Raw genomic sequence first — 57,671 nt, forward strand, 5'->3', positions numbered from 1 at the left:
CAATACCAGGAATTTTTTCAACTTGAGCTGTCTCTTTAGTTTCTTCTGTCTTACAGCTTACAAGCGTAAGAGCACAAGTAGCCACGATTGCAGCCGATTTATAGAGTTTCATAGAGTAACGTTATTAGGTTATTTTGAATAGGACGAAATTAAATTTTAAATGTTACATAAACAATCAAAAAAGCCCTCTGAGAAGAGGGCTTTTGTAATTATTTTAAAATTAATTTTTGAGTAATTTGTTGTTTGTCAGTGTTTAGTTTAATGAGATATAAACCTGATGCAAAAGTGCTCATGTCAAGTGGGTAATTACTTGATCCCTGAGGCATATTAAACTTTTTAACAACAGACTTCCCCAATATATCAAACACCTCTATAGATAATGATTCTTGCGCAGGCCACTGTATATTAAATATAGCGGTAGATGGATTTGGGTAGATACTTAGTCCTTCTAGTACGGTATCGTCAATAGAAAGCTGTTCAGCCCCAATTCGTAAGTCATCTATTACAACACCTTCTCTAATTTCTGCTTGGTCAGAATGAAATACAAACCTAAAAATCATACTAGTTTCTGATGCAAATGCACTAAGATCGTAGCTATAATCATTAAATAATGCGCTAGTTCCTGTCCATTGTGCTCCAGGGCAATTAAAACAGTTAGTGTCTGGAAGGGTATCACTATTATACCAGTTAGGATCATTTGCTGTACCTAGAATGTTCCAAGAAGATCCGTCATCAAGAGTATATTCTACATACATAATATCCCAATCTAATTCTAATTCGAAAGCCATTTTGAAAGATAGTTCTGGTATTTCTAAGGATGAAATGTCATAACATTTAGTAGTAAGATACTCTTTAATGTTATTTCCATGGTCACCACTTAGATTAGTAGCATAAACATTCTGACCTGATGCAGCTTGATTTAATAAAGTTCCACTAGGAATTCCTCTCTGCCATGTTTGTCCAGAAGTGTCGCAATTCGCATTTGCATTGTCCGTAAGAACAAGTAAATCGCTCGCTGATGTTTCAAAATCATTTACTACATAGATTTCACCTACTTCATTTATAGCTATAGAAGTTCTTTTCTCATTGTTACCATCCACTTGATCACCATCAATACTTATTTGAGCAATAAGTTCATAGGTTCCAACAGGCAGACCTAATATAGGAAGCTCTAGAGTAACTTCTTCTTGAGAATCTAGATTACCTGTCCATTGCATTGTGTTTTGAATGCCACCAGCCTCGTAGTTAATAGTCGCTTCAGTTATAGGAGAAGTACCGTTATTTCTAAATGTAATGTCAGTAGGATTTTCTCCGCATGATATGACTTGATTATTTAGAGGAGATAAAAATGTAACAGACACGTCAGATGTTAAAGCTTGTGTTTCAATATCTGTTTGCCAAATGCCACGTCCGTATGTTCCTGCGGTAAGCACACCATTAAACTCATTTACATCTAAGTCACGTACTGCTGTATTAGGTAACCCATTATCAAATCTAACCCAATCAGTAGTAGTATCATCATACTTCCAAACGCCAAGCGCAGTTCCTAAAAACAATGGATTTTCAGAGTGATTACTTTGATGTTTAATAACTAATTTAGGTACTTCTGGTAGTGAACCAGTAATATCATTTACCGTGATTTCATCATCTGTTAGTGTTCCTTCGTATACTTTACCCGCCGTTCCTCCGGTAACAATATAAAGTATGTTACTATCACCATGTTTTACTTCTAATGAAGAAATAAAGTCTGGAAATGCTCTTAATATTGTAAAATTGACACCACTATTTAAACTCCTATATAAGGTGCCATTAATGGCAACATACATAATCGAAGCATCATTAGGATCAGTTTGCAGTAGGTCAATTTCTGTATTAAATGTACTTGAACGTTGAACCCAAGTATTAGAGCAAAAATCTAGTTCATATACACTTCTATAACCTGCATATAAACGTTTGTCTTTAGCAAAAGCAAGAGGTGTTATCCAATTTCCGTCCTCTGGAGACGTAAATGAGCCAGAAAGTGAAGCACCTCCATCATTTGAGAAGAAAGGTCCGCCACCGGACTGTATGAACCCATATACTTTCGATGGATCATTTGGATCATAAACATTCTCCATTCCATCCGCTCCGTAATAGTTTTGCCACATACCATTTTTGCGAGCATAACCACCATTATCTTGAAGCCCCCCAGAGATAATAGAAGCATCTTCTGGTGCTACATCAATTCTATAAAACTGGCCAATAGCTAGACCATCTGTATGACTAGTAAAGTTTACTCCTCCATCATCAGAACTATAAAATCCTCCATCACTTCCGCAATAAAGAGTTCCATTGACAAACCTTAAATTGTGTATATCTGCGTGTGTATATGAAGGTGAATTAGGATCATTCCAATTATTTAATTTTGTAAAGCTTGCTCCACTATTTGTAGATTTCCAAACATTGAGTATACCTGTATAAATCTCATTTTCATCAGTATCTGATACCGCAAAAGCAAAGTCAAACCAAGCCTGAGTACTTTCAAAAATATCTTGTCCTCCCGTAAAAGTTTGAGTAAAAGAATCTCCGCTATCTGATGACTTGAAGATGGTTCCAGAACCAAACGAATTATCTGATCTAAAAACGTACAAAACATCTGGATTTGCTGGAGTTACGTCAATTACTAATCTAGCTGCTCCAATAATAGTACCTGTTGAAATACTCGTCCAATTATCTCCTCCATCAATTGTTCTATAAACTCTAGATGCATCTGCTGCATACAGTACATCCGAACTTCCAGGTTTTACCTTTAAATCATCAAACTCACCGCCGATTACATTATCCCAGTTTGCACCACTATCTACTGTTTTGAAAATACCAGTACTTGTAGCAACCCATAATGTTTTACTATCTGCAGGATCTAAGTATATTTCATTCATAGTCGTTGGACTATTGCTCTCATTAAGACCCGTAGTGCTCCATGTAGCTCCGCCATCTGTAGATTTCATAACACCTATACTTGTTGAGTCTCCGGCATCATCATCACCAGTGGCGATATATATGATATTAGTATCGGTAGGATCGATAGCAATACCAGAAACCCCTATTTGAGGAAGTTGATCTGTAAGTGGGGTCCAAGAGTCTCCAGCATCTGTAGATTTCCAAATTCCTCCTGCAGGTGTTCCTACGAAGAGTGTATTTGGATTTGTAGGATCTACTGCAAATGCATTAACACGTCCCTGACCAGCAGACCAAGAGCCAGTATTAGTGTGTGTAAGTGGACCTATGTTTCTCCAGTCGCTGTCATCTGCTTGCGTAGACCTTGATTGACTATTAATTTCTTGCCAAACATCCCAAAGTTGCTTTTGTGACATGACAGTGCCATCTTCATTCAGGTAATTTGCATACAGAGATTCCCATCTTTTAAAAGGCTTATAACCGCTTCCTTTGACTGTTTCATCTTTTCCTTCCCAGTAGGCATCAAAGGAGTCAACAATTTCTTGAAAAGTAGGTTCTGTGCTTCGATTAGAATCATTAAACGGCGCCATCCATGGTGCAGTCGATCCTATTTGAGCATTGGTCATAAATGTGACCAAACATAGTGTAAAGAGTAGTAGTTTTTTCATAGTTTATTTTATTAAGCATCAAATATAATACGCATAGTCATTTTTGCATAATTATATCGATGTAAAATACTTAAAAAGCTATGGAAAACACAACAAACAGGCTCTTAGGGTGAGATTTTAACAATGAACGACAGGGTTCAGCTTAATTTTTATCGAGCTTGTTTCTTATGTACCCAGTATCCCATTCCTTTTTAAGAGTAGTGAGTGCTGAGACATTTTCATTAGGTACAGCGATAGAAAGGACATAGTGTTGTACTTTCCATTGCTCATCTATTTTCTTCATAATTCCAGATCCTCTGCATACACCCATTTGTGTACTAAGGTGTTCATCAAACCAAGCGATGGTATCATCACTAGTAGATAAATATACATTACGCTCAATAGCTGTAAAGCTCCATGCTTTGCCTTTGTCAAAATAAGGTTTTGAGAATGATTTAAATTCTTCTAGCTGCCAGTTTTCTGTTGCATCTGTACCTATAAATACAGCATCGCTGGTCATTAGCCCAAAATACGCCTCAAAATCAGCATCTGCAGCTGCTTTGTGCCAAGAGTTAAGAGAGACTTCTATATCCTTTTTTATAATAGATGTGTCTTGACCGTATGCGGTACTAATAGTTAGCGCAAAGAATACAAATAAGATTTTCATGTTAGTTAGGTGTTTGCTCGTCTGCCTTTTCGCCAGCAGCCTGTTCATTTTCTTGTTTTATCTCCTCTAGCAAGTCTTTAAAGCTAGTATCAAAAAGTTCGTTGAGTTGCAAATTTAGATTTTGGTAGGCATTATATAGTTCGCCAATTTTTTTAGAAATATCCTCTGCTACTGGAGTGTTGAGTTGGGCGCTGTTTTGGAGCACTTTTGCCTTAGTTTCTATAGCAACTAGACGCGCATTTACTGCTTTAGTCTGTACTGCCTCTGGTGTAACTGGGGCTAGATCTTCTTCTGCTTGCTCTAAATTAATATACAAGGCATCTACATCTATTATTTTGAGGCGCAATTCACCTAGAGTGTTAGATGGTAAGCTATCAACAGCGGCAGAAAGATCCTTGTAAAATGACCAGTTTTTGACTCCTTCTCGTGCTTGTGGTGTGAGACGTATGGCGGCTTTAAGATTTTTAGGGGTGGGAAGCTGTACGGTGTCATTGCCCACTAATATTACGTTCTCTTTTGGTTTTGGAGAAGCTTCTTTTTGGCTACAAGAAGTGGTGATAATAAATGAAAGAATAATTAAAAAAGGAAGTAACTGTTTCATAAAATCTTATACTGAGCGCTTAACAAAAGTAGGTTAATTGGGTATATACGCGCAATATTTATGATTAAGTTTGCATACGCTTTCGCGAAAGCGTACTACTAAAAACACACAATATGAAATCTAGAATACTCATCATAGGAGCTTGCGGTCAGATAGGAACGGAGCTTACCATCGCTTTACGTAACAGATTTGGTGCAGATAAGGTTGTAGCCAGTGACATCCGTGAAGGAAATGAAGAGCTGATGAGTGAGGGGCACTTTGAGCTTCTGGATGCAACAGACTTTGCTGCGGTAGAAGATGTAATTTTTAGATATAAAATTGATACAGTGTACTTAATGGCGGCTATGTTATCTGCAATTGCAGAGCGTTTTCCTGCCAAAGCTTGGCATCTTAATATGACGACGCTGTTTCATATTTTAAACTTAGCAAAAGATAAGAAGGTTAAAAAGGTATTTTGGCCATCTAGTATTGCTGTTTTTGGAGAAACTACTCCTTCAGAAAATACACCACAACTTACGGTTATGGAACCATCAACTGTGTATGGAATTTCAAAACAAACTGGGGAACGCTGGTGTGAGTATTATCATAAGAAATATGGTGTAGATGTAAGAAGCATACGCTACCCAGGGCTTATAAGTTATACAACAGAACCTGGTGGAGGAACTACAGATTATGCAGTAGATATATACCACAGAGCACTTAAACATGGTAACTACCGTTGTTTTTTGCAGGAGGGAACAGTATTACCTATGATGTATATGGAGGATGCAATTAGAGCAACTATAAATATCATGGACGCCCCTAAGAAGGATGTAAAAATACGCTCGTCATATAACCTTGCAGGAGTAAGCTTTGCGCCAGAAGATGTAGTTCAAAGTATTCAAAAGGTAATTCCAGAGTTTGAGATCGAATATGAACCAGATTTTAGACAAGCCATAGCAGATTCTTGGCCTGGTTCTATAGATGACAGTGAAGCTCGTAAAGACTGGGGATGGGAACATAAATTTGACCTTGATGCCATTACTAAGATTATGCTTGATAATCTTAAATTACAATATAGCTAAGCTCATATTTTGAAAAAACAGCACCTTCCTACAAAAGTATGTCCCGTTTGTGAAAGACCCTTTGCATGGCGAAAGAAATGGGAGAAAAACTGGGATGAAGTAATTTATTGCAGTGAGCGATGTAGAAGAAATAAAAACCAATGAACAAGGAGTTACTACTTACCGAACTTACATTTAAGGCAACGAGAAGTAGCGGCCCTGGAGGACAGCATGCAAATAAAACAAGTTCAAGAGTAGAGTTATCTTGGGCTATGTATGAATCTGCTGCAATAACAGAGGTAGAGCTTGAGTTACTCAAAGAAAAACTTAGTCATAGGCTTACAAAAGAAGGGGTGTTGCTGCTCGCTTCTCAAACCTCACGTAGTCAGCACAAAAACAAAGAGGATGTGATAAAACGCCTGTTTGCACTGCTAGAGGTAGCTGTACAAAGACCTAAAATTAGAATAAAAAAACGTCCATCTAAGATGGCAAAACTTAAACGCCTTAATGCTAAAAAGGTACAATCTGAAAAGAAAGTAAACAGACGCAAACCGTCGTATTAATTGACATTCGGTTTACTATAGAAGAATATAGAGTAATGAAAAAAGCCATCAAGAGTTACAACTCGTGATGGCTTTTTTTAATTTACATGTGGTGTGATTTACTCCACAATAAACTTTCCTTTCATTAATCCAGAGTGTCCAGGGAAACTACAGATAAAGTCATAAGTTCCAGCTGCTGGAGCAGTAAATGTTACTGAGGTAGTCTGGCCACCACCTATCATTTTTGTGTGTGCTATAATCTGGTCTTCATTTGCAATCCAGTCTTTTGCCTCGCCAGCGGTAGCTGCTGCTGCCGAAAATTCTGGTATAGACGTACCTTGCTTAAGCAATACAAAGTTATGTCCCATAACCTTAATCCCTATTTTTCCAGTATGACGGAAGGTAAGAGTTACCTCTTGTCCAGCTTTTGCCTTAAGCTCGCTCTTGTCATATTTCATGAGGTCATTACCTGCAAGTGCTAGATTTACAGTGTTCTCATCTGCTTTTGTAGCAGCTTTTTTTGATCCTATTTTTACAGTCTCTTTAGTTTCTTTTTTCTCTCCTTCTCCACAACTTACCATTATAGTAGCTAGTGCAATCACTGCTAGAAATCCTTTAATTCTCATAATTTATAGTTTTGTTTATTAATATAAAGATAACTAACGCATACTTTTTACTCCATATTTTTTTGAAAAAACTCTAGAGTACGCAGTTCATTATAGTAAAATTCTCCTTTCATATAGAATCCTACATGACCTCCATGGTCTGGCATTTCTAAGTGTATAATATTAGAGTTTTTTGCCTGTGCTATAGGATAGCAATCACCGTGAAGAAAGCTATCATTCTTTGCATTGAGAATAAGGGTGGGTACAGTAATCTTATCAAGGTAGTCAAAGCTGCTTGCTCTGGCATAATAATCAAGTGCATCCTCAAAGCCATGTGCGGGTGCGGTATACAGATCGTCAAAGCGTTTTAAACTATTGATTTTTTTATAGTCTTCCTTATTCATTTTATCAGGAAACTGCTGCATTTTCTTGCGATACTTTGCTTTAAGATGCACTAAAAATGAGGTTCGATATACGATGTTTTCTCCCTTAATAAGTTGTTCAAGAGAGGCTTTAAGATCTGCAGGAACACCTATGCAGGCAGCACAAGTCACTTGTGAGGGTATGTGATCTTGCTCTCCTAGATACTTGAGCACTGCATTGCCACCTAGACTTACTCCATATAGATTAATATGGCTGTATGCTCTAGTAACGAGTGTGTTTACTACAAATCTAATATCGCCGGTATCGCCGCTATGATATGATCTATACAGTCTATTCTGGCTACCGCTGCATCCTCTAAAGTTTATAGCAGCCACATCATAACCATTATTGCTTAACAGCTTTGCGGTGCCTAGTATGTAAGGTCGCTGTGCGTCTCCTTCAAGTCCATGTAGTAATACTGCAACTTTTTTAATGTTACCTTCTTGTGGTGTCGCGGCGAGTGTCCAGTCTATATCTATATAATCTCCATCTGGAAGCTCTATGCGCTCACGAGTTTGCGTGATCCCCTTCACACGTCTAATCTTTGCAGAATAAATGGTCGAAAAATGTGGATCTTTAAAAAGTCCGCTTGCGCGAAAACGTGAGGGTACAATGGGCATTATGTAAGGTGGTGTACTATTAGTAAAAAACTATTAAGAGATTATAAAAATAGGTAGAATTAAGCTTTCGCGAAAGCGTAATAATCAAACCTATAGAAAGTAGTTTTATTTAATGTTTTCTTTTATGAAACAAACATTCCAATTATATTTATCATGATTATAACCTCATAAAATGCCTAGAACCGAAGATTTTGATAGAGAAATTGTACTAGCAAAAGCAAGAGATTTGTTTTGGCAAAAAGGATATAACGGTACGAGCATGAGGAATCTTGTAGAAGTTACGGGACTTAATAGGTCTAGTATTTACAACTCGTTTGGCAATAAAAAAGCCATTTATAAAACCTTACTGATACAGTACCAAGAAGAAAATGAAAAGATATATACAAATGCTTTAGTACGAGCATCTAATCCGCTAGAGGGAATTCGTTTTGTATTTGAAAATTTTATAGAGGAGATTGTAAAAGATAGCCAAGGAAGAGGTTGCTTTAGTATAAACTGTAAAGTGGAGCTTAGTAGGGAGGACGAGTCAATAAGAGATTATCTCGAGAAGATGCAAGAGCACAGAATAGAGTTTTTTAAGGGCTTAGTGCAAGAAGGGCAAGATGCACACCTTATAAATACAAAGCAGTCTGCATCACAGTATGCTTATTTTCTATTCTGCACTTTTCAAGGAATGCGTACTACAGGGATGTTTCTGAGAAATCGCGATATTTTACAGCAAATCGTACACAACGCGCTTGGGGTATTACGTCGGGATTCTTAACCTATTCTTAAGTCTATAAAAGATTTTGAAATTGTAATTTTACAAACTAAGTAGCACTAACCATAGCGCATAAGCGCATTAAATAATTATAATATGTACACGAAGGAATTTGATATACGATGGAGTGATATAGATGCAAATCGTCATCTAGCAAACTCTGCCTATGTAAATTTTATGTCTCATACTCGTATGGGCTTTATGATTGAGAACGGACTAAGCCAGCGAGAAATGGTAACTCATAATATAGGACCAGTAATTTTTCATGAACAGTTGTTCTTCTTCAAAGAAGCTTTTCAAGGTAAACCTATTACCGTAACGTTTGAACTAGGTGGAGCTAGTGAAGATGGTATGTTCTTTAAGTTTGTACACAATTTTTACGATTACAAGGGAAGAAACCTGGCTCGCGGAAGCATGATGGGAGCTTGGATTGATCTTACTACTCGTAAAACTATCGGACTACCAGAAGCATTAACACCTATGCTCGAGAATGCACCAAAAACACCAGATTTTAAAATTCTTACTAAGGAAGACATGCGCTCACACGGGCAAATGCCTATAGATAAGTAATAGCAAGCATTAATAAGGAAATCCTGGGTATATAATGTACAAACGCATTATAAACCCGGGATTTTTTATTTATTGTCCAGGCATATCATAGAAAAACTGCTCCTGTACAATCTTTCCGTCTTTTACTTGATATACGGCAAGCTCAGATGTTTGTGAACGCTGCTGGCTAGGTTTATGTGTAGTGTCCATATCAAAACGCACAGAAAACCAATTATCTGCCACTGTAGGCTCGCTGGCCTTACTGCTATGTACTTCAAAAGTATTTTCCCACCATTCTCCTTTCTTTGCAACTTCTTGCATTCCTTCTGCACGCGCATTTTCTGCCCAAGCGGGTTCCAAGCTTACAATATTAGGGCTGTATAATTCTTTATAGCAACGCTCATAATTACCTTCATTACACCAGCTCACTAAATTATTTGCAATTTCATTAGTCTTCATAAGTCTTTGATTTTAAGTTGTTCGCAATAAATGTAGTGAAGTTTTTTTAGAAATATATTTGCTAATTATGTGAATGTTAAAAAAAGTGTTAAAAATTTTAACACTTTTTTACTATATTTAGCAATATCTAGTTTACAAAAATATTGATGTGAGAGGAGTTTACTGAGATTTTGACGAAGATCAAATGAATAGCAGCTTACTTAAATTTTTCAATATTAGTGTAGATTGATAACCATAATTTAATGAAGATATAATAGTATCTACGCTAAGTAGATGCTATTGAATTTAAATTTTAAGTGGGTTGTGTTGTTTATATTCCGTCATTTTAATCTGGCGTATAAATGGTTTAAAAAACATATTTGCCACAGTACGACGGTGTTTTATATAACATCTTAAGTGTTCTGGCGTTGCTCCTAGAGTACTTTTAATTTCAGATGCAGTTCTGCCTAAGTTAATGTCTTTCACCCCTAGTAAAAGACCTAATCGAATATAATCGTTTAACATTCTTGGGTAGATGGCATCTGTTTTATTTACAGTATAATCAAGCCCAACATAATGAGCGCTGAGCTGTTCGTCATGTAAAAAAGCGGTTGAGAATCCTACTATTTCCCCTTTCTTACTGTAGGTGCTAATGATTACATTTTCGGGAAACCGCTCTTTAAGTAATGCGTAGGTTTCAATGTCAATAAAAGCAGTGTTAAACAAGGCTTTCTCTGCAACATCTAGATATAAGGATTTAAGTTTTTCTTTATATGTTCTTATTTCGTTCGCTGTAAGTGAATTTTGTATAAGAGCGTTACTAGACGAGTCTGCCTTATTAACTTTTATACGGTATTTTGATTTTAAAGAGCTTTTGTAATCCTCAAAATCTTTCCAAGCAACATTTACGTGCATATTAGGTTCGACGGCAAATGATTGAAAGTGCTGTTTTTCTACTACACTGGCAGCGGTGTCTTGTGTGGCATTAAAGTCTTTCAAAAAGCAAACACTTGATTTAGTGGTTTTTTGTAGTGTTTTAAGCTTTCGCGAAAGCATATCATAAATACGTCTTCTATCTATTCCTTGTTTAACCCATATCCCATACTCCCCGCTTAAAAATACATTCCCACAAACTAGAATGTGCGTTTTTTTATTGCTTAGGTAGCATTGTACAGATTTGGCTAGTTTTTGATAATAGGGAAGGTTACTTGATGCGCTCTCAAGAGAAACTCGCACACGCTGGAGAATAGCGATAGCGATAGGTTTCTCTCTACTCATGAAAACTAAATACCGATAATCTATCGTGTTATTTGCCTCTTCAAAAGAAGCCAAAAATAGTTTTGAAAAGTAAAAGGTTTGATCACAACCTAATTCTCTGAAGGTGGTGTCAGGGATGTCGTTTATAGTAAAAAACTCTTGAGTGGTTATTTTAGGCAATTGCTTTTTTTCGTTTAGTACTTAAATATACACCTAAGAAAATAAGTGCAGCAGCAATAATTCTAATAGTAGTAAGCGTATCTGCACCTAAGATAATCGCTACAATGGTTGCGATAAGAGGTTGCAGGTATATAAATGCGCCTATAGTTGATGGTTTAAGCTGCTTTAAAGCAAATACATTAAAGAGATATGTAAGATAGGTCGTACCTACTACCACAAAAGCCATGACTCCTATGACATTAGGAGGTAATGTACTCCAGGATACCTCAAGAAATTGAGGAAGCCCGATAGGTGCGTTTGTAAATACCGCAATAAGGAAAAACCATTTCATTAAGGTAATTGACGAGTACTTTGCAGTGAGTGGTTTTACAAGAATTAAATAGACAGAGTATGCGGTAGCATTAATCATAAAGAGCATGTTACCTAGCGTAATGTTAGGGGCATTTTCTTGTGTTTTGGCGCCAAAGAGGATCAAAACCAATGCGCCCACTAGACCTATAGCAATACCAGAACCTTTAAGCCAAGTGATCTTTTCCTTTAAAAATATAGCAGAAAGCACAAGCAATATGACGGGAGATAATGTGATCACCACACTGCTATTTATGGGAGTAGATAGTTGTAGCCCTTTAAAAAACATGAGCATATTTATGGTCATCCCAAAGAGTGCGCAAAGTAGCATACGCCACCAGTCTTTACGTTCTATCTTTTCTGAAGGAAAAAACAAACTTGTAATCCAGAATAGAACCGCTGCTCCTAGTACCCTAAGCATAATAAATCCATACGCTTCGATGTAGGTGGGCATCAAATCCTTAGCAAGGGTGTGATTTATACCGTAAATAAAACTAGCGCCAAAGGCTGCAAGAAAGGCGAGATGACGCTTACTCATATTTAACTATTTTGCAAATGCTTCAACGGCAGCAGCAACTACTTTCTTACTGTTTCCCACAAAGATTTTATCTTCTACAATCATTACAGGTCGTTTTAAGAAAGTGTAATGCTCTAGAATAAGATTTTTATAGTCATCTTCAGATAGTGTCTGTTCATTAAGACCGCGTTTACGATATAATTGTGCTCGCTTGCTAAAAAGAGCTTCATAAGACCCTTCCATTTCTTTCATCTCTTCTACTTGAGATAACGTCATAGGCTCAGATTTAATGTCTTGCATAATGACATCATCACTAGGGTTAATTTCAGAAATGATGCGCTGGCAAGTATTACAAGTAGAGAGGTGGTAGATTTTCTTCAAAATAAGGTGGTGTATTTCAATTACAGTATAAAAATACCGCCTATCTCTACCAAAATGAATTATTTTTAAGGAAAATTAAACCCAATGGAATATACCTTTGATATTTGCCTAAAAAACCGCCATCTTCTAGAGCGTTTTATTAAGAGTCACACACTTGAAGAGCTTAATAAAATACCTGATGGTTTCAACAATAATATTATCTGGAATATAGGTCATAGCATTGCTACACAACAACTTCTTACTTACGGACTTTCTGGTCTCACGCCACCTGTATCTATGGAGTTTATTAATAGTTATAAGAAGGGTACAAAGCCAGAAAAAGATGTAACTCAAGAGGAGCTAAGCCTTATAAACGAGATGCTTTTTGATACTCTTAAGACACTTCAAAAAGATTATGAGGCGGGTATTTTTAAAGATTTTAAAGAATATACGCTTTCTACTTCGGGAGGAACATTGTCAAAAGTAGAGCATGGACTTGATTTTAATAACTTTCATGAAGGATTACACCTAGGTTGTATTATCCAACTATCAAAACTCATTAAAGGTTAAGGTAATCTTGAGAAAGCTCCCATGGGATTGTTATTTGCTTGTCTTCCATATTAAATGAGGACACACCCATATCATTATAAATAAGAACAATACCTTCTTCGGTAAACCCTACTTCTTTTAGGTAGCTATCGGGAAGGTTTGATGGTGTAACGTCAAATGTTTCTTGCGGATATTCTTTTTCAAATTGCGCTTTCGCGAAAGCGTAAAAATCATCATCGAGCAAATCGTCATCTCTATATTCCTTACCAGTTTGTGGATTGATATTGAGATACATTTCGTTATCAAAACCACTCGCACCGCCCATAAATTGATATGAATAGAATACTATTGATAGTAAGTTGTTAGAACCAAATGATATCGCAGAATCTATAGTGATTTCATGAGCGTCCGAAAGTTCTGTGGTTTCTGGATATGATATTTGTGAGTTATTAATATAGAGTTCAATGGCGTCATTAATAGAGCTAGGTAAACTTTCTGTCTCGTTATAAAGTGTATTTATAGTAGAAGTCTGAACCCAGTTATTAACCGTGACAGCAGCTTCTTCCGGTGTTTCCATATGCAGAACAGATAACATAATCTCTGGACAAGGCTGGCTATTGCAAATAGTAAAGTCTTTTGTAGAATAATTATCTGTGCTAGATGTATAGGTGATTGTCTTTTCGCAGCTTATAAAAAGAATAATTACAAGTATGGAAGGAAGCAGTTTTTTCATAAGATAAAGGTAGTTGATATGCTCTCAAAATAAAAGCAACATATACTAGGAGATCACTCCTTCTTATAATCATTATGGCTTGTCATCAGTTATTGTATTTTTATAATTCTTATGATGTAAGGAGAAAGAGCTTTTTTACTAAAAAACACTACAATGAAATTTAATACTAAGACAATACATGGTAAACAGCATCCAGATAAGGCTTATGGGTCTGTTATGCCTCCTATATATCAAACTTCTACTTATGCACAATCTACGCCTGGCGGTCATAAGGGATATGAGTATAGTCGCTCTGCAAACCCAACGCGTCACGCACTTGAGCAGTCGCTTGCGAGTATAGAAAATGGAGACTACGGAATCGCTTTTGCATCTGGGCTAGCCGCAATTGATGCAATTATGAAATTGCTCAAGCCAGGTGATGAGGTGGTCTCAACGAGTGACCTTTATGGTGGTACGTATCGGCTTTTTACTAAGATATTTGAAGGTTTTGGCATAAAGTTCCACTTTGTTGGAATGCAAGATGTAAAGAATATAGAGACATATATAAATGAAAACACAAAGCTCATTTGGGTAGAGACGCCTACAAATCCGATGATGAGTATTATTGATATTGAGGCAGTTTCATTAATATCAAAAAAGCACAAGGTGCTGTTTGCGGTAGATAATACATTTGCAACACCTTATTTGCAATTACCACTAGACTTAGGTGCCGATATTGTGATGCATAGTGCCACAAAGTATTTGGGAGGTCATAGCGATCTAGTTATGGGTGCTCTTATTGTAAAAGATAAGGAACTGGCAGATAGATTATACTTTATACAAAACGCAAGTGGGGCCATAAGTGGACCTCAAGATAGCTTCTTGGCATTGCGTGGTATAAAAACCTTACATGTGCGTATGCAACGGCACTGCGAGAATGGCAAGGCTGTTGCTCACTATCTTAAGTCTCATCCTATGGTTGACAAGGTATACTGGCCTGGCTTTGAAGATCATCCTAATCATCTCATTGCTAAAAGACAGATGAAGGACTACGGAGCTATGATTTCATTTACTACTAAGCAAGATTCTCTTGCTGGTGCTGTAAGCTTTGTAGAGAAACTACAAATTTTCACGCTTGCCGAAAGCCTAGGAGGTGTCGAGTCGCTTGCAGGTCATCCAGCATCAATGACTCATGGCTCTATCCCTAAAGAAGAACGAGAAAAACTCGGAATCAAAGATTCCTTAGTGAGGCTAAGCGTAGGTATTGAAGATGAAGAAGATCTCATAGCAGATCTTAAACAGGCACTAGAAAACTAACCCTGTAAAACAGAAAAGCGACTTTGATACTATCAAAGTCGCTTTTCTGTTTATTCTTTATAATAAGTTAATCTAGGTAATAGATGTATCCTACATTGACCCAGAAAATCCAGTCATTTACTTTATTGTCAGGTCTTGGGTCAGGGTTAAGTCCATCTACCCAGTTAGAAAAGTAGTAGTGCCATCTCAAATCTAAATTAAGATCACTTAGTACGCTTAGTTTATATCGTGTCCCTATACTTCCTGCGATTGCCCAGGTTGTTCCAGGTTGTGTGTCAACTCCTGTCCCAAACTCTCCATCACCTACATTAAAGCCTTCAATTATGGCAGGTCCCGTGTCAAAAGGATCCTGAGTGTAGGGGTTGAGCACTTGTCCAAAAATATTCCCATCTGCTCTCAAATCAGTAGTTGCACTAGGATTATAAGAAACAAAGTGAGCGCCAAGACTGACATATGGAGCAAATTTAAAAGCTCCTGCTGCAAAATCTCTTATGCTAAGTGGGTAATATTCTAAATGAGAACCTATTTCTAGAACGCTTGCTTTCCCTTTGTGATTACGTAGTCTTAAACCACCAAAATCATTGTCGTCTGTTTCTGGACCAAAATTATTAAGGTTTGTAAAATGATAATCTATCTCATTACGAACTTTAAAGTGATCATTAAAATACGTGTATCGGGAATAGCAATTACAATCTGCTTGATATGAGAAGTTTAGGTAATGAACAAGACCTACTCCAAATCCTGTATTGCCTATATTTGTTTCTTGATTACCACGCTCACCATAGTCTGCTTGGAATGCAACTGGACCCGCAATAACGCCAAGTTCGTGCGAAAATCCAAATTGAGCATTTAAGCTCTGATGCGCCATCATAAAAGATAGCAATGCCAACAGTAGGTACTTGGCTTTCATAAGTAGGTAATTTGAGTGAGACAAATATATGAAATAATGTCAAACACCGAAATTTCCAAGTATATTCCCCATTTCTTGTAAGTTTAATCTTACTTGTTGATTTGTTCATTGTGATATTCTAAAAAAAATGCGCATAAAATCAAGGATACCGTATATTTGTAACCAGTAAAAATTGATTTGTAAAATACATTCTCACAATAGATTAAACTTATGTCAGACAGCATTAAAAAATTTGTCGATTATGTTGCTAAGAGCAACCCAAACGAGCCAGAATTTATGCAGGCCGTTCACGAGGTAGCAGAAACTGTAATACCTTTTATAGAAGAAAATCCTAAATATCAAGGGAAGAAACTTCTTGAGCGTATGGTAGAACCAGAGCGTACGATTATGTTTCGTGTGCCGTGGACAGATGATTCTGGAGAGATACAGGTTAATAGAGGATACCGTGTAGAGTTTAACAGCGCTATTGGTCCTTATAAAGGGGGTCTTCGTTTCCACCCATCTGTAAATCTTAGTATTCTTAAGTTTTTAGGTTTTGAGCAAGTTTTCAAAAACAGCCTTACTACATTACCTATGGGTGGTGGTAAAGGTGGATCTGATTTTGATCCAAAAGGAAAATCTGATGCAGAAGTAATGCGTTTTTGCCAAAGCTTTATGAGCGAGCTTTCTCGTCACATAGGTCCTAATACAGATGTCCCTGCGGGAGACATTGGAGTAGGAGGCCGTGAGATAGGATATATGTTTGGACAGTACAAGAAACTTCGTAATGAATTTACGGGAGTTCTTACTGGAAAAGGATTATCATACGGTGGTTCATTAATGAGACCAGAAGCAACAGGATACGGAGACGTATATTTTGCACAAAGTATGCTTAAAACTAAAGGAGAAACTTTTGAAGGTAAAACAGTTGCAGTTTCTGGATCAGGAAATGTTGCTCAATATGCTACAGAAAAAGTAACTCAATTAGGTGGTAAAGTAATCACTATGTCAGACTCTGGAGGATATATCGTAGATAACGATGGTATTGATGCAGAGAAGCTAGCATTTATAATGGAGCTTAAAAATGTAAAACGTGGCCGCATAAGCGAGTACACAGAAAAGTATACTTCTGCAGAGTACCATGAAGGTAAGAGACCTTGGGGAACAAAAGTAGATGTGGCTTTACCTTGTGCAACTCAAAATGAGCTTGACGGTGATGAAGCAAAAACTTTAGTAGATAACGGATGTATCTGTGTTGCTGAAGGAGCAAACATGCCTTGTACGCCAGAAGCAATTGAAGTATTCCACAAAGCAAAAATCTTGTTTTCACCTGGAAAAGCTTCAAACGCTGGAGGAGTTGCTACTTCTGGACTTGAAATGTCACAAAACAGTTTACGTTACAACTGGACAGCAGAAGAAGTAGATGAGAAGCTACACAACATTATGCTTGATATACATGAAGCATGTGTAACTTATGGTAAAGATGAAGATGGTTACGTAGATTACGTAAAAGGAGCAAACGTTGCAGGTTTTGTAAAAATCGCAGATGCAATGCTAGCACAAGGAGTAGTATAATAACTGCTTTATATAGTTTTTAAAAAGGGTGGCTTAGGCTACCCTTTTTTTGTGTTAAGCTTTCGCGAAAGCGTACCTCTACATAAAATCGTACTAATATATGTAAATGCCTCATTTCGATTCATAGTGCAATAATTGTACATTTGATCGTTTTAAATAAATAAGATTTTCTTGCTGTGAACATACGTCTTCTTCTTATTGTATTCTTGGTTTCATCTATTGCGGTGGCACAAGATTTTTCTGAAGATTGGACAGCACATTTTTCTTATAACCAAACCGTTGGTATCACCTCTGGTAATGATAAGGTGTATGTAGCATCTGAGAATGCTGTTTTTATTTATAATACACTAGACGGCACTACCACAAACCGAACTACGGTAAATGGTCTTTCTGGTAATTTAATCTCTTCTATATATTATAGTGAGAGTTTTGACACGCTCTTCGTGGGTTATGAAAATGGAGTGATAGATGTAATTGTAGGTAATACTTCTGATGTACTTACGGTTGTAGATATTTTCAATAAACCAGCCATTCCGCCAGACCGCAAGCGTATCAATCACTTTGAAGAATACAACGGGTTTGTCTATATAGCTACAGGTTTTGGGGTATCACTTTATGATGTAGAGAGACTTGAGTTTGATGACTCCTATTTTATTGGTAATAATGGAGGGCTTTTAGATATAGGTAGTACTGCTGTACAAGAACCATATATTTATGCCGCAACCCTAGATGGCGGATTGCGTAGGGCACTAGTAGCAAACGACAACCTTATAGACTTTAATAACTGGGAGACAACTCGAAATGGCGCTTTTGAGAAGATTATAGAATTTGATAATAACCTTTACTTACAAGAGGATAATGGTCTTCTATTCTCATCTAACGGATTAGATTTTTCTGTTTTTCAAAATTTTCCAACTTCCATTATAGATGTGCGATCTAGCGCAGAGAATATTATAGTCACACTCAACTCTAGTGTGTTTTTGTATGATGTAAATGGTACCCAAGTTCAAAATTATGGGGCTATAGAAGATTTCAACCCTAAATATGCCACTGCACTTGTAGAAGATAGTGCTGTGTATATAGGTACTCTAGGGTCTGGTGTGGCTCTCTTTGATATCACAACTTCGGGAGACATAACCCGTTTATTACCTAATGGACCGTTAGAAAATGCACATTTTGACGTAGCAGCAAGCGCAGGTTCTGTGTGGTCTGTTTTTGGTGATTATACTGTTTCATACAATCCATTTCCACTTAAAAGACAAGGAATAAGTCGTTATACTGAAGCAGATGGGTGGAGTTTTATTCCGCAGGAAGATTTCTTTGGGGCGAGCAACTTTGTGCACATTGCCATTAATGATCAAGATCCATCCCGATTATATGCTAGCTCTTTTAATGGAGGACTTGTGGAAATTATAGATGAAACTCCAAGTATTCTCTATGATGAAAATAATAGTCCGCTTTTACCAGTGGCTACCACGACAAATGATGTAAGAGTAAATGGAGGAGCATTTGATAAAGAAGGTAATTTCTGGGTGACTAATGCGCGTTCTGTACTAGGCTTACAACGGGTTTCTCCTAGCGGACAGTTTACTCCATTTAATACAGAAGAGATTCTTGCTGGTGAAGATGCAAACCTAGATGCTGTTGCTATTACCCCAGATGGTAATATTTTTGTGGGGACAGACAGAAGAGGTGTTATTGCTTTTAATCCAGGTACAAATACGTTTGCTCGTCTAGCAGGCGAAGATGGTGCTGGAAACTTACCTATAGATGATATACGATCACTAACCGTAGATAGAAACGGAGCGTTGTGGGTAGGCACAAGATTAGGTTTGCGAGTGCTATTTGGTCCTTCACAATTATTTGAAAATCCTCAGGTAAGTGCAAACGCTATCATAATATTACAAGATGGCATTGCTCAAGAGCTACTTAATGATCAGGTAGTGACAGACATTATCGTAGATGGCGCAAATAATAAGTGGCTTGCCACTGCAGATTCAGGAGTGTTTTATGTGAGTCCTAATGGTCAAGAAACGATTTTTCATTTTACTACAGATAATTCACCACTGCCATCAAACACGGTACAATCTGTAGCAATTGATCCAGAAACTGGTAGTGTGTACTTTGGTACTATAAGAGGAATGGTAGCTTTTGATGGCTCTTCCACCGCACCAGCCGAAGATCTTGAAGAAGTGCTTGTGTACCCAAACCCCGTAAGGCCTGGATTTAACGGTAATGTGCGTATAGAAGGGCTTACTGCAAATACTAATGTAAAGATTACAGATTTAGTGGGTAATCTAGTCTATGAAGAAAATACCACGGGAGGAAGTATTGAGTGGGATACTACTGCTTTTGGGCGACATAAAGTTGCCTCTGGAGTCTACCTCATTATTATTACGGGACCTCCAGAAGAGTTGCAAGAAACTACTATTGAGAAAGTCATGATCATTAGATAATGCTAGTAAAAACAGAAGCCATCGTATTTTCTGCTCTCAAATATGGAGAGGCAGATCTCATTGTAAAAGCATTTACAAAAAGTAGCGGACTCAAATCTTACCTTATTAGAGGAGTTTTAAAATCAAAGAAGGGTAAGCTTAGAGTTGCCATGTTCCAACCGCTCACGCATTTAGAGATTGAAGCAAATCATAAGGATAAGGGAACTTTAGAAAGTATACGCGAGGCAAAAGTGGTCACGCATTACGCGAGTTTACATACGGAAGTGGCAAAAAGTGCCATTGTTTTTTTTATTGCAGATGTACTTAGATCTTCTGTGCAAGAGGAAGAAGAAAACGTTCCTCTCTTTGATTTTATAGTGAACGCTAGCTTATGGCTAGATTTAAATAATACGATTGCAAATTTTCATTTATTATTTCTTTTGAAGCTAAGCAGCTATTTAGGTTTTTATCCTGATGACTCAGAGGTTCAGCATGAGTACTTTAACTTGATGGACGGAATGTTTGAAAATGTAGGAGCAAGTATTTACTGTCGTTCAGGGCAGGATATCGAGTTGTTAAAGTTATTCTTGGGCACAAATTTTGATGCACTAGTTTCTATCAAACTAAACCAAAAACAGCGCACCTCTTTTCTCAACATGCTATTACAGTATTATGAGTTACATTTACACGGTTTTAAAAAACCTAGATCACTAGCGGTGCTCAACTCAATTTTCAGCTAAAATGCGCATACTTTTTACCCTACTCTTATTAGTAGCTGTCTCTGTACAAGCCCAAAAAATCACTGTGCTTGATGTAGATACGCGTGAGCCTATAATAGGAGTTGCTATTTTTAATAAAGATAAAAGTAAAAGTGCCCTCACAGATTTTGATGGGCGAGCAGATGTGACCGCTTTCGCGAAAGCGGAAACCCTTTATTTTCAAGAAGTCGCACATAAAGACGCGCAATACAGCAAAGCTCAGATCATAGCACTTTCTAACAGAATCTTCTTGAAGCAGAAGGATAATCAGCTTACAGAAATTGTGCTCTCTGCAAGCAAATTTGCACAAAGCCGAAAGAATGTTCCTCAAAAAATAGTAGGGATCTCCTCTGAAGATATACAGCGCGCAAACCCACAAACAGCAGCAGATTTGCTACAAGCAAGTGGCTCTGTATTTGTTCAAAAAAGTCAGCAGGGAGGAGGTAGTCCTTTAATAAGAGGATTCTCTACAAATAGGTTACTCATCACGTTAGATGGCGTTCGTTTTAATACCGCAATCTTTAGAGGTGGAAACGTACAGAATGTAATCTCAATAGATCCATTTACTATAGACCGCACAGAGGTGCTACTAGGCCCAGGATCTGTGATTTACGGTAGTGATGCCGTGGGAGGAGTAATGAACTTTTATACAAAACAACCCAAGCTTTCATTTACAGAAAATCACTTAGTTACTGGTACTGCTGTCGCACGTGTAAACACTGCAAATAATGAAAGAACAGGACATTTTGATATCAATATAGGGAAGCGCAACTGGTCTTTTCTTACTAGTGCAAGCTACTCAGATTATGATGACCAGCGTCAAGGGAAGCATGGCCCAGATGATTACTTACGTACTGATTTTGTAAAAATTATAGATGGTGTAGATACTGCAGTGGTTAATGATGATCCTTTAATACAAGAAGGCTCAGCTTTTAACTCATTAAACTTGATGCAAAAAGTGCGTTTTAGGCCTAACGATACTTGGGATTTTAACCTAGGTCTTATTTATGCCACTACATCAGATTATGATCGTTATGATAGATTAACGAGAAAAAGAGATGGAGAGTTTAGGGCGGCAGAGTGGTTTTATGGTCCGCAACAATGGTTTATGACCAACCTCCAGATTGATAAAGAAGGATATGGTAGTTTTTACAATCGCGCAAGAGCAACCATTACGTACCAGAACTCTAAGGAAAGTAGAAATGATCGCGATTTTGGCGGAACAGATTTTTTTGAAACAGATGAGAATGTAGATGCTTTTTCTGTAGGCTTAGATTTTACAAAAAACCTGAAGTCAAAGCGTAATAAAGTCTTTTATGGACTAGAGTATGTACATAATAAAGTAGGGTCTAATGGTCAAGTAACAGATATCACTACGGGAACTATCAGTAATCAAGCTTCTCGTTATCCAGATGGATCTACATGGCAGTCTCTAGCAGCTTATGGAAGCATACAATTAGAACTTACAGAGAAGACGCGCCTGCAATCTGGATTGCGATATAATCACATACTACTTGCAGCCGATTTTTCTGATAATAATGAGTTTTTTGCACTGCCTTTTGATAAAGCAGATTTAAGTACTGGAAATCTTACAGGAAGCATAGGTATCACTCATGAAATTTCTAAGGCAGTAAGCCTCAAAGCAAATCTAGGAACAGCTTTTAGAGCACCTAACATTGATGATGTGGGTAAGATTTTTGATAGCGAGCCAGGATCTGTGGTAGTACCTAATCCTAATCTTAAATCTGAGTATGCTTACAATGGCGAACTAGGATTTAACTTCAATTTTTCTAACGCACTAAGGCTGGATGTAAATGGTTATTACACCTTGCTGGAGAATGCGTTAGTACGTCGTGATTTTGATCTTGATGGAGTAACAGAGATATCTTATCAAGGAGAGTTAAGTAACGTGCAAGCAATACAGAATGCCTCTAAGGCTGAGGTTTATGGTATAGAAATAGGTGCAGATGCAAAGCTTTCAAAAACCTTAAAGCTTACAGGGCAGTTTAATTATACGAGTGGTGTAGAACAAGATGAAGATGGTAGTTACATTCCGTTTAGGCACGTGGCGCCGCTTTTTGGTAATAACCATTTAATATGGACTAGTAATAAATGGACGCTAGATGCTTCGGTGGCTTATAGTGGCTCTTTTGATTTTGATGAGCTTGCCCCTAGTCAGCAAAGTAATGATCATTTATATGCTCTTGATAGTGATGGAAACCCTTACTCGCCTAGCTGGTATGAACTTAGTTTAGGTAGCCGTTATGTGCTTTCAGATAGTTGGTCTTTTACAGCAAATCTTGATAATATCACAGACCAGCGATACCGTACATATTCATCTGGAATAGCTGCTGCGGGAAGAAATCTAATACTGGCGGCGACTTATAATTTTTAAAGTTACGCTTTCGCGAAAGCGTACCAAACAACAATAATTCAACGAGCTTACTACTTGCTTTTTCCTCCTACTATAATTACAATCTCACCTTTAGGAGGTTTGTTTGTATAATGGGCAAGTACTTCTGTAGCAGTCCCGCGCACGGTTTCCTCATGTAATTTTGTAATCTCTCGAGAGACAGAAACCGGACGGTCTGCACCAAAATACTCTATAAAGTGTCCTAGTGTTTTTATGAGCTTATGAGGTGATTCATAAATAATCATCGTGCGCGTTTCTTCTTGAAGTGCTAGAAAGCGAGTTTGGCGTCCTTTCTTTACAGGAAGAAATCCTTCAAAAATAAATTTATCATTGGGGAAGCCGCTATTTACAAGTGCAGGTACAAATGCTGTTGCACCTGGTAAGCAGTCTACTTCTATACCTGCCTCTACACAAGCTCTAGTGAGTAAAAATCCAGGGTCTGAGATGGCGGGAGTTCCTGCGTCACTTATACATGCAATTACCTCACCTGCTTGAATACGCTTTACAATGGTATCCACTGTCTGGTGTTCATTGTGCATGTGGTGACTCATCATTTGCGTGCCTATTTCGTAATACTTAAGTAGCTTACCACTCGTGCGAGTGTCTTCGGCTAGAATAAGATCTGCTTCCTTAAGTATGCGAATAGCACGGAAGGTCATATCTTCAAGATTACCAATAGGTGTAGGGACTAAGTAGAGTTTTGACATGCCGCAAAGTTAGTGATTAATGATAGTTTGCAGTTGTAAAACTAGCGATACATAGGTCTCACCTCTTTCCCAAAAAAGTAAGAAGCAAGAAGTAATACTAATGCAACGAGCGTCAAAGTGATATCATGATCTGCCTTGTAGTGTGCGGCAGCTGCGAGTACTACGTCAAAAAATATTCCAGCATAAGCCCACTCCGTAAGCCATGGAATCCCTCTCCATAATAACATAAGGATTGCACATATTTTTAATACGGCTAGCGGTATCACAACATATGTAGGATGATTTAGAGCCTTAAAAAAACCTTCAACCATCTCTGTATTTCTAAAATACATTTGAGCAGAGTAGAGCATGATAGCACAAATGCCTATTGTGGTGATCCAGTAAATAATACGTTGTACTTTCATGGTAAGCTAGTTTTGATTTTAGAATTGAAAAGGTAGCGTTGAACGATGCACTTTTGCGCATTTGTCGTAATGCTTAATCAAAACTTAATATGTTTTTACTGTAATCTGTCGTCAACTACCTTATTTACGCGCAGTGTCAATTTTTTAAGAATACCTTCCTTCCACAATCTCTAGAAAGCGAGTTTCTTGTACTTCTTTACCTTCCCAGTTATTATAATCAGGTTTTACCATCTGAGAGATAAAAGTGTTGGCTTCTGCTGCAGAGCCAAAGGTTTCTAGTTGGCTTAATACTCTATTATAGTCTGAGGTGCTTCCAGCGAATAAATGTTTTATGAAGGAGAGCTTGTCGTTAAGTCCAATTTTTAAACCAGTTTTTAAACGGTCATTAAGGTTCTTAGGCTTATCATCTACTACTTCTTCATTAGTAATTTCTTTAGGTTCAAAAATGGGCATTTGGCCATATTCATTTCCTATTTCAAAACTATCTGCTTTTCCTACTGCTGGTTGAGGTGGTATGATTGCGTCTATTACCTTATCAATATCTGCAGCCTCAGGAGTCATTTCTGGCCACATATCTTTAATTTTTTCAATCACAGGCTCATGTACAGGCTCATCGTCATCATTGTATTGAGTGCCATCTGGTCTGTGGTGATCATCTGTTCCTTTTGCTTCGGCGTATGTAGCTTGATTGTCTGCTAGTATTTCGGCAGGCGTTCTTGTAGGAGAAGGTGTGGTAGTGGTTTGAGTTTCTAGATTAGTGGGTGATGGTTTGCTTGCTGGCGCAAGTTCCTCATTTACCATTACTTCCTCTAGTTCTCTAAGTCCCAAGGTAGGTTTTTCTGCATTTTCAAGCTGTTCTGCATAGGCAAGAACGGTGAGCTTTTCATGCAGTGTTCTAGTTGTATCTGCCAGTTGTTTATAATCTGCATTGTCGCGTAGTTGTAGAATTTTATGAGCTATACTTACGAGTTCTGCCTTTATAGTTTTCTTCATAACTTTGAGATATGTGGAGCGGTTTCAACGTAATTTTGATACATTTACCTCTGCCTTAATCATTGGGATTAATAAAACGGAATTATTGCCGTTTTGGTCTAGAAAAGTACAAAATGTTTCTCGAAAATACAGTAAATCATAAAGAGCAATTTGGCTGGATTGAAGTCATTTGTGGATCTATGTTCTCTGGTAAAACAGAAGAACTCATCCGCAGGCTCAAACGCGCACAGTTTGCAAAACAAAAAGTTGAGATTTTTAAACCTGCCGTAGACACCCGCTATGATGAAGAAATGGTGGTCTCGCATGATTCAAATCAAATACGCTCTACACCAGTTCCCGCAGCTGCAAACATACCTATGCTTGCAGATGGTTGTGATGTGGTGGGGATTGATGAAGCGCAATTTTTTGACGATGAGATTGTGCAGGTTTGTAATGATCTTGCAAATCGCGGTATACGAGTAATTGTCGCTGGTCTCGATATGGATTTTAAGGGAAATCCTTTTGGGCCTATGCCTAATTTAATGGCAACGGCAGAGTATGTGACTAAGGTTCATGCAGTTTGTACTCGTACAGGGAACCTTGCTCAATATAGTTACAGAAAAGCTCAAAGTGAGGATATCGTGATGCTAGGAGAGACAGAAGAGTATGAACCACTCTCTCGTGCTGCATACTTCAAGGCTATGTTACGAGACAGATTACGTAAGATGGATGTAGAAACTCCCGAAGAAATCACAACAAATAATGCAAGGCAAACCCCTCAAGATCCTAACTAATGGCAATAACACGCTTAGAAATAGATCTAGCTGCCTTACGTCATAACTATTCTTATTTAAGAAAAAAGGTAGCGCCTTCGGTCAAGATGATGGCAGTAGTAAAGGCCTTTGGATACGGGAGTGATGCTGGAGCTGTGGCTCAAGAACTAGAAATGCTAGGAGTAGATTATTTTGCTGTGGCATACGTTTCAGAAGGTGTTGCGCTTAGAGATGCTGGCATAACAACACCTATATTAGTATTACATCCGCAGCCAGATACGTTTGATGAGCTTATAGAGCGATGCTTGGAGCCTAGTATCTATAGCGCTAGAATGATGGAGTTATTTACAGCTTTTGCAAAAGGAAAAGGCCAAGAAAATTACCCTATTCATTTAAAGTTTAACACAGGACTCAATAGATTAGGCTTCTTAAATACAGACGTATCATGGATTCTTGACCGCTTGCGCGAAAATGTGAGTGTAAAAGTAGCGTCTCTTTTCTCACATCTTGTCGCCAGTGAAGATCCTGCCGAAGAAGAATTTACATTAAATCAAATATTACAGTTTACAAACATCTCAAAGGAACTTTTACAAGCGTTAGATTATGTGCCATTCATGCACATGACTAATACCTCTGGAGTTATTAACTATCATAGAGCCCATTTTGACTGTGTGCGCATAGGAATAGGGCTGTACGGTTACGGTAATAATAATGAGGAGACAAAAAATTTAAAACCAGTAGCAAGATTAAAATCTGTAATCTCACAGATCCATCATATTAAGGCTGGTCAGAGTATAGGATACAATAGAGCATACAAAGCAACCGAAGAAATTGTTACTGCTACATTGCCTATAGGTCATGCAGATGGGATCTCTAGATCGCTAGGAAACGGGGTAGGCTATGTGATGATTGCTGGACAAAAGGCACCCATTGTAGGTAACGTTTGTATGGATATGGTAATGGTCGATATCACGGGTATAGCTTGTAAAGAGGGAGATGATGTGGAGGTTTTTGGAGAAACTACAAGTGCCGAAACACTGGCAGGCGAGATGCAGTCTATTTCATACGAACTCTTAACAGCGATCGGTCAACGGGTAAAACGTGTCATTCTTCGATAAAGCGTGTTTCTTAAACTTTTGTTAAGTGGTTTGAGAAAAATAGTTACCTTCGATTCATATTAACCTAAAAAACAAACTTAACAATGTTAAAAGAATTTAAGGATTTCATCATGACGGGTAACGTCATTGACCTAGCAATAGCGGTAATACTTGCTGGAGCGATTGGACTTGTAGTAAAAGGATTTGTAGGAGACATCATGATGCCTATTATAGGACACTTTGCTGGAGGTGTAAACTTCTCAGATTTAAAAGTAGTTCTTGATGAAGCAGTAATGGTAGACGGAGCAGTATCTATTCCAGAAAATGCAATTATGTACGGAAACTGGATTAATGCAATCATTAACTTGATCATCGTTGGTTTTGTACTTTTCATGATTGTAAAAGCTTACAACAAAACTAAGAAGCCTGTTGTAGAAGAAGTAGCAGCAGATCCAGGACCATCTGAAATCGATTTATTAAAAGAAATCAGAGATTCTCTTAAGAAATAATTACTCGTAGCAACCGCTACACTATTATATTCTAACTTAAACCACCTTGTTTATCTAACAAGGTGGTTTTTTTATGTAATTAAAACAAAGTTTGACGTATTGTTATATATCTAACTAACTTTTAAGGTTTCAACGGCTTATAAATCGTTAATGCGTACTAACTTTGACGTTTTATAAAGTTTTCGCGAAAGCGAAGCTCATTTTTAAAACAACCTCTTTAAAACGATACTATGAAAGTAGCGGTAGTAGGAGCCACCGGGATGGTAGGCCAAGTGATGTTAAAAGTTCTTGCAGAACGTAATTTCCCTATAACGGAATTAATACCCGTAGCCTCAGAGCGATCTGTAGGTAAGAAGGTATTATATAAAGAGAAGGAATATACCATCCACTCTATGGATGATGCAATTGCAGCTAGACCTGATATTGCCATATTCTCGGCAGGAGGAGATACATCTAAGGAGTTTGCTCCTAAGTTTGCAGAGGTGGGAACAACCGTGATAGACAACAGCTCTGCATGGAGAATGGACCCTACTAAGAAACTTATTGTTCCAGAAATTAACGCAACTTCTCTTACTAAGGAAGATAAGATTATTGCAAACCCTAACTGCTCTACGATACAAATGGTACTTGCAATGTCACCATTACATAGAGGTTATGGTATTAAAAGATTAGTAATCTCTACGTATCAATCTATTACAGGTACTGGAGTGAAAGCGGTACAGCAATTAGAAAATGAATATACTGGTGAGAAGGGAGAAATGGCTTATCCTTACCCTATACATCGTAATGCAATACCGGCTTGTGACGTTTTTGATGATAACGGTTACACTAAAGAGGAGTTGAAGCTTGTAAATGAAACTCAGAAAATTTTAAATGATCGATCTATTGCGGTAACTGCAACAGCAGTGCGTATTCCAGTGGTAGGTGGTCATAGTGAATCTGTAAATGTAGAGCTGCGTGCGCCTTTTGAAGAGAAGGATATTCGTAAGGTTCTTAATGAAACTTCTGGAGTAACGGTACAAGATAATCCGGATACAAATACATACCCTATGCCTATCTATGCAGAAGGTAAGGACGATGTTTTTGTAGGTAGAATACGCCGTGATTACTCTCAAGAGAACACGCTTAATATGTGGATTGTATCAGACAACTTACGTAAAGGAGCAGCAACAAATGCGGTACAGATAGGAGAATATCTAGTAGCTAATGGCTTAGTGTAAATCCTACACTATTAAGAATATCTTTATTTAATACTATAAAAAGTCCTTCCTCGTGAGGGACTTTTTATATTTGTGTAAAACACAACTACTTTGAATAAAATAAATATCTCTACCTGGAAGCGCCGTGCACATTTTGAGTTTTTCTCACAATTTGAGGAGCCTTATTTCGGGATCACTTGGCAAGTAGATATGACGCTCGCAAAGCAGCGAGCAAAAGAGCAAGGAGTATCATTATTTATCTACTACCTCCATAAGTCGCTAGAAGCTGCGATGGCTATTGAGAATTTTAAATATCGCATTACACCTGATAATGAGGTGATTTTACTAAATACTATAAGCGCTAGTGCAACGCTCATGAGAGATAATGAAACCTTTGGTTTTAGTTATATTCCATATGATGCAGATATAACGGTTTTTACAAAGTCTGTGCAGAGTGAGGTTGAGCGCATCAAAAATACAGACGACCTTTTTCCGCCTATTAATACAGATGATGTGATGCATTGCTCTGCAATACCGTGGATGGATTTTTCATCTATTACGCACTCACGACTCTTTAAGGCAAAGGATAGCGTTCCTAAAATCTCTTACGGGCAAATTACAGAAAAATCACCTGGCACATTTACAATGCCCGTTGCATTGTACGTGCATCATGGTCTCATAGATGGTTTACATGTATCTCGATATAAAGACATGTTTCAGCAACTTCTAGACGGTAAAGAGTAGGTCTTTGTAATTATGCGCTTTGTCTATCGTCTAAGGTTGTAATTTAAAAACAACCATTATGAAATTAGTAAACACAATTATACGCATAGGACTAGGCTTAATGCTTCTTGTCTTTGGACTCAATAAATTTTTCTGGTTTATGCCAGATTTTGAATTTGGAGATAATGTAGGCGCAGCAAATCTTTTTCAAGCATTTACAGATAGTGGTTACATGTGGCCGTTAGTAGGAGGACTAGAAGTGATTGTAGGACTTCTCTTTATAACAAAGAAGATTTTTCCTGTGGCGTTACTCGCATTAATTCCTATTTCTGTAAATATTGTTCTTTTCCACGCAGTACTAGACCCACCTAACATTATGCCTGCACTTTTGGTAGCAGTTCTCAATGGGTATTTTATATATCGTAATTGGAATAATTACAGACATTTGTTTTCTTAGAAAATGCTTAATACTATATTTAACCCGCTCTTTTGAGTGGGTTTTTTTATGCTTTCGCGAAAGCGTAATAACTCGTATCTTGAATACGCAATCAAACACAACCCGTATTATGAAAAAATTGATTCTTCTCGCTCTTGCTACAACTGCTATTATAAGCTGTGATGATACGCCCGCGACACCAAAAAACACTATTGCTGTGAACTATACCGAAACTAAAAAAGTAGATACTGTAGACACCTATTTTGGCACAGAAGTACAAGATCCTTACAGATGGCTGGAGGATGATCGTAGTGAGGAAACGATGGATTGGGTTGTGCGTGAGAATAATACCACGCAAGATTACTTAAAGAATATCCCTTTTCGTGAAGAGCTCAAAGAGCGCTTATCCACCTTGTGGAATTATGAAAAAGTAGGTTCGCCATTTAAGGAAGGTGATTATACGTACTTCTATAAAAACGACGGACTTCAAAATCAGTACGTTATTTATCGTTACAAAACGGGTGAAGATCCAAGTACTGCTTCTGTATTTTTAGACCCAAATACCTTTGCCGAAGATGGTACTATCTCTTTAGGAGGAGCAAGCTTCTCTGAAGATGGTTCTATACTTGCCTACGCTATTTCTGAAGGAGGAAGTGACTGGCGTAAGATTCTTGTAATGGATACAGAGAAAAAAGAAATTATAGAAGACACGCTGGTTGATGTAAAATTCTCTGGAATGTCTTGGTATAAAAATGAAGGTTTTTACTACTCTAGTTATGATAAGCCCAAGGGCAGCGAATTATCGGCAAAGACGGATCAGCATAAATTGTACTATCATAAGTTGGGTACTGCACAGGCTACAGATAAGCTCATCTTTGGCGGTACAGCAGCAGAGAAGCATAGATATGTAGGTGGTGGAGTTACAGAGGATAACCGCTATTTGCTAGTAAGTGCGCGCAACTCGACTTCTGGAGGAAAGATGTTCATGAAAGACCTTACAAAGCCAGCTAGTGATTTTGTAACTGTATTAGATCACGAAGAATCTGATAGTTATGTGATGGAAAATATAGGTAGTAAACTATTTATAGCGACTAATCTTGATGCGCCTAATATGCGTGTTGTAACAGTAGATGCATCAAACCCTACTCCAGAAAACTGGGTAGATTTTATACCAGAAACAGAAAACGTATTAAGTCCAAGTACGGGAGGAGGTTCTTTTTTTGCGAGTTACATGGTGGATGCGGTATCAAAAGTAAAGCAGTATGATTATGACGGTAAGCTTGTACGTGATGTAGAACTTCCGGGAGTAGGTACTGTAGGAGGTTTTGGAGCAGAGAAAGATGAGAAGGAGCTATACTTTAGCTTCTCAAATTATAAGACGCCAGGTAGTATTTATAAATATGACATCGCATCTGGAACTTCTGAGCTGTTTATCAAACCAGACATCGATTTTAATCCGGAAGCTTATGAGAGCAAGCAAGTGTTTTATAGCTCAAAGGACGGTACTAAAGTACCGATGATTATCACTTATAAAAAGGGAACAGAGCTTAATGGCAAGAACCCTACTATCCTTTATGCTTATGGAGGGTTTAATATAAGCCTTACACCTAGCTTTAGCATTGCAAATGCAGTGTGGATGGAGCAAGGAGGAGTATATGCAGTGCCTAATTTAAGAGGTGGTGGTGAATATGGTAAAAAATGGCATGATGCAGGAACTAAAATGCAAAAGCAAAACGTTTTTGATGATTTTATCGCAGCAGCAGAGTATCTAATAGATAATAAATATACCTCAAAAGAATACTTAGCAATACGCGGTGGTTCTAACGGAGGTTTACTTGTAGGAGCAACAATGACACAACGTCCAGATCTTATGCAGGTAGCATTACCAGCGGTAGGAGTAATGGATATGTTGCGTTACCACACCTTTACAGCAGGTGCGGGATGGGCTTATGATTATGGTACTGCAGAAGATAGCAAAGAGATGTTTGACTATCTTAAAGGATACTCGCCAGTTCATAACGTAAAAGCCGGAACATCATATCCAGCAACTATGGTAACTACGGGAGATCATGATGATCGCGTAGTACCAGCGCATTCATTTAAGTTTGCTGCAGAGCTTCAAGAAAAACAAGCAGGAGATGCCCCAGTACTTATACGTATTGAGACAGACGCTGGTCACGGTGCTGGTACGCCGGTAGCAAAAACCATAGAGCAGTATGCAGATATCTTTGGCTTCACATTATACAATATGGGCTACGAGGTACTACCAGAAAAGGTAGGCAACGTGATGAAGAAGTAAGTAGCATAATTAGAATTAAACAGATTGATGATGAGCAAACCCACATTTGGCGTAATAGGAGGAGGTAGCTGGGCAACAGCGATTGTAAAGATGCTCTGTGAGAATCTTGACACCGTAGGTTGGTACATGCGTAGCAGCTATGCTTTAGAACATATAAAGCGTGAGCAGCATAACCCTAGTTATTTAAGTTCTGTCGAGTTTAAGCCAGAGCAGCTTATGTTGAGCAATGATATTAATGAGATTGTAGCATACTCAGATTATGTGATTTTTGCCGTTCCCTCTGCTTTTATAGGAGGTGAGCTTAAGAATCTTACGGTGTCACTAAAAGATAAAGTCATAGTCTCTGCCATAAAAGGGATTATGCCTGAGAGTGGTAAACTCGTTGGCTCTCATTTTAATGAAGAGCACAATGTTGCTATTGAGGATATAGCGGTTATAGCGGGACCTTGTCATGCAGAAGAGGTTGCGCTAGAGCGACTTTCATACCTTACGATTGCATGTGCCGAAAAGGAAAATGCAAAAGTTATTGCAAAGCATTTATCAAGTGATTATATAAAATGTACCACGAGTGACGATATTATAGGTATCGAATATGCGGCAACACTCAAAAATATCTATGCCATTGCAGCAGGTATTGCACATGGTTTAGGCTATGGAGATAACTTCCAGGCGTTATTGATGAGTAATGCCATACGTGAGATAAAACGCTATGTAAAGCGTGCTCATAAGATGAAGCGTGACATTAATGGGTCTGCTTATTTAGGAGATTTACTGGTGACGGGTTATTCTGTTTTTAGTAGAAATAGAATGTTTGGTAACATGATAGGAAAGGGCTACACGGTAAAAAGCGCACAGATGGAAATGTCTATGGTAGCCGAAGGTTACTATGCTGCAAAAAGCGCTCTAGAACTCAACGAATCACGCGATAAGAAAGCACGTGTGCCTATTATAGAGGCGGTACACAGTATTCTTTATAAGGGCAAAGATCCTAAGAAGGTATTTAGTAAACTCACTGAAAAGCTTAACTAAAAAAAAGCATCCATTAAGGGTGCTTTTTTTATTGAAATATATTTTTGATTACGCTTTCGCGAAAGCGTAAAAAGTTACACCGCTAGTACGCCATCTTTACCCATTACAGGTACTTTAACTGTATTGTCTTCTTGGATTGAGTTTGCCGGAAACTCAAAGCGTCTTTCATACATCTGGTTGTCTAGAAAATAAGTAACAGAGTAGAAGTTGTCTAGTGTAAAGATGTCCTCTTGCATGAATTCAATCTTAGCAAATCCCTTAGCAGGAAGTAGCTTGATTGTGTGACGCATGTGCGTAGTCATTTGCTTCTCATTATAGCCTTGCACGGTAAGAAGTACCATTTCTAAAGGCTCAAGATTATCGTTTACGATGTAGGCATTCCAATCTTCTGTTTTAAACTCCTCGTGTAGCTCTTTTACAGCAGCTACGTAGACGTTTTTAACTTCTGGTATGATAATGTCTTTACGCATATTTATAATCTGGTCAGACGCAGTAGTGACCTATTTAATTAAGGAATAATTTACCTCTCGACTGCGCTCGAGGGGACAGTGTGACTCTAAAAAGCAGATTTGAATTGCTCTAAGAAACGAGCATCGTTCTCACTAAGCATTCTAATGTCTGAGATTTGGTGTAATAATAATGCAATACGATCTATTCCCATCCCAAATGCAAAACCACTGTACTCTTTTGAGTCAATACCGCAATTTTCAAGGACATTAGGATCTACCATACCACAGCCCATAATCTCGAGCCATCCAGTTCCTTTGGTCATTTTATAATCTGTCTCCGTCTCAAGACCCCAGTACACATCCACTTCAGCACTAGGCTCTGTAAATGGGAAGTATGATGGACGTAAGCGTATCTTACTTTTGCCAAACATTTCTGTAGTAAAGTGTTGCAGCGTCTGTTTAAGATCTGCAAAAGAGACGTCTTTGTCTATGTACAATCCTTCTACTTGGTGGAAGAAACAGTGTGAACGACCGCTTATAGCCTCATTACGATATACACGACCTGGAGAGATCGTACGTATAGGTGGCTTGTTATTTTCCATATATCTCACCTGTACAGATGAGGTGTGAGTACGTAGTAATACGTCTGGATCTGTTTGTATAAAAAATGTATCCTGCATATCACGAGCTGGGTGATATTCTGGAAGGTTTAAGGCAGTAAAGTTATGCCAGTCATCTTCTATTTCTGGACCTTCAGAAACGTTGAAACCTATGCGAGAAAAAATATCAATAATTTGATTTTTTACAATAGAGATAGGGTGGCGTGCTCCTATTTCAATAGGTTCACCTGGGCGTGATAAATCACCAGTAGCCGTAGCCTCTTCTGCTCCTTCTAGTTTTTCTTTAAGCTCGTTTACCTTTTCAAGGGCACTTGCTTTAAGTGTATTAATTACTTGTCCATACTCGCGCTTCATCTCATTAGGCACATTACGGAAGTCTGCCATAAAATCATTCACAAGTCCTTTCTTTCCAGAGTATTTTATTCTAAAAGCTTCCACCTCGTCTAAAGTTTCTGCTTTAAAGGATTTAACCTTTTCAATGTGATCTTTGATTTTATCTAACATAAGTGCTCTTTTAACCCTTTTACAAGAGAACAAAATTAACACTAAAAAAAATTTTAAACACTATTTTCAATGCCTCTATATTTTCGAAAAATATAAATTTGTATTGAAGTTATAAAATTAATAAATGTTAGATTGTAGGACTAGATTTGTAAAACCCTGTTAACTTTGAATTGCTGTTATCAAAGTTATGAGCTCTTCTTGATTTTTAAATTTCAATGCTTTATCGTCAATAATTTTTTCTGCCTTATTTCGATCTTCTTTTGAAACCAACTTTAAAACTTGACGCTTATTTAAATTTTCAGCTTTACGAGAACCATTTTCTGATTCAATTACAAGGAGATGATAATTGCGAATTGCACCTTGAACATCTTTTTCTAATGTAGTTTTGGCTTTTTTAGGAAGTCTTAGTTTTTGAAATGTGCGTAAATAAACTTTTTTCCCATTAATAAATCCAACATTTCTTAAATATCCACCCTCGGATTTTCCTTTACGATTCAAATACTTTTTATAATTATATTCACTGCCGTTATATTTAATCCCAATGCTTTCAGCTCGTGCAACAAGAACTGTATCTTTTTTTCCTTGATAATTTCTAACCTCGAAAACATCATTATAAATGTTATATCTTAAATTTACATCGTCATAAACGTTCGCCACATAATCTATTATGGTACCATTTTTAAAACTACTACTAGCATAAGGTGATCCTTTAAGACTGGATGGGTTAATGTCTACTTTGGCTTGATATTGTTTTAAAGCTTGACTTTGAGTGAAATCAGTCCAATTGTCCCGAGTGGAAGTTAAGAGATATTCAGAACCTGGAAGTGGTATTAGTGGGGCTCTGAATACAGTATTTGAATTCTGTCCATTTACCTTGAAAAGACTTAAAAAGAAGAATATTATTGCAAAAAATACTCGATAATTATACATGAATAATATATTAAATGATTAGTATTGAGTAATTTAAGAATTTTATTTTAGATTCAATATTTTGAGAATCATTTTTTTTTAATTGTCAGGATACTCATTATTTAAGAGATTAAGCCTTTTTCAAGAAAGTATTGCACAATCGCATCTTTCATGAGTATTTGTTGCTCGCCAGCCTTAAGTGGTGGCAGTGCTTCTAGCACTTTATAGTGAGGCCATCCTTCAGGATCGTCATAATCATACTGATAATACCCAAAAGGTTCAAGTAAACGACAGATGGCAATATGCATCAAGTTCATTTTCTCGTCTTTTTTAAAAGTTTTATCCAGCTGTCCTAATTCTTGTATACCTATGAGGTAGATAATGCTATCTAAATCCATAGCGCCTTTATCACCATCTGCAAAACGGGTAGATAGTTTGTCAACTACCGCCGCATATCGTTCTTTGAGTTGTTCGTCTCTAGCCATATATTTCTCTTCTGTACGTGAATTTCTTCACGCGGTTAAGCTTCCTTAGATGAAAGCTTTTGGGTAATGCCATAAAATAGCATCTATACCAATTTTAAGCTGCAAAAATACCACCATTAACTGAAATTACTATCTTTAGCGCATGAACACTATTGACATCATTTTTGGTATTATTTTAATACTAGGCGCTATTCAAGGATTGCGCAAGGGATTATTTGTAGAGCTAGCATCTCTTGTAGGGCTTGTTGCTGGAATTTACGGAGCAATCCACTTTTCACATTACGTAGGGGACTGGCTTGTAGAAAAAACAGCATGGAGCGAGCAAATCATAAACCTCACAGCCTTTGCGGCGACTTTTATCATTATTGTACTTGTGGTCTCTCTTGCAGGAAAATTACTTACCAAAGTGGCAAATTTCGCAATGCTTGGTATTGTAAACAAGATAGTAGGAGCAGCCTTTGCAGTACTTAAATTTGGTTTCTTAATTAGCGTAGTACTCATGTTTATAGATGCCGCAGACCGTCAGATATCATTTATAGGTGATGATAAAAAAGAGCAATCGGTGTTATATCCCATCATTCAACCTTTGGCACCTGCACTTCTTCCTTCTATTCTCAAAAAAGCAAAGGATGAAGATATCTACAACCCCAATAAAGAAGAAGAGCCGACTGAAACAGGCGACTCTTCTAATATTTAAAAATGTAGATGGTTACGCTTTCGCGAAAGCGTAATTACACCCTACACCATCTATTTAATATCTATCTTTTACTTGCTTGTTAAGGGAGTTGATACATGCTTCAAAAGTATCGTAAACCTCAGTTTCTGGTATTAACTCAGGGATAATTTTAATGCGTTCTAGCATATATTTAGGCTGTTTCCTTAAGCCTACAATATGCACATTAATTCCGCCTTGGTTAAGTTGGAGAATAGTGTCCTCTATAGCATATACACCAGACTGGTCTACATAAGGTACACGGCCCATACGCAAAATAACATCTGACGCAGTAGCAGGTATCTGCTTAGTTAGTGCAGAGAAGTCACTCGTATACCCAAAAAATAACGGACCACGAAGGTGCTTTATAAATACTTCCTCTTTAAGGTGATCTGGAAAAATAAGTTCATCACTCCATAAAACTTTATTCTTCTCTGCGGCGCGTAGGTCAAAAACTTTAGACTGTCTAGCGGTAAAGTCACCCATTTTTTTCATAAACATAAGGCACGATAGCACAAGCCCAATTCCTACTGCTGCCACTAGGTCCCACACTACAGATAGCACGAGTACCACAAGCATTATAATAACTTCAGAACTTAGTTTGATAGGACCAAGTTTTATGTCTTTAGGAAGATTAGGGATTGCTTTTAAACCTTTGTAATCCATAACGCCGAGACCAACTGTAATTAAGATTCCAGCAAGTACAGCTGCGGGTATTTGTGAAGCGATAGGACCTAAAGCGAGTAAAATAAATAGTAACAAGACGCCAGCAATCATACCTGATAGTTTAGTCCTACCACCCGAGTTGATATTGACTACCGTTCTTATTGTGGCTCCCGCTCCAGGAATCCCGCCAAAGAAGGAAGCAATCGTATTACCTATACCTTGACCTATAAGTTCCTTATTAGGTTTATGTCTAGTTTTCGTCATATTATCTGCCACAACAGATGTAAGCAGCGAATCTATTGCTCCCAAAAACGAAAGCGACAGTGCCGTGAGTATATATGGTGATATGATGCTAAACTTAAAGTCTGTAATAATAGAAAGCTTAGGCACTGGAAATCCGCTCGGAATTTCTTGAATTGCTCTGTATTCAAAGGGAGCGACGTATGCAACTCCAGACACGACAAGCAGTGCAACAAGTGTACTAGGCACGACGGTTGTGATACGTTTAAAACCATAAATAATAAAGATAGTAGCAAGTGCGAGGGCAAGCTCTATCCAGTTTATGTTTTGCAAGGCACGTCCCATCACTTTAAAGGTGCCCACCACTCCAGAAGAGGATGCCTTTGCAAGCGTAATCGCTTCTTTGTATACATCTGTATCGTCTGTGAGTTTTGCTTTGCGTATAGTTTCTTCAAAATTTTCCAAAACTAGGAGACCTTTTCCTGCTTCATTCTCTAAAATTTTATTGAGCACAATCTCTTGCGCTTCTGGCTTAAAACTATCTACATAACTCTCATCTTGATTAGGGTAATAACCTACTGCAGGCAAGAGCTGTGTGATAAGAATCATAATACCTATGGCGGTCATAAAACCGGATACAACAGGGTAGGGAATGTACTTGATGTATTTACCTATACCCATTACTCCTAGTACTATCTGAAATAGTCCCGCTAGTAAAAAGACCGTAAGTATAGCGGGTAATGCCTTCTCAACATCACCATCAAAAGTTGCAATAATACCTGCAATAACCACCATGCTTACTGACGTCATAGGAGCTGTAGGTCCAGAGATTTGAGTAGGAGTACCTCCAAACAGCGCAGCAAAAAAAGCAATAAAAATAGCACCGTATAATCCGGCACTTGGACCTAGACCAGAAGATACACCAAAGGCTAGTGCGAGTGGTAAGGCTACAATACCTGCTGTAATTCCTCCAAAGGCATCGCCTTTAAGGTGTTTAAAGAAGTTTTTCATAATGGTTAGGTTGGTGTCAAAATAGAAAGTTAATTCATCGCATAAAAATAGGGTGGCTTCTTAACGGAACCACCCTACTAATTTAACATTTTTGTTTGTATCAAGCGTATGCTTTCGCGAAAGCGTTTTTACTACATGAAAGTTACTCTTCCATCAGTAATATCGTACATAGCGCCTACAATTTTGATTTCACCATCTTTCTCCATGTCATTTAAAACAACACTTCTTGATCTAATATTGTCGATGGCGATTTTTACATTTTCACGAGATACTTCATCAACAAAATCTAAATTTGCCGAAGTTCTTAAAGCCTCATCTTTAGGCTCTTTTACAGCTGCTACGGCTGGCTCTATTTTATTGATAAGAGCAGTAAGATTACCTAATCTCACGTGATCACAGGCTCCTTTAATAGCTCCACAGCTTGTGTGTCCTAATACTACAAGAAGTTTAGTTCCTGCTACTTTACAAGCAAACTCCATACTTCCTAAGATATCTTCATTAATGAAGTTTCCTGCGATACGCACGCTAAAAACATCTCCTAGCCCTTGATCAAACACAAGCTCTGCAGATACTCTAGAATCTATACAACTTAAGATTGTTGCAAAAGGATACTGCCCGTCAGAGGTGTCATTTACTTGTTCAAGTAGATTACGATTAGCTTTTAAATTTTGCAAAAAACGCTGATTCCCTTCTTGCAAGAATTCTAATGCAGTATCAGGAGTCATTTTTGCTTGTGAAATTTTAGTATGTGCTTTCATAATTTATGCTGTTTTTGGTCTTAGTTTAAAGAATTCAATATAACTAGGTGGGTTCTCTACAATACCACGTTCTGAGATAAGTTTGATATTTATATTTCTGCTTTGTGCTTTGCTAGCAAAATCTTCTAGAATTTCTATAATATCATTGTCTAAAAAGCGCGTTTTACGCACATCTAACTCAAGATACGAGTTTTCAGGTAAATTGTCTAGTTCTTTTAGAATAGCACCTTTGTTAAAGAAAGTTACCTCTTCGGCAAGTGTCATTTTCATTTTTGAAGCTCCATTACTTATATCTTCTTTATGTAAGAAGTGTGAGTTCTTGTAACTCTTAAATAAAACCACAACAATTCCTACGGCAAGACCAAGGCCTATACCCCATAATAAATCTATAAAAAAGATACCTACTACAGTAACTATAAATGGTACAAATTGTTTCCAACCAGCACTCCACATAGCTTTAAAAGTAGACGGTTTTGCTAGTTTGTATCCCACAACTAGTAAAATTGCTGCTAGTACTGATAATGGTATTTTGTTAAGTAGGGTTGGTATTAGAATTACAGAGATTAATAATAAGAAACCATGTATAATAGCTGCCATTTTAGTCTTTCCTCCAGACTGTATGTTTGCAGATGATCTTACGATTACTTGTGTTACAGGAAGTCCTCCTATCATACCAGATAAGATATTTCCTGTTCCTTGGGCTAGCAGCTCTCTGTTAGTAGGAGTTACATTTTTATCTGGATCGAGTTTATCTGTAGCCTCAACACATAATAAGGTTTCTAAACTTGCTACAAGTGCTATGGTAAATGCTGTTACCCATATCGCTGGGTTTGTTATTGCTGCAAAGTTTGGAAAAGCAAATTGACCTATAAAACTGTCTACACTATCAGGTACTGGTACACTTACTAAGTGCTCTGTACTTATTCCATATTCAGATCCTTGAGTGCTTATAAAATAAATGATACCTACAGCAACTGCGACAAGTGGTCCTTGCACAAGTTGGAATATCTTTCCCTTTTTAGATAGAACATTACTCCATAATATGAGTATTCCTAAGGCAAGTACTCCTACTAATGTTGCTCCTATACTTATAGATCCGACGATATTTCCTAGTTCTGATAAGGTGTTTTCGCCATCCATTTGAAAAAAAGCAAAATCTCCCTCTGGATCTGCATCATACCCAAAAAAGTGTGGGATTTGCTTGAAAATAATAATGATACCTATACCCGTAAGCATTCCTTTAATTACTGATGAAGGAAAGTAATATCCTATCACACCAGCTTTTAAAAATCCAAACACTAACTGTATAACTCCTCCTAATACTACTGCTACAAGGAAGTTTTCATAACCACCTAAAGCACTAATCGCAGTAAGAACAATCGCTGCAAGTCCTGCAGCTGGACCACTTACTCCTATTTTAGAGCCACTTAAAGCTCCTACTACAATACCTCCTATAATGCCTGCAATAAGACCAGAAAATAGCGGAGCACCACTGGCGAGAGCAATACCAAGACATAGTGGTAATGCTACAAAAAATACAACGACACTTGCGGGTAAGTCGTTTTTTAAATATTTGAACATAATTCGTGATTTGAACACTTCTATTAAAGTAGAGGTGCAGTTTTTAAATAAAAATTGTGGATTTGCTTACGCGAAAACGAAACGTAAGTTTACGCCTCTACATATACCTGGTAAAAGAGTCAGGGTTAAGATAATCTATAGTCTGGCGGTGGGATATTAATATCCTGAGTATAATCATAAGTACTCATAAAGTAGGAATAGCTAGAAAGCTCAGCAGTTTCGTCTACTTCAATCGGGAAAAAAGCAAGGTCGCTGAAGAATTTTTCATACTCTTCAAGTTCTTTTTTGGTCTCGTTGTTCTCCTCTTCAATATCCTGTACAACCTCTATATCTGCTTCGTTATCAAGTAACGCAAGAAATGCTGGGCCCAAAATAGAGAAGGACAGCATTAACGCTAGTGAATACAAGATAAAAGCCTTGAGCATTGTTTAATATAATTAATGATAAAGATAAATAAATTTAATACCTCCTAAAAGGCATAAAATAGTTTTTATGATTGCCTCAAGCATTTATAACTATGGCTTTTATTAGGGAATACTTAAGTTAATTACATACCTATAAGGGCTATTAATCTTAATAAGCTTGAGCAAAACGTAGTTGTGGGATTGATAGTGTTACCCTATTGGCTAGAGTAGGTGTATTATTTGTTCTTGTAGTGGAGTGAAAGGAGCAAGAGTTGTTTTTACAATTCTCTAATATCTGTAGTGGGAATCCAGCCCGTTCTCCCATCCACAAGAAGTATTTTTTTCCAATTGTCGACAGTTTCCAGCACCATTACTTTTGTGCCTTCGTGTAATAGGAATGCTTCTTGACTTGATAAAGTAGGCTCTCCTTTTACTTGAGATTCTTTTGCAAATACGATGGCTGGGTTATCCTTGGATATTTTCGCGAAAGCGGAATAAGCAAATAACAAAGAACATACAGCAAGCACGAGACTGACTAATGATGAAACAAATAACGCACGTTTCTTAGTAGAACTAGCGGTAAAATAGTACCCTAAAAATAGCAGTGTACACAACGCAACAAATATTACCGTTGCATACGCCCACCCGTCTGTAGTGAGTAATGTAAGTACATTATTGTACCACTTTTTAAAAGTGTTTTCTGGTAACGGGGTGATGGCATCTATGGTCATCTTCTCTGCAAAAGAGGCATTGTTTTTTATCTCTTGATCTGCCGGAGCTAGTTGTTTTGCTTTCTCATAATAATAGATACTGGGAGCAACATTATTGAGCTTAAAATGTGCATTTGCAAGATTGTAATAAACGGCAGCGCTTTCTTGATTTGCGTCTAGCACCTTTTTATAAGCATCTATGGCTTCTTGAAACTGGCCATTTGCATAATGGTTATTGCCTTGCTCAAAGAGCTGCCCTGGTGTTTGTGCAGTGGTAAAAATGGCCGCTAGCATAAAAACGGTCACTACGAGATAATTGATTACGTTTCTCATGTTACAGTTGTTTATCTAAAGTGCTTATTACTCGTACCGCCTTGTCATAATCTTGCTGCATAGCTACGTCTCCAGTAGGAGTGTATCTTGCAAACTCACAGCTTTCTAGTAAGCTTATAAACTCAATATTAGTAGCAGTCTCTACATTTCTTTCCTCTAGAAGTCTTGTGATACGATCTTTAGACATCTCACTGGTAGTAATGCTAAGCTTTGCTTTAAGATAGTTATGAAGTGCTCGCTCCATTGCGATATAAAACTCTTTTTGGTTACCTAGACTTTTCTTTGCAGTACTTAAAAATTTACGAGCTAGCTTATCTGCTTTTCTAATTCTATTACCAGTGACATCGCTTGCATACGCATCACGCTTTTTACGAATAATCATCGCAAGCGGAATTAATAGAAAAGGGACAATCACTAAGGTCCAGAAAGTATTACTTTTAAAAAACTGTTCCTTTAAGACAGGAGTTAAGTTGGCTTTTGTCTTAATATATTGAAACTGATTTTGCGCTGCAACCACCTGCTCACCATCTGCTGTCTTTGCATCCGTAGTCACAGGATTTTCTAAAGGCCCATTATTTACAGTAACGACAATATCATCAGACGTAAGACGCTCATAGGTTTTAGTCCTAGGGTTGAAATAAGAAAAAGAGAGAGGTGATATAGGGTAGGTTCCCTTATACTGAGGAACCACCGTGTAAGAATTCTTTTTCATACCACTCATACCTGCAAGGTTAGTGCGTATCTGGTCACCATTTTCTGGTTCATAAACTTCTAGAGAGCTAGGAAGGGTAGGTTCTGGAAGTTCAAAAAGTTTTAAGTTTCCTTTTCCTTTTACCTCAACACTCATCTGGAATGCTTCGCCAGCGTCTAGGGAGTCTTTGTCTGTAGTTACTGCAAATTCAAATTCTCCTACGGCTCCACCAAAATACTCGGGTTTCCCCGCTTCTGGTAGTGGTTTTACGTTTACTGTTCTGTTTGCAGCACTTACTGTAATATTTGCACTTTTACTGAGTGGCCTTCCAAAAATGTCTCTACGACTTGTAGGAACGCTCACAGCCACGCTGAGGCTAAGAGGTTCTATCTCTAGCTTACCAGTTTTTTGAGGATAAAGTACGGTGCGTCTTAAGATGACATATCTATAAGGCTTGCCTTGATAGGTGCCATCATATATTTTAAACTGTTTCTCATCTGCACTTTGATTCCAGAAATCTGCAAATTTTGGAGATTCAATCTCGCGCCAGTTGCTTACTGTAGTTGTTTCTGAGACATACAGTTTGTATACTACCGTAAAGGCCTCATTGAGGTAAGGACTTGTTTTTGAAACTTCGGCAACGAGGTGTACATTTTCTTTGGCTAGGTAGGTTGGGTCGTTCGGGTCCTTAGGTATTTCTACAGCGCTAGTGACTACTACAGGAACTGCTGGAGACTTATAAACCTGGTCACCTACTGTTATTTCTGCTTGGCCTATTTCTAAATTCCCCTGTCGTGTAGGGGTTAAGAAATAAGAAAATGTTTTTGAAAAACTACCTTTCCCATTAATCCACTGTCTGCTTGTAGTTTGACTAGGACCACCCACTACTGTAAAGCCGTCAAAATCTGGCGACTTAAAGTTGTCACCATCTTGATTCATGGTAAAATCTACACGTAAACGTTCGTTTACGCCTAGTCTGTTTTTACTCAGTTTTGCGTTAAACTGTACATCTTGTGCAACCGTTGTTATTGTTGCGAGTAAGAATAGAATTAGTATGTTTAATTTCATCTTCATTACCAGTCTTTCTCTGTTTTGACTTTAGCACCTTTCACCTTCTGTGCGTTCATCTTTTCTTGCGTTTTCTTCTCTTGATCTTGCATAGCTTTTAGTAAGCTTTGCACTTGTTGAGGAGATAACTGTCCCTGTTTAGGCTGTGGTGGAGGTTGTTTTTTATCTTCTTCACCCTCGCCACCATCTTGCTTTTTATCCTTGTCTTCAGGCTTTCCATTGTCATCTTCCTTCTTTTCTCCATCATCCTCTTTTTCCTCTCCTTTATCATCGGTTTCATCTTTATCACCGTCTTCTCCTTCTTTCTTATCTCCGTCGCCTTCTTCGTTTTCCTTCTTTTCGTCTTCTTTTTTATCCTCGTCTTGATCTTCCTTGTCGTCGTTATCACTACCGCCGCCACCGTCATTTTCTTTCTCCTTCTTGGCTAGTTGTAAATTATAACGAGTTTCTTCATCTGTAGGATCTGCACGCAATGCATTTTTATAAGCCTCTACTGCGCCATCCCATTGCTCTTGTTGGAATAAAGCATTCCCAAGATTGTGAAACGCTTTATGTTTCTCTTTCTTAGTTTGAGCAACTGCAGTGGCTTTAACCAGCGCATCTGTACTTTCTTCCCATCTTTTGTTCTTGTAGTAATTGTTACCCGCATTATACTTTGCAGGAACACTCTCTGGTGTCAATGAGATTGCTGCTCTTAAATTTGATTCCGCTTTCGCGAAAGCGTTAAAATCAACCACACCACCTTCTTGATTAACCATAGCTTCTGTCCCTTCTACAATGAGCTCTCGAGCTTGATCTGCATAAGGATTCTCTGGAGGAGTCGCTTTTTTATCTTGTGCTGTGATGGTAAATGAAAGGAGCAAGGCAACTATAAATAGTGTGTCCTTAGCACCTTGTAAAGGAGCCATCGTTTTGTGCGATATGTTAGTTATAAACTGTTTCATTGTACATTTCACTATTACTTCACTCTTGTGAGGGAGTGATTTGGTGAGGATGTTTAATTATCGTTGAATAGGTTTAGTTTTTTAAGCCAACTAGTCTTACGGTCAAGTAAAAAGATGTCTAAAAACAATAGTAATAATCCAGCTCCCAAAAACCACTGAAACTGATCTTCAAAATCTGCAAATTGCTTTGCTTCAAACTCTTTCTTATCCATTCCGTTAAGCAAATTCTGTACCGTTTCTACTACCGTGGCAGTATTGCTCCCATCAATATATTCTCCATTTGCTCCCGAGGCAATCTCTTTTAATGTGGTATCATCTAGACGAGTAATTACAGTCTCGCCATTTTGATCTTTTTTATAAGACTGTACGATACCATTACGTTTAAGAGGAATAGGGCCACCTTCTTGTTTACCTACACCTATCGTAAATATGCGTATACCCTCTTCGTTTGCTTGCTCTGCTATATTAGAAGATTCACCTACGTGATCTTCTCCATCAGAAATGATAAATAATACTCTATTTGTTTGCTCCTCGTCGTTATAGTAGGTTTTGGCAAGTTCTATGGCTTCCCCGATAGCTGTTCCTTGACTAGATAACATATCTGTGTTCATCTGGCTCAAGAAGAGCTTTGCACTACTATAATCTGTAGTAATAGGAAGCTGCGGATAAGCACTACCAGCATATGCGATGATACCTATACGATCACTGCCTAGATTGTTAATAATCTGAGTAACGAGTTGTTTTGATTTTTCTATTCGATTAGGAGCTATATCCTCTGCAAGCATAGATTTTGAGACATCTATAGCAAAAACCACATCTACACCTTCTCTTTTTACTGTCTCTAGTTTAGTTCCTATTTTAGGATTTACAAGCCCTACAACTAGAAATAATATGGCAAAACATACTACTATGACTTTAAGACCAGTCTTAAAGTAAGATCTGTTGGGACTTAGTTTCTTAAGTAACTTAGCATTGGCAAATTTCTTCTGTGCACTGCGTTGCCAGATTATTACACCAAGGTACAAGAGTATCACCGCCGGAATAGCCAGCAGTAACCAAAACCATATTTTTTCTTCTAATAGATACATAGTTGCTTTCTTGAAGCGCTATTTATTTTTAAACAAAACTCTTGAAGACCGTGTATTTCAACAGTAATTCTATGAGTAGTAGTAACCCAGCGAGTAACACAAGCGGGCGATATTTTTCTTCGTAGTTCGTGTATTTGAACTCCTCTACATCTGTACGTTCAAGCTTATCTATCTCATTATAGATTTCTTGTAGCTTCTCATTATTAGTTGCTCTAAAATATTGCCCACCGGTGGTGGCTGCAATTTCTTCTAGTAGCTCCTCATCAATGGTTACTTGGATGTTCTCATACACAAAAGTTCCATTTGCATTACGAGCGTACGGTGATAATGCCATCCCGTTTGTTCCCATCCCGATGGTATACACTTTAATTCCAAACTCTTGAGCAAGTTCTGCAGCAATACGAGGATCTATTTGCCCTGCGTTATTCTCACCGTCTGTCATTAAAATAATCACCTTACTTAGTGCCTTACTGTCTTTAAGACGGTTTACACCAGTGGCGAGTCCCATACCTATAGCAGTTCCTCCTTCTATAATGTTATTGTATTGGATACTTTTAAGTGCACTCAAGACAATACTTTTATCGCTGGTAATAGGCGTTTTTGTAAAACTCTCCCCTGCATATTCTATAAGACCTATACGATCATTAGGACGTCCATTTATAAAGCTGGCAGCTACTTTTTTAAGAGCTTCCAGTCTATTAGGACGTAAATCTTTTGCCAGCATACTGGCAGATACGTCTATTGCGATTACAATATCTATACCTTTTGTGGTTTTAGTCTTAGTAGATACCTCCACATTACGAGGTCTTGCTAGTGCGACGATTATTAAGCTTAATGCAGCGAGGCGTAGTATAAATAATAGAGGTCTAAGTTTAGGTAGTAAGCTACTTCCAGTTTTAAAACCTTTAATGCTTGAAAGCTTTACCGCTGGGGTTTGCTTCTTGCGTTTCCATAAATACCAAGCAATGGCAACTGGCAGTGCTAGAAACAGCCAGAAAAACTCAGGATTAGTAAATTCAAAATTGCTTAGCATTAGTTCTCTTCTTTTTCTTTAGCCTGGAGTTCGACACTTTGCATCACGCGCTCTGCGATTTCTTTTCCGTATGGATCTTCATCGTGCCAACTAATAAATAGTTGCTGAATCACATTTTCTGCTTGGAATGTTATGAACGCATACTCTCCAGCATCTACAGTTCCTTTTTCTTGATCTATAACTTGTGAGCCACTACCAAAGGTTTTAATACCTTCTGCACCATTAGGTGTTGTAAACTTCTCACTCTTAAGAATATCTGCAGAGAATCCGTTTGCTTCAAACATAGCAAGCTGGCTAGATATCAATTGTTCTACTTTTACATCGGCTCCTTTTGGGAACTTAAATTGGTACACACCAATAGTCACATTTGCAGGAAAAGTTTGCCATCCAAATGCCGTTGCTTCAATCTTTCCTTGAGCCTCTGGTGGTAATGGAACTTCCTGACGTGTAAGAACTTTTGGGGTGCTTACTACCATAGAAGGGATACCGTATTCACTATTAATCCAATTACCTTCGGCGAGCTCTCTTGTCATGTTTCCAAAAACAAAATCCTTCACTTCACTATATCCTTTAATAGCGATTCCTATTCCTGTAGCGAGTAGTAAAATTGCGAGGATACCGCCTATTCCAGAAAGCCAAAGTTTCCTTTTACGCTTTCGCGAAAGCTCCTCTCTATAATCCTCCTGCATCATTAATTCCTCAACAGTAGGAGGTGGTAATGCTTCTCTGGTTTGTTTTACAATATCTTCTACAGCAAGTCTATCTGCTTGTGCCTTTCCTTCTGGCGGATTAACACGCGCAAATTTTATTAGGTCTGCACGTTTGAAAATATCTTTTATACTAGCGATAGTATGCTTGCTAAAATCGATATGACCACTATCGCGTTCCATCTCAAGACGGGCAATAAGCTCGTCTGTGGTGCTTTCCATAGAACGATCGTACACCTTTTCCTCATAATAGCGACGTATGGCGTCTGTGAGCACAGAGTAGTATTCTTTGTACTTAGCTTCGGCAATGAGGTTTTTACTATCTAACTCTGTAAGCGTAGCCATTGCTTGCTCAAAAGGAGGGATGTATTGCTCTGCTTCTTTTTGTTTCTTGTTGCGACGTAATAACCACCATAAAAACAATGAAATCGCTACCACTACTGGGATAATCCATAACAGATACTTCCACCAGTTGCTGTAGTCTCTTGGCAGTTCTATGATAGGTTTAATGTCATATAATCCTTGATTTACGGTGTCAAGAATCACATTGTTTACTTCAACAAGAAAGGTGTCTGTTTCAACCGTTCTTGTGCCTATAATTACTTTTTGTTTTGGGATTACATAGCGACCACTGTCAAAATGTGTCAAGCCATATTTTTTAATAAGCTTCATTCTAGCAGAGGTAGAACTTGCTGTATCTATAGCATAACTCTCAATAACCTCCAGCGGACTAAAAGTCTGTCCTTCTGGAAAAATAACAGCTTCACCATCATTTGCTAGCGCCTCAATTGTGTAATTGATTTGCTGGCCTATGAGAATACTTGTAGAATCTATGGTTGCACGCACATCATCTTGCGCTTGAACCTGTAGTGAAGAAATAAATAGCAATAAGACTAACGATAACGCACGAAGAATCGCATTCTTAGGAGTTGTTATGTATGTTATGTTGTTATTCATTAATTTTTATCATCTAATGCGAGATTATTTTTAATCTAGCTTTTTATTTTAACCTTACCCTCTTCTCTTAAAATAGCCTAGAAGCTTCTTTACATAGCTTTCATCTGTCCTTACGTCTATCACTCCTGCACCACTACGTTTAAAGGTTTCTTTAAAATAATCTACACGTTCTCGGTAATAATTAGTGTAATCATTACGCACCTTTTTTGAACTTGTATTTACAAGCATGAGTTCGCCAGTTTCTTCATCTTCCATCTGTACAATACCTAGACTAGGGATGCTTTCCTCGCGCTCATCATAAATGCGTATGCCTGTAATATCATGTTTATTTGCAGCGATTTTCATCGTTTGCTCGTAACCATCTGTAATAAAGTCTGAAAGCACAAAAACAATTGCTTTCTTCTTCATTACATTGCTTAAGTACTTAATAGCTTGAGAAAGGTCTGTTTTCTTAGATTTTGGCTTAAACTCTAGTAGTTCGCGTATGATGCGGAGTACGTGGGACTTTCCTTTTTTAGGAGGTATAAATAATTCTATCTCATCTGTAAAAAGGATGAGACCTATTTTATCGTTATTCTGCATGGCGCTAAAGGCTAGCGTCGCAGCAACTTCTGTAACAATCTCGTTTTTGAATTGCTTATCTGTACCAAAAAATTCTGACCCAGAAACATCTGCTACAAGCATCATTGTGAGTTCGCGTTCTTCTTCAAAGACCTTAATGTAAGGCTCACTATAGCGAGCGGTTACATTCCAATCGATGTTACGCACATCATCGCCAAATTGATACTGGCGCACCTCAGAAAAAGTCATGCCACGTCCTTTAAACGTAGAGTGGTACTCACCACCAAAGATATGATCAGACAGTCTACGTGTCTTTATCTCAATCTTGCGTACTTTCTTTAAGAGCTCCTTAGTATCCAATGGTTCTTGTTGCCTTTTGTGTAATAATATGAGGGTTACAAATGATCTTTTAATCTAAAGACTATGGTACTTCAATCTGATTTACAATCTTGTTAATGATATCTACAGAGGTGATATTTTCTGCTTCTGCCTCGTAGGTGATTCCTATACGGTGACGTAAGATATCGTGTACTACGGCTCTTACATCTTCTGGAATTACATAACCTCTACGCTTTATAAAAGCATAACACTTTGCAGCAGTTGCAAGGTTAATACTACCACGAGGAGATGCTCCAAAATTAATAAGAGGTTTAAGATCTGCTAGTCCATAATTTTCTGGATAGCGAGTTGCAAAGATGATATCAAGAATGTACTTCTCAATCTTTTCATCCATGTATACTTCTTTTACGGCTTCTTGTGCACGTAAAATTTGCGCCACTGTAACTACAGGATTTACTTTCTCGTAAGAACCCTTTAAGTTTTGGCGTATAATAAGTTGTTCGTCTGCTATTGTTGGATAATCAATTACCGTTTTAAGCATAAAACGGTCTATTTGTGCTTCTGGAAGTGGGTAAGTACCTTCTTGTTCTACAGGGTTTTGAGTTGCCATTACTAAGAATGGTTTGTCAAGAATAAAAGTTTCGTCACCTATGGTTACCTGCTTTTCTTGCATCGCCTCTAGCAGTGCAGATTGCACTTTGGCTGGAGCACGGTTAATCTCATCTGCAAGAACAAAGTTTGCAAAAATAGGACCTTTCTTGATGCTAAAGTCTGCAAGCTTCATGTTATAGATAAGTGTTCCCACTACATCTGCTGGAAGTAAATCTGGAGTAAACTGTATACGAGAGAAAGACCCGTCTACCGCTTGTGCAAGCGTATTAATCGCAAGCGTTTTTGCAAGTCCTGGAACTCCTTCTAAGAGAATATGACCACGACCTAAAAGACCTATAAGTAAACGCTCGATCATGTGTTTTTGACCTACGATTACTTTGTTCATTTCCATTGCGAGAATGTCTACAAAGGCACTCTCTCTTTCTATCTTCTCATTGATAGCCTGTATATCAATAGCAGTAGTATTTTCTTCCATAATTTCAAATTCTATTAAGCAGATACTTCTAACGTCGCAAAATCACATTTTATTCCTATAAAGCTTGTTAACATTTGGTTAAAAATAAAGGAAAATAAAGGGCTTCGCACACATTTAGGTAGTTTTAGAAGTAGTAATTTTATTCAGAATGCAAATTAAAAAACGATAATGAAATTTTCAAGAATTATTCAAGGTTGTATGACGTGGGGCGTTTGGGGCAAGCAATTCAACGAGCAGCAAATGATTGAGACTATGAATCATTGTTTGGAGAAAGGCATTACCACTTTTGATCATGCAGATATTTATGGTGATTACACGACTGAGGGTGAATGGGGTAACGCTTTCGCGAAAGCGAATATCTCCAGAGACACCATACAAATCATAAGTAAGTGCGGTATCCAGATGAAAGGCGATGCTCGCAAAGAAAATACCATAAAACATTATCAATACGACAAAGAATACATTATCTCAAGCGCCGAAAGATCGCTGAAAGAGCTGCGTACTGAATATCTAGATTTATTCTTATTGCACAGACCAAGCCCACTTCTAGATCCAGACGAAGTGCAAGAGGCCGTGAGTCAATTACAACAGCAAGGCAAGATTAGGGATTTTGGGGTATCTAATTTTACACCGCGAGGTATAGATTTAGTGGCTACAAAAAGTAAGGTAAGCGCAAATCAAATCGAGATTTCTATCACAGAGCGTTCTTCACTTACAGACGGAACGCTAGATTATATGATGAAGCATCATATAACACCTATGAGTTGGAGTCCGCTGGGATCTGTCTTTAGAGAAGACACTCCACAGAATATGCGTATCAAGAAAAAGTTGAAAGAACTGGGCGATAAGTATAACGCAACTGAAGACCAACTACTACTAGCATGGTTGCTCAAACATCCAGCAAATATTCATCCAGTTATAGGGACTACAAGTAAAGACCGTATCACAAATGCTGTAGCAGCAGTAGCGATCAACCTTGAAAGAAAAGATTGGTTTGAACTGCTGGAAGCTAGTACAGGAGAAGAAGTAGCGTAGATTATAAAATAAAAAAAACCTCAAAAGAAATGAAAACAGCACTTATAACAGGCGCAACCAGCGGGATAGGAAGAGCCACAGCAATACGCTTTGCAAATGAATCTATAAACCTTATCCTCTGCGGGCGACGTCAAGAAGAACTGGATACGCTCAAAAATGAATTAAGTAAGCTAGTGCAAGTACATACGCTCAATTTTGATGTGAGAAAGAATGAGAATGTACAAAAAGCTATTTTAGACCTGCCTGAAAATTTTAAACAAATAGACATACTAATTAATAATGCAGGTAATGCTCACGGACTCGATCCTATTCAAACAGGTTCTGTAGAGGATTGGGACGCTATGCTTGACATTAATGTCAAAGGATTGCTTTATGTGAGTAAAGCTGTCATCCCACAAATGACCGCACGTAAAAGCGGACATATAATCAACATAGGATCTACCGCTGCCAAAGAAGTGTACCCTAACGGAAATGTGTATTGCGCAAGTAAACATGCCGTAGATGCTATTAACCAAGGGATGCGCATTGATCTAAATAAATTTAACATCAGAGTAGGAGCAGTGCATCCTGGAATGGTAGAAACTGACTTTAGTAAAGTTCGCTTTAAAAATGATGATGAGCGAGCAGATAAGGTATATCAAGGTTTTGATTGCCTACAACCAGAAGATATTGCAGACATTATTCATTTTGTAGTATCAAGACCTTATCATGTAAATATTGCTGATCTCGTGGTGCTTAGTACGGCACAAGCATCTTCTACTATTGTAAATAAAAGTTGATTGCAAGCTGACTAATAAAATAATGCGATGATCAATAAACGCCTTCTCGTAAAGAACTTACTCGCTCATAATGACGAGAACAGTTTCTACGACAAAAAGCGTAAGATTGACATCAGTAACAAAGAAGGGAAAGCAAAGTTTTTAAAGCACATTTGTGCGCTTTCCAATAGTAACCCAAAGAACAATTCGTTCATAGTAATAGGCGTAGATGACGGCGAAAATGCCATTATAGGTGTGCCATTTTTTGATGACAGCAAACTGCAGAATCTCATAAATGCATACCTAGATAATCCTCCTATAATATCTTATGAGAATATTCCTTTTCCTAATTTGCCGCAGGATAAAGTAGTGGGACTTGTTACCATACGAGCACAAGATAAGCTTACGGCATTGCGGCGTAATATCTGGAAATATTGGGGTGGCACGGTTTTTTTTAGAGATGGGAGTATGTCTATGCCTAAGACGTTCAAGTCGGATATTGTAGATGTAAATAGTGAGATTGTTGCGGCAATTGAAAACCACGCAAAAAACAGCATAGGTCTCACGCTAGATGGTGTAATGGACTTTGTAAATCATCGTCATAAAGACATGGAGAGCACTTATAAGGTGTTTAAAGAGCAGTTTGTGTTGTGCTGGGCAGGAAATAAAAAAGTGGTCAAAGGTCAGACGTACTACTCTCGGGTAGATATAGAGCTCATTAATGAACAAGTAAAACTATTTTACTCAACACTAGATGAGGTAACTATTACTTATGATGAGGATTGCTTCAAAATTCAAGAATTCGTACACTTGGGAGTACAAGAGCACTTTAAATATTATCCACTAGAGGAGGTGGTGATACGCTTTCGCGAAAGCGGAACTTATACCATTGAAACCAAGCTTGTTTTTGAGCCACCAGTGATTGATAAAAAGACATTGTATCACATTTTTAATAACAACAATGTCATTTTTTATAAGCTTAAACGAGGTATAAACCTTAATCAAGGGGAGTGGAATGATTTGTATAATCTAGCTAATACTTACTTGATTTGTTATTTTAATGGTTTTGAAACCGCCATACAGAAGTTGGTAGATTTAAAACCTTTTTTAAAAGTTTTAGATGGTGCTGTCTACGGAAGATATAAGGAAGCCATGCGTATTCTGAGAAAGGTGCGTTATGAATAAAAAATTAAAAAAGAAAGAATAAGAGTATGAGAACATTAGTTTTCGGGGATATACACGGAGGTTACAGAGCCTTAGTGCAGGCAATGGAGAGGGCGAATGTCACACAAGATGATCATCTCATTTTTTTAGGAGATTATGTGGACGGCTGGAGTGAGAGTGATGCAGTTATAGATGAGTTAATGCGCCTCAAGAAAGAATATAAAAAAGTTACTTTAATACGTGGTAACCATGACGACCTTGTGCAGCAATGGCTAGAAGGAAAAACAATGTCTCCTAAGTGGTTACAGCATGGCGGGCAAAGTACAATTGATTGCTATGAAAAGAGATCTGCTCAAGAAATTAAAGAGCATATTGAATTTTATAAGACTTTTGAGGATTACTATCTAGATGATAAAAATCGGTTTTTTTGTCATGCAGGTTTTCAAAATTTAAACGGTCCAGAATACGAGTGGCATAGTACTGCATTTTACTGGGATCGTACACTCTGGGAAATGGCTTGTGCAATGAGAGAAGATCTCAAAAAGGAAGACCCACTATATCCTAAACGTTTACAACTATTTGAAGAGATTTATATAGGTCATACACCCACTACGCGCATTAATTCCTTTGTTCCTGTAAATAAAGCAAACATCTGGAATCTTGACACTGGAGCAGCTTTTAAGGGTTCACTTACGGTAATGGATGTAGATACAAAGGAGTTTTGGCAAAGTGATGCACTTCCATCATTATACCCAGATGAAATAGGTAGAAATTAATAGTTGGCATTGCAAGAAGCAATTAATAGGGAGGTCCGGCGTTTTTAATTTCTCCCGTATCTTTAACACAAAGAATACTTTATGAACTTTAGCGCCCAGCCGCACATTGCGAGATGGTTTATCATCATCGCTTCGCTTATCATTACCACACTTATATTGTGGAATGTGTCGCTGTTTTTTGATCAGCTCAAGGATGCAGAGCGTTCTAAAGTGGAGATTTATGCCGCTGCTTACAGAGCATTTGCAAATACAAGTGATGTTAATCTAGAAACTAGAAACAGGGATACACGCATTGTTTCTGACGAGCTTATATCCTTACAGCAATTTATTATAGGTGATAACAGAACCATCCCTATACTTTTATACAGCATAGAAGAAAATCACTACACACCTAGAAACATCAATAAAGAAGATAAACTCTCGCAAGAAGATTTTAAACGACTTGCAGAGGAGTATGCGCTCATTAATGAGCCTATTGTGATAGGTTATGATGGTGTAGATAGCCAGATTTTATATTACGGAAACTCATCTGTTATTAATCAGCTCAAGTATTTTCCTATTGCGCTTATTGTGATTGTTATTCTCTTTGTGGCATTGATTTACTTCTATTACTTAACCTCAAAAGCTGGAGCTCAAAATCTGCTTTGGGCAGGTATGGCAAAGGAAACCGCACACCAAATAGGGACACCACTTTCATCCCTTGTAGGTTGGACAGAAATTCTCAAAACAGAAAATGTAGATCCAGATTATATTGCAGAGATGACTAAGGATATCAATAGGCTAGAGACCATTACAAATCGTTTTAGTAAGATAGGCTCTGTCCCAGATCTAGAAGAAGTAGATATCATAGCAGAAACACAAGAAGCCTATGATTATTTGAGCAAGAGAAGCTCAAAACTCATTAATTTCACCTTGGATGTTCCTCAAGGGGAATTGCCTGTGATGCTTAATAAAGAACTCTATGGGTGGACTTTTGAGAACCTCATTAAAAATGCGATTGATGCCATGAAAGGTAAAGGAGCATTAACTATCGCAATTTCACGTGACACCAGATTTGCCAAAATTCTAATTACAGATACAGGTAAAGGAATCCCAAAATCTAAGTTTAATAATATTTTTGAACCAGGTTTTACTACAAAAAGACGTGGCTGGGGTCTTGGACTTTCGCTCGCAAGACGTATTGTTGAGGAGTATCATGACGGACGAATAAGAGTACTGGAATCAGAATTAAACAAAGGAACCACTATGCAAATCTCCCTACGACTAGCCGAATGAATACACGTGTAAAAAATATAAAAGAAGAGGTTATAAGTGACCAGTGGGCAACGCTTAAAAAAGTCTATTTTGACTATCAGAATGAAGATGGCTCTTGGGATCAGGTGCGACGCGAGGTTTATGATCGTGGTGATGGAGCTTGCGCACTGCTTTATAATGTAAAAAGGCAAACGGTATTGCTCATAAAGCAATTTAGACTGCCAGCATATCTTAATGAGGATAGTGGTTTCCTTATAGAAGCTTGTGCAGGCATGATAGAAGATGAGACTCCAGAGCAAACGATCATTAGGGAGTTAGAAGAAGAGATGGGGTATGATATTGATGCCATTACAAAAGTGGGTGACTTTTTTATGACTCCTGGCGCAAGTACAGAGCGCATTCATATGTTTCTTGCGTCATACGAGGAGCAACAAAAAGTAAGTAATGGCGGAGGTTTGGTAACAGAACATGAAGATATCACTGTGGTTGAGTATGCTTTCGCGAAAGCGTTAAAAGCATTAAAAAATGGAGAGATAAGAGATGCAAAAACCGTAATCTTGCTGCAAAATTTGGCGCTATCTGGAATCATGGAAAGATCTAACTAGCCATATACATCGTACTTCTTTTATGACAACCGAATTAAAGACCATACAAACGACTATTTTACAGTGCAACTGCCCAGAATGCTACAGTAATAGTGGCCTTGAATTAAGTTTCAAACAAGAGTGGAAAGATACTTTCTGGGTAAAAAAAGCGACAGATGTAGTACGTGAAGAGATATACTGCAAGCACTGTGAGTTTCCTATTTATCCCGTAAAATGGACTGCAGATATTGAGCGCCTCTATGAGTACAACCTAAAACGCGCCGAAAAGGAAACCTTCTTTAAAGTAAAATCACAAACCTATGTGATAGGGGCAATAGCTGTAGCAGTTATCGCTATTGTGGTTTTTGCGTTGGTTAGTAGTTTGTAAATTTAAAATCCATAAGCTATTTTAAACAGTACCGTACGTTCTTGTATAAATGTACGAGTGTCACTTATGAGAAATTGATTAAAGCTATTTTCGTTTTTAAAACGAGTGTCAAATATATTATCTACATCGATAGTAAACGTCCAGGGGCTGTCTTCTTGAGCATATAGCAGAGAGGTATTCCCTAATGAAAACCTATTAATTTGACTAAGTGATTTATTCTCGTAGTATGTAAAGTTATAATCTGCATCAATCACAAAGTCCTTAAAAAATCGATACTCTAGATGTACAGATGGATTGATCTGAGTAAAGTTTGAGCTGGTAGTTGCAGACTCAAATATATTAAAACGCTGGTTCCAATTGAATTCAACGTTTGGTGCATTTTTAAAGCGCGTTTCTAAACCTAAAGAATACGAATAGCTTTGCGATTCAAAATCTTGAAGTACTGTATTTATCACACGCGAATAATCTGATAGGGATGCGGTGCTTCCTACCTTTATCTTACAGTCTCCTAGTAGTTTTGTGTATTGAATATTGCCACTATAGCTGTTTTCTGGTAGTGAAGTAT

At 37.8% G+C, this 57,671-nt stretch carries 59 protein-coding genes (2 of these 59 only partly in view); 27 read left to right on the forward strand and 32 right to left on the reverse strand.

The features are described 5' to 3' along the window. The 4 genes from ACJJVU_RS02365 to ACJJVU_RS02380 all read right to left on the reverse strand — a co-directional run. Window positions 1-112 carry the beginning of a M13 family metallopeptidase gene (locus ACJJVU_RS02365; RefSeq protein ID WP_405221876.1) on the reverse strand. It extends 1,949 nt beyond the left edge of the window, so only the first 112 of its 2,061 coding nucleotides appear in the window; its start codon is at window positions 110-112; its stop codon lies beyond the left edge, outside the window. A gap of 97 nt (window positions 113-209) precedes the next feature. Next, window positions 210-3,605, reverse strand: a complete 3,396-nt coding sequence (locus tag ACJJVU_RS02370; protein ID WP_405221879.1) for a T9SS type A sorting domain-containing protein — start codon at window positions 3,603-3,605, stop codon at window positions 210-212. 142 nt (window positions 3,606-3,747) lie between these two features. Next, window positions 3,748-4,251, reverse strand: coding sequence for a nuclear transport factor 2 family protein (locus ACJJVU_RS02375; RefSeq protein WP_405221882.1), 504 nt, complete (start codon window positions 4,249-4,251; stop codon window positions 3,748-3,750). Between the two features lies 1 nt (window position 4,252). Next, the gene (locus ACJJVU_RS02380; protein ID WP_405221885.1) at window positions 4,253-4,852 is read right to left on the reverse strand and encodes a hypothetical protein; all 600 of its coding nucleotides are present in this window, start codon (window positions 4,850-4,852) and stop codon (window positions 4,253-4,255) included. A 113-nt stretch (window positions 4,853-4,965) separates the two neighbouring features. Between ACJJVU_RS02380 and ACJJVU_RS02385 the strand changes: the two genes are divergently transcribed. From ACJJVU_RS02385 to arfB, 3 genes are read left to right on the forward strand one after another with little or no spacing between them, the layout of a single operon-like run. Beyond that, the gene (locus ACJJVU_RS02385; protein ID WP_405221888.1) at window positions 4,966-5,916 is read left to right on the forward strand and encodes an NAD-dependent epimerase/dehydratase family protein; all 951 of its coding nucleotides are present in this window, start codon (window positions 4,966-4,968) and stop codon (window positions 5,914-5,916) included. A 9-nt stretch (window positions 5,917-5,925) separates the two neighbouring features. Then, window positions 5,926-6,060 (forward strand): DUF2256 domain-containing protein, encoded by a 135-nt coding sequence (locus tag ACJJVU_RS02390; protein ID WP_081804642.1) that lies wholly within the window; start codon window positions 5,926-5,928, stop codon window positions 6,058-6,060. Further along, the gene (arfB, locus tag ACJJVU_RS02395) at window positions 6,057-6,458 is read left to right on the forward strand and encodes an alternative ribosome rescue aminoacyl-tRNA hydrolase ArfB (protein ID WP_405221891.1); all 402 of its coding nucleotides are present in this window, start codon (window positions 6,057-6,059) and stop codon (window positions 6,456-6,458) included. The genes ACJJVU_RS02390 and arfB overlap by 4 nt, the downstream gene beginning before the upstream one ends. A gap of 98 nt (window positions 6,459-6,556) precedes the next feature. Here the strand turns inward: arfB and azu are convergent, their stop codons facing one another. Together azu and ACJJVU_RS02405 are read right to left on the reverse strand one after the other, a co-directional pair. Next, entirely contained in the window at window positions 6,557-7,063 is a 507-nt protein-coding gene (azu, locus tag ACJJVU_RS02400; protein WP_405221894.1) for an azurin, read from the reverse strand. A gap of 47 nt (window positions 7,064-7,110) precedes the next feature. After that, window positions 7,111-8,085 (reverse strand): YheT family hydrolase, encoded by a 975-nt coding sequence (locus tag ACJJVU_RS02405; protein WP_405221897.1) that lies wholly within the window; start codon window positions 8,083-8,085, stop codon window positions 7,111-7,113. 172 nt (window positions 8,086-8,257) lie between these two features. Between ACJJVU_RS02405 and ACJJVU_RS02410 the strand changes: the two genes are divergently transcribed. Then, the gene (locus ACJJVU_RS02410) at window positions 8,258-8,848 is read left to right on the forward strand and encodes a TetR/AcrR family transcriptional regulator (protein ID WP_405221900.1); all 591 of its coding nucleotides are present in this window, start codon (window positions 8,258-8,260) and stop codon (window positions 8,846-8,848) included. 93 nt (window positions 8,849-8,941) lie between these two features. Beyond that, window positions 8,942-9,415, forward strand: coding sequence for a thioesterase family protein (locus ACJJVU_RS02415; RefSeq protein WP_298323624.1), 474 nt, complete (start codon window positions 8,942-8,944; stop codon window positions 9,413-9,415). 69 nt (window positions 9,416-9,484) lie between these two features. On the opposite strand, the gene ACJJVU_RS02420 is transcribed toward ACJJVU_RS02415, so the two are convergent. The 4 genes from ACJJVU_RS02420 to ACJJVU_RS02435 form a co-directional block, all read right to left on the reverse strand. Further along, window positions 9,485-9,853 carry a nuclear transport factor 2 family protein gene (locus tag ACJJVU_RS02420; RefSeq protein WP_013750788.1) on the reverse strand — a complete coding sequence of 123 codons (369 nt, stop codon included), beginning with the start codon at window positions 9,851-9,853 and terminating at the stop codon, window positions 9,485-9,487. Between the two features lie 285 nt (window positions 9,854-10,138). Continuing rightward, on the reverse strand, window positions 10,139-11,269 hold the full coding sequence (locus ACJJVU_RS02425; protein ID WP_405221904.1) for a peptidogalycan biosysnthesis protein: 1,131 nt from the start codon (window positions 11,267-11,269) through the stop codon (window positions 10,139-10,141). Then, complete coding sequence (locus tag ACJJVU_RS02430) at window positions 11,262-12,155, reverse strand: DMT family transporter (protein WP_405221906.1); 894 nt, start codon at window positions 12,153-12,155, stop codon at window positions 11,262-11,264. The genes ACJJVU_RS02425 and ACJJVU_RS02430 overlap by 8 nt, the downstream gene beginning before the upstream one ends. Window positions 12,156-12,161: 6 nt before the next feature. Next, complete coding sequence (locus tag ACJJVU_RS02435; protein WP_298323631.1) at window positions 12,162-12,515, reverse strand: arsenate reductase family protein; 354 nt, start codon at window positions 12,513-12,515, stop codon at window positions 12,162-12,164. Between the two features lie 84 nt (window positions 12,516-12,599). On the opposite strand from ACJJVU_RS02435, the gene ACJJVU_RS02440 reads away from it, so the two are divergent. Continuing rightward, window positions 12,600-13,064, forward strand: a complete 465-nt coding sequence (locus tag ACJJVU_RS02440) for a DinB family protein (RefSeq protein ID WP_405221909.1) — start codon at window positions 12,600-12,602, stop codon at window positions 13,062-13,064. On the opposite strand, the gene ACJJVU_RS02445 is transcribed toward ACJJVU_RS02440, so the two are convergent. Beyond that, entirely contained in the window at window positions 13,054-13,776 is a 723-nt protein-coding gene (locus ACJJVU_RS02445; RefSeq protein ID WP_405221912.1) for a hypothetical protein, read from the reverse strand. The two genes, ACJJVU_RS02440 and ACJJVU_RS02445, sit on opposite strands and share 11 nt — an antisense overlap. A 153-nt stretch (window positions 13,777-13,929) precedes the next feature. Here ACJJVU_RS02445 and ACJJVU_RS02450 point away from each other — a divergent pair, with 153 nt between their 5' ends. Continuing rightward, window positions 13,930-15,072, forward strand: a complete 1,143-nt coding sequence (locus ACJJVU_RS02450; protein WP_405221915.1) for a cystathionine gamma-synthase — start codon at window positions 13,930-13,932, stop codon at window positions 15,070-15,072. 67 nt (window positions 15,073-15,139) lie between these two features. On the opposite strand, the gene ACJJVU_RS02455 is transcribed toward ACJJVU_RS02450, so the two are convergent. Continuing rightward, entirely contained in the window at window positions 15,140-15,982 is an 843-nt protein-coding gene (locus tag ACJJVU_RS02455; protein ID WP_405221918.1) for a THC0290_0291 family protein, read from the reverse strand. A gap of 210 nt (window positions 15,983-16,192) precedes the next feature. On the opposite strand from ACJJVU_RS02455, the gene gdhA reads away from it, so the two are divergent. The 4 genes from gdhA to ACJJVU_RS02475 all read left to right on the forward strand — a co-directional run bounded on the left by gdhA (window position 16,193) and on the right by ACJJVU_RS02475 (window position 23,124). Beyond that, window positions 16,193-17,536: an NADP-specific glutamate dehydrogenase gene (gene gdhA / locus ACJJVU_RS02460; protein WP_405221921.1), complete on the forward strand. Its 1,344-nt coding sequence runs from the start codon at window positions 16,193-16,195 to the stop codon at window positions 17,534-17,536. 176 nt (window positions 17,537-17,712) lie between these two features. After that, complete coding sequence (locus tag ACJJVU_RS02465) at window positions 17,713-19,992, forward strand: two-component regulator propeller domain-containing protein (protein WP_405221924.1); 2,280 nt, start codon at window positions 17,713-17,715, stop codon at window positions 19,990-19,992. Next, window positions 19,992-20,711 (forward strand): DNA repair protein RecO, encoded by a 720-nt coding sequence (gene recO / locus ACJJVU_RS02470; RefSeq protein ID WP_405221927.1) that lies wholly within the window; start codon window positions 19,992-19,994, stop codon window positions 20,709-20,711. The genes ACJJVU_RS02465 and recO overlap by 1 nt, the downstream gene beginning before the upstream one ends. 1 nt (window position 20,712) lies before the next feature. Then, complete coding sequence (locus ACJJVU_RS02475) at window positions 20,713-23,124, forward strand: TonB-dependent receptor plug domain-containing protein (RefSeq protein ID WP_405221930.1); 2,412 nt, start codon at window positions 20,713-20,715, stop codon at window positions 23,122-23,124. A 50-nt stretch (window positions 23,125-23,174) separates the two neighbouring features. Here the strand turns inward: ACJJVU_RS02475 and rsmI are convergent, their stop codons facing one another. From rsmI to ACJJVU_RS02490, 3 genes are all read right to left on the reverse strand, one after another. Next, entirely contained in the window at window positions 23,175-23,849 is a 675-nt protein-coding gene (gene rsmI, locus ACJJVU_RS02480; RefSeq protein ID WP_013750800.1) for a 16S rRNA (cytidine(1402)-2'-O)-methyltransferase, read from the reverse strand. 41 nt (window positions 23,850-23,890) lie between these two features. Continuing rightward, window positions 23,891-24,253, reverse strand: a complete 363-nt coding sequence (locus ACJJVU_RS02485) for a DoxX family protein (protein WP_405221933.1) — start codon at window positions 24,251-24,253, stop codon at window positions 23,891-23,893. A gap of 144 nt (window positions 24,254-24,397) precedes the next feature. Beyond that, window positions 24,398-25,246 carry a hypothetical protein gene (locus ACJJVU_RS02490; RefSeq protein WP_405221936.1) on the reverse strand — a complete coding sequence of 283 codons (849 nt, stop codon included), beginning with the start codon at window positions 25,244-25,246 and terminating at the stop codon, window positions 24,398-24,400. 113 nt (window positions 25,247-25,359) lie between these two features. Here ACJJVU_RS02490 and ACJJVU_RS02495 point away from each other — a divergent pair, with 113 nt between their 5' ends. The 8 genes from ACJJVU_RS02495 to ACJJVU_RS02530 all read left to right on the forward strand — a co-directional run bounded on the left by ACJJVU_RS02495 (window position 25,360) and on the right by ACJJVU_RS02530 (window position 33,290). Continuing rightward, window positions 25,360-26,019 carry a thymidine kinase gene (locus tag ACJJVU_RS02495; RefSeq protein WP_298323655.1) on the forward strand — a complete coding sequence of 220 codons (660 nt, stop codon included), beginning with the start codon at window positions 25,360-25,362 and terminating at the stop codon, window positions 26,017-26,019. Then, window positions 26,019-27,116 carry an alanine racemase gene (alr, locus tag ACJJVU_RS02500; protein ID WP_405221939.1) on the forward strand — a complete coding sequence of 366 codons (1,098 nt, stop codon included), beginning with the start codon at window positions 26,019-26,021 and terminating at the stop codon, window positions 27,114-27,116. Before ACJJVU_RS02495 ends, alr begins: the two co-directional genes overlap by 1 nt. Before the next feature lie 83 nt (window positions 27,117-27,199). After that, window positions 27,200-27,604 (forward strand): large conductance mechanosensitive channel protein MscL, encoded by a 405-nt coding sequence (gene mscL, locus ACJJVU_RS02505; protein WP_298323659.1) that lies wholly within the window; start codon window positions 27,200-27,202, stop codon window positions 27,602-27,604. Window positions 27,605-27,834: 230 nt separating this feature from the next. After that, a complete protein-coding gene (locus ACJJVU_RS02510; RefSeq protein WP_405221943.1) occupies window positions 27,835-28,824 on the forward strand; it encodes an aspartate-semialdehyde dehydrogenase in 990 nt (329 codons plus the stop codon). Window positions 28,825-28,914: 90 nt separating this feature from the next. Next, complete coding sequence (locus ACJJVU_RS02515) at window positions 28,915-29,547, forward strand: CatA-like O-acetyltransferase (protein ID WP_405221946.1); 633 nt, start codon at window positions 28,915-28,917, stop codon at window positions 29,545-29,547. 58 nt (window positions 29,548-29,605) lie between these two features. After that, complete coding sequence (locus ACJJVU_RS02520) at window positions 29,606-29,983, forward strand: DoxX family membrane protein (protein WP_298323664.1); 378 nt, start codon at window positions 29,606-29,608, stop codon at window positions 29,981-29,983. 109 nt (window positions 29,984-30,092) lie between these two features. Next, window positions 30,093-32,261 (forward strand): prolyl oligopeptidase family protein, encoded by a 2,169-nt coding sequence (locus ACJJVU_RS02525; RefSeq protein ID WP_405221949.1) that lies wholly within the window; start codon window positions 30,093-30,095, stop codon window positions 32,259-32,261. Window positions 32,262-32,288: 27 nt separating this feature from the next. Next, window positions 32,289-33,290 (forward strand): NAD(P)H-dependent glycerol-3-phosphate dehydrogenase, encoded by a 1,002-nt coding sequence (locus ACJJVU_RS02530; protein ID WP_041295648.1) that lies wholly within the window; start codon window positions 32,289-32,291, stop codon window positions 33,288-33,290. 74 nt (window positions 33,291-33,364) lie between these two features. On the opposite strand, the gene ACJJVU_RS02535 is transcribed toward ACJJVU_RS02530, so the two are convergent. The 4 genes from ACJJVU_RS02535 to ACJJVU_RS02550 form a co-directional block, all read right to left on the reverse strand. Next, window positions 33,365-33,760: a hypothetical protein gene (locus tag ACJJVU_RS02535; RefSeq protein WP_405221952.1), complete on the reverse strand. Its 396-nt coding sequence runs from the start codon at window positions 33,758-33,760 to the stop codon at window positions 33,365-33,367. 86 nt (window positions 33,761-33,846) lie between these two features. Continuing rightward, entirely contained in the window at window positions 33,847-34,863 is a 1,017-nt protein-coding gene (gene pheS, locus ACJJVU_RS02540) for a phenylalanine--tRNA ligase subunit alpha (RefSeq protein WP_405221955.1), read from the reverse strand. A gap of 159 nt (window positions 34,864-35,022) precedes the next feature. Next, window positions 35,023-35,793: a hypothetical protein gene (locus tag ACJJVU_RS02545; RefSeq protein ID WP_405221958.1), complete on the reverse strand. Its 771-nt coding sequence runs from the start codon at window positions 35,791-35,793 to the stop codon at window positions 35,023-35,025. A 101-nt stretch (window positions 35,794-35,894) separates the two neighbouring features. Then, the gene (locus tag ACJJVU_RS02550) at window positions 35,895-36,257 is read right to left on the reverse strand and encodes a hypothetical protein (RefSeq protein ID WP_013750813.1); all 363 of its coding nucleotides are present in this window, start codon (window positions 36,255-36,257) and stop codon (window positions 35,895-35,897) included. Window positions 36,258-36,399: 142 nt separating this feature from the next. Here ACJJVU_RS02550 and ACJJVU_RS02555 point away from each other — a divergent pair, with 142 nt between their 5' ends. Next, window positions 36,400-36,954, forward strand: a complete 555-nt coding sequence (locus ACJJVU_RS02555; RefSeq protein WP_298323675.1) for a CvpA family protein — start codon at window positions 36,400-36,402, stop codon at window positions 36,952-36,954. Window positions 36,955-37,008: 54 nt separating this feature from the next. On the opposite strand, the gene ACJJVU_RS02560 is transcribed toward ACJJVU_RS02555, so the two are convergent. From ACJJVU_RS02560 to ACJJVU_RS02615, 12 genes are all read right to left on the reverse strand, one after another. Continuing rightward, window positions 37,009-38,886 carry a SulP family inorganic anion transporter gene (locus tag ACJJVU_RS02560; protein WP_405221962.1) on the reverse strand — a complete coding sequence of 626 codons (1,878 nt, stop codon included), beginning with the start codon at window positions 38,884-38,886 and terminating at the stop codon, window positions 37,009-37,011. A 131-nt stretch (window positions 38,887-39,017) separates the two neighbouring features. Beyond that, on the reverse strand, window positions 39,018-39,644 hold the full coding sequence (locus ACJJVU_RS02565) for a carbonic anhydrase family protein (protein ID WP_298323679.1): 627 nt from the start codon (window positions 39,642-39,644) through the stop codon (window positions 39,018-39,020). Window positions 39,645-39,647: 3 nt separating this feature from the next. Then, on the reverse strand, window positions 39,648-41,225 hold the full coding sequence (locus tag ACJJVU_RS02570; RefSeq protein WP_405221965.1) for a SulP family inorganic anion transporter: 1,578 nt from the start codon (window positions 41,223-41,225) through the stop codon (window positions 39,648-39,650). Window positions 41,226-41,350: 125 nt separating this feature from the next. Next, window positions 41,351-41,650, reverse strand: coding sequence for a hypothetical protein (locus tag ACJJVU_RS02575; protein WP_144782424.1), 300 nt, complete (start codon window positions 41,648-41,650; stop codon window positions 41,351-41,353). A gap of 257 nt (window positions 41,651-41,907) precedes the next feature. Continuing rightward, on the reverse strand, window positions 41,908-42,672 hold the full coding sequence (locus ACJJVU_RS02580; protein WP_405221968.1) for a tetratricopeptide repeat protein: 765 nt from the start codon (window positions 42,670-42,672) through the stop codon (window positions 41,908-41,910). Between the two features lies 1 nt (window position 42,673). Next, entirely contained in the window at window positions 42,674-44,437 is a 1,764-nt protein-coding gene (locus ACJJVU_RS02585; RefSeq protein WP_405221971.1) for a BatD family protein, read from the reverse strand. Beyond that, window positions 44,437-45,375: a tetratricopeptide repeat protein gene (locus ACJJVU_RS02590; RefSeq protein ID WP_379952837.1), complete on the reverse strand. Its 939-nt coding sequence runs from the start codon at window positions 45,373-45,375 to the stop codon at window positions 44,437-44,439. The genes ACJJVU_RS02585 and ACJJVU_RS02590 overlap by 1 nt, the downstream gene beginning before the upstream one ends. A 53-nt stretch (window positions 45,376-45,428) precedes the next feature. Beyond that, entirely contained in the window at window positions 45,429-46,463 is a 1,035-nt protein-coding gene (locus ACJJVU_RS02595; RefSeq protein WP_405221974.1) for a vWA domain-containing protein, read from the reverse strand. Window positions 46,464-46,491: 28 nt separating this feature from the next. Then, on the reverse strand, window positions 46,492-47,496 hold the full coding sequence (locus ACJJVU_RS02600; RefSeq protein WP_405221976.1) for a vWA domain-containing protein: 1,005 nt from the start codon (window positions 47,494-47,496) through the stop codon (window positions 46,492-46,494). Continuing rightward, a complete protein-coding gene (locus ACJJVU_RS02605; RefSeq protein WP_405221979.1) occupies window positions 47,496-49,160 on the reverse strand; it encodes a hypothetical protein in 1,665 nt (554 codons plus the stop codon). Before ACJJVU_RS02605 ends, ACJJVU_RS02600 begins: the two co-directional genes overlap by 1 nt. Window positions 49,161-49,214: 54 nt before the next feature. Beyond that, a complete protein-coding gene (locus ACJJVU_RS02610; RefSeq protein WP_405221982.1) occupies window positions 49,215-50,081 on the reverse strand; it encodes a DUF58 domain-containing protein in 867 nt (288 codons plus the stop codon). A 61-nt stretch (window positions 50,082-50,142) separates the two neighbouring features. After that, window positions 50,143-51,147, reverse strand: a complete 1,005-nt coding sequence (locus tag ACJJVU_RS02615; protein WP_108877319.1) for a MoxR family ATPase — start codon at window positions 51,145-51,147, stop codon at window positions 50,143-50,145. A 168-nt stretch (window positions 51,148-51,315) separates the two neighbouring features. Between ACJJVU_RS02615 and ACJJVU_RS02620 the strand changes: the two genes are divergently transcribed. The 7 genes from ACJJVU_RS02620 (at window position 51,316) to ACJJVU_RS02650 (ending at window position 57,106) form a co-directional block, all read left to right on the forward strand. Next, window positions 51,316-52,182 (forward strand): aldo/keto reductase family oxidoreductase, encoded by an 867-nt coding sequence (locus tag ACJJVU_RS02620; protein WP_405221986.1) that lies wholly within the window; start codon window positions 51,316-51,318, stop codon window positions 52,180-52,182. A 29-nt stretch (window positions 52,183-52,211) separates the two neighbouring features. Further along, complete coding sequence (locus ACJJVU_RS02625) at window positions 52,212-52,961, forward strand: SDR family NAD(P)-dependent oxidoreductase (protein WP_405221989.1); 750 nt, start codon at window positions 52,212-52,214, stop codon at window positions 52,959-52,961. Window positions 52,962-52,988: 27 nt separating this feature from the next. After that, entirely contained in the window at window positions 52,989-54,125 is a 1,137-nt protein-coding gene (locus tag ACJJVU_RS02630) for an ATP-binding protein (protein ID WP_405221992.1), read from the forward strand. 26 nt (window positions 54,126-54,151) lie between these two features. Then, window positions 54,152-54,880, forward strand: a complete 729-nt coding sequence (locus ACJJVU_RS02635; protein WP_405221995.1) for a metallophosphoesterase family protein — start codon at window positions 54,152-54,154, stop codon at window positions 54,878-54,880. Window positions 54,881-54,961: 81 nt separating this feature from the next. Then, window positions 54,962-56,155, forward strand: coding sequence for a sensor histidine kinase (locus tag ACJJVU_RS02640; RefSeq protein ID WP_405221998.1), 1,194 nt, complete (start codon window positions 54,962-54,964; stop codon window positions 56,153-56,155). After that, the gene (locus ACJJVU_RS02645) at window positions 56,152-56,739 is read left to right on the forward strand and encodes an NUDIX domain-containing protein (RefSeq protein ID WP_405222001.1); all 588 of its coding nucleotides are present in this window, start codon (window positions 56,152-56,154) and stop codon (window positions 56,737-56,739) included. Before ACJJVU_RS02640 ends, ACJJVU_RS02645 begins: the two co-directional genes overlap by 4 nt. Window positions 56,740-56,761: 22 nt before the next feature. After that, window positions 56,762-57,106 carry a hypothetical protein gene (locus ACJJVU_RS02650; protein ID WP_405222004.1) on the forward strand — a complete coding sequence of 115 codons (345 nt, stop codon included), beginning with the start codon at window positions 56,762-56,764 and terminating at the stop codon, window positions 57,104-57,106. A 2-nt stretch (window positions 57,107-57,108) separates the two neighbouring features. Here the strand turns inward: ACJJVU_RS02650 and ACJJVU_RS02655 are convergent, their stop codons facing one another. Next, window positions 57,109-57,671: the 3' end of an outer membrane beta-barrel protein gene (locus tag ACJJVU_RS02655; RefSeq protein WP_405222007.1), read on the reverse strand. It continues 2,131 nt past the right edge of the window; only the last 563 of its 2,694 coding nucleotides appear in the window; its start codon lies beyond the right edge, outside the window; it ends in the stop codon at window positions 57,109-57,111.

Source organism: Dokdonia sp. Asnod1-B02, assembly GCF_045063955.1.
Lineage (GTDB): Bacteria > Bacteroidota > Bacteroidia > Flavobacteriales > Flavobacteriaceae > Dokdonia.

Excerpts from the sequence above, each read along its gene's own strand:
- ACJJVU_RS02490 (WP_405221936.1), bottom strand. The coding sequence starts at position 25,246 with ATGAAGAAAACTATAAAGGCAGAACTCGTAAGTATAGCTCATAAAATT.
- ACJJVU_RS02640 (WP_405221998.1), top strand. The coding sequence starts at position 54,962 with ATGAACTTTAGCGCCCAGCCGCACATTGCGAGATGGTTTATCATCATC.
- ACJJVU_RS02575 (WP_144782424.1), bottom strand. The coding sequence starts at position 41,650 with ATGCTCAAGGCTTTTATCTTGTATTCACTAGCGTTAATGCTGTCCTTC.
- ACJJVU_RS02560 (WP_405221962.1), bottom strand. The coding sequence starts at position 38,886 with ATGAAAAACTTCTTTAAACACCTTAAAGGCGATGCCTTTGGAGGAATT.
- ACJJVU_RS02455 (WP_405221918.1), bottom strand. The coding sequence starts at position 15,982 with ATGAAAGCCAAGTACCTACTGTTGGCATTGCTATCTTTTATGATGGCG.
- ACJJVU_RS02450 (WP_405221915.1), top strand. The coding sequence starts at position 13,930 with ATGAAATTTAATACTAAGACAATACATGGTAAACAGCATCCAGATAAG.
- ACJJVU_RS02615 (WP_108877319.1), bottom strand. The coding sequence starts at position 51,147 with ATGGAAGAAAATACTACTGCTATTGATATACAGGCTATCAATGAGAAG.
- ACJJVU_RS02415 (WP_298323624.1), top strand. The coding sequence starts at position 8,942 with ATGTACACGAAGGAATTTGATATACGATGGAGTGATATAGATGCAAAT.
- ACJJVU_RS02535 (WP_405221952.1), bottom strand. The coding sequence starts at position 33,760 with ATGCGTAAAGACATTATCATACCAGAAGTTAAAAACGTCTACGTAGCT.
- ACJJVU_RS02525 (WP_405221949.1), top strand. The coding sequence starts at position 30,093 with ATGAAAAAATTGATTCTTCTCGCTCTTGCTACAACTGCTATTATAAGC.
- ACJJVU_RS02420 (WP_013750788.1), bottom strand. The coding sequence starts at position 9,853 with ATGAAGACTAATGAAATTGCAAATAATTTAGTGAGCTGGTGTAATGAA.
- ACJJVU_RS02380 (WP_405221885.1), bottom strand. The coding sequence starts at position 4,852 with ATGAAACAGTTACTTCCTTTTTTAATTATTCTTTCATTTATTATCACC.
- ACJJVU_RS02595 (WP_405221974.1), bottom strand. The coding sequence starts at position 46,463 with ATGTATCTATTAGAAGAAAAAATATGGTTTTGGTTACTGCTGGCTATT.
- ACJJVU_RS02625 (WP_405221989.1), top strand. The coding sequence starts at position 52,212 with ATGAAAACAGCACTTATAACAGGCGCAACCAGCGGGATAGGAAGAGCC.
- ACJJVU_RS02580 (WP_405221968.1), bottom strand. The coding sequence starts at position 42,672 with ATGAGAAACGTAATCAATTATCTCGTAGTGACCGTTTTTATGCTAGCG.
- ACJJVU_RS02620 (WP_405221986.1), top strand. The coding sequence starts at position 51,316 with ATGAAATTTTCAAGAATTATTCAAGGTTGTATGACGTGGGGCGTTTGG.
- ACJJVU_RS02430 (WP_405221906.1), bottom strand. The coding sequence starts at position 12,155 with ATGAGTAAGCGTCATCTCGCCTTTCTTGCAGCCTTTGGCGCTAGTTTT.
- ACJJVU_RS02510 (WP_405221943.1), top strand. The coding sequence starts at position 27,835 with ATGAAAGTAGCGGTAGTAGGAGCCACCGGGATGGTAGGCCAAGTGATG.
- arfB (WP_405221891.1), top strand. The coding sequence starts at position 6,057 with ATGAACAAGGAGTTACTACTTACCGAACTTACATTTAAGGCAACGAGA.
- mscL (WP_298323659.1), top strand. The coding sequence starts at position 27,200 with ATGTTAAAAGAATTTAAGGATTTCATCATGACGGGTAACGTCATTGAC.
- ACJJVU_RS02410 (WP_405221900.1), top strand. The coding sequence starts at position 8,258 with ATGCCTAGAACCGAAGATTTTGATAGAGAAATTGTACTAGCAAAAGCA.
- alr (WP_405221939.1), top strand. The coding sequence starts at position 26,019 with ATGGCAATAACACGCTTAGAAATAGATCTAGCTGCCTTACGTCATAAC.
- ACJJVU_RS02570 (WP_405221965.1), bottom strand. The coding sequence starts at position 41,225 with ATGTTCAAATATTTAAAAAACGACTTACCCGCAAGTGTCGTTGTATTT.
- ACJJVU_RS02530 (WP_041295648.1), top strand. The coding sequence starts at position 32,289 with ATGATGAGCAAACCCACATTTGGCGTAATAGGAGGAGGTAGCTGGGCA.
- rsmI (WP_013750800.1), bottom strand. The coding sequence starts at position 23,849 with ATGTCAAAACTCTACTTAGTCCCTACACCTATTGGTAATCTTGAAGAT.
- ACJJVU_RS02650 (WP_405222004.1), top strand. The coding sequence starts at position 56,762 with ATGACAACCGAATTAAAGACCATACAAACGACTATTTTACAGTGCAAC.
- ACJJVU_RS02520 (WP_298323664.1), top strand. The coding sequence starts at position 29,606 with ATGAAATTAGTAAACACAATTATACGCATAGGACTAGGCTTAATGCTT.
- ACJJVU_RS02375 (WP_405221882.1), bottom strand. The coding sequence starts at position 4,251 with ATGAAAATCTTATTTGTATTCTTTGCGCTAACTATTAGTACCGCATAC.
- ACJJVU_RS02370 (WP_405221879.1), bottom strand. The coding sequence starts at position 3,605 with ATGAAAAAACTACTACTCTTTACACTATGTTTGGTCACATTTATGACC.
- ACJJVU_RS02550 (WP_013750813.1), bottom strand. The coding sequence starts at position 36,257 with ATGGCTAGAGACGAACAACTCAAAGAACGATATGCGGCGGTAGTTGAC.
- ACJJVU_RS02590 (WP_379952837.1), bottom strand. The coding sequence starts at position 45,375 with ATGAAACAGTTTATAACTAACATATCGCACAAAACGATGGCTCCTTTA.
- pheS (WP_405221955.1), bottom strand. The coding sequence starts at position 34,863 with ATGTTAGATAAAATCAAAGATCACATTGAAAAGGTTAAATCCTTTAAA.
- ACJJVU_RS02635 (WP_405221995.1), top strand. The coding sequence starts at position 54,152 with ATGAGAACATTAGTTTTCGGGGATATACACGGAGGTTACAGAGCCTTA.
- ACJJVU_RS02385 (WP_405221888.1), top strand. The coding sequence starts at position 4,966 with ATGAAATCTAGAATACTCATCATAGGAGCTTGCGGTCAGATAGGAACG.
- ACJJVU_RS02630 (WP_405221992.1), top strand. The coding sequence starts at position 52,989 with ATGATCAATAAACGCCTTCTCGTAAAGAACTTACTCGCTCATAATGAC.
- ACJJVU_RS02495 (WP_298323655.1), top strand. The coding sequence starts at position 25,360 with ATGTTTCTCGAAAATACAGTAAATCATAAAGAGCAATTTGGCTGGATT.
- ACJJVU_RS02565 (WP_298323679.1), bottom strand. The coding sequence starts at position 39,644 with ATGAAAGCACATACTAAAATTTCACAAGCAAAAATGACTCCTGATACT.
- azu (WP_405221894.1), bottom strand. The coding sequence starts at position 7,063 with ATGAGAATTAAAGGATTTCTAGCAGTGATTGCACTAGCTACTATAATG.
- ACJJVU_RS02555 (WP_298323675.1), top strand. The coding sequence starts at position 36,400 with ATGAACACTATTGACATCATTTTTGGTATTATTTTAATACTAGGCGCT.
- ACJJVU_RS02485 (WP_405221933.1), bottom strand. The coding sequence starts at position 24,253 with ATGAAAGTACAACGTATTATTTACTGGATCACCACAATAGGCATTTGT.
- ACJJVU_RS02605 (WP_405221979.1), bottom strand. The coding sequence starts at position 49,160 with ATGAATAACAACATAACATACATAACAACTCCTAAGAATGCGATTCTT.
- ACJJVU_RS02585 (WP_405221971.1), bottom strand. The coding sequence starts at position 44,437 with ATGAAGATGAAATTAAACATACTAATTCTATTCTTACTCGCAACAATA.
- ACJJVU_RS02445 (WP_405221912.1), bottom strand. The coding sequence starts at position 13,776 with ATGAAAAAACTGCTTCCTTCCATACTTGTAATTATTCTTTTTATAAGC.
- ACJJVU_RS02645 (WP_405222001.1), top strand. The coding sequence starts at position 56,152 with ATGAATACACGTGTAAAAAATATAAAAGAAGAGGTTATAAGTGACCAG.
- ACJJVU_RS02600 (WP_405221976.1), bottom strand. The coding sequence starts at position 47,496 with ATGCTAAGCAATTTTGAATTTACTAATCCTGAGTTTTTCTGGCTGTTT.
- ACJJVU_RS02440 (WP_405221909.1), top strand. The coding sequence starts at position 12,600 with ATGGAATATACCTTTGATATTTGCCTAAAAAACCGCCATCTTCTAGAG.
- gdhA (WP_405221921.1), top strand. The coding sequence starts at position 16,193 with ATGTCAGACAGCATTAAAAAATTTGTCGATTATGTTGCTAAGAGCAAC.
- recO (WP_405221927.1), top strand. The coding sequence starts at position 19,992 with ATGCTAGTAAAAACAGAAGCCATCGTATTTTCTGCTCTCAAATATGGA.
- ACJJVU_RS02545 (WP_405221958.1), bottom strand. The coding sequence starts at position 35,793 with ATGTATAATTATCGAGTATTTTTTGCAATAATATTCTTCTTTTTAAGT.
- ACJJVU_RS02475 (WP_405221930.1), top strand. The coding sequence starts at position 20,713 with ATGCGCATACTTTTTACCCTACTCTTATTAGTAGCTGTCTCTGTACAA.
- ACJJVU_RS02405 (WP_405221897.1), bottom strand. The coding sequence starts at position 8,085 with ATGCCCATTGTACCCTCACGTTTTCGCGCAAGCGGACTTTTTAAAGAT.